At 69.2% G+C, this 51,266-nt stretch carries 50 protein-coding genes and 3 tRNA genes (1 of these 53 cut by a window edge); 32 read left to right on the forward strand and 21 right to left on the reverse strand.

The window, feature by feature from the left end:
* The 5 genes from LZ009_RS24335 to LZ009_RS23385 all read right to left on the reverse strand — a co-directional run.
* A protein-coding gene (locus tag LZ009_RS24335; protein WP_275700402.1) for an alpha/beta hydrolase family protein crosses the window boundary here: on the reverse strand, nucleotides 1–1,736 show its 5' portion. Its footprint begins 154 nt before the window's first position; the window shows 1,736 of its 1,890 coding nt (coding positions 1–1,736); its start codon is at nucleotides 1,734–1,736; its stop codon lies beyond the left edge, outside the window.
* 119 nt (nucleotides 1,737–1,855) lie between these two features.
* Nucleotides 1,856–2,620 (reverse strand): class II glutamine amidotransferase, encoded by a 765-nt coding sequence (locus LZ009_RS23370; RefSeq protein WP_275700403.1) that lies wholly within the window; start codon nucleotides 2,618–2,620, stop codon nucleotides 1,856–1,858.
* Nucleotides 2,621–2,627: 7 nt separating this feature from the next.
* Complete coding sequence (locus LZ009_RS23375) at nucleotides 2,628–4,094, reverse strand: MFS transporter (protein ID WP_275700404.1); 1,467 nt, start codon at nucleotides 4,092–4,094, stop codon at nucleotides 2,628–2,630.
* On the reverse strand, nucleotides 4,091–4,324 hold the full coding sequence (locus LZ009_RS23380) for a cysteine-rich CWC family protein (protein ID WP_275700405.1): 234 nt from the start codon (nucleotides 4,322–4,324) through the stop codon (nucleotides 4,091–4,093). The genes LZ009_RS23375 and LZ009_RS23380 overlap by 4 nt, the downstream gene beginning before the upstream one ends.
* Entirely contained in the window at nucleotides 4,287–6,713 is a 2,427-nt protein-coding gene (locus LZ009_RS23385) for a DUF1631 family protein (protein ID WP_275700406.1), read from the reverse strand. The genes LZ009_RS23380 and LZ009_RS23385 overlap by 38 nt, the downstream gene beginning before the upstream one ends.
* Before the next feature lie 143 nt (nucleotides 6,714–6,856).
* On the opposite strand from LZ009_RS23385, the gene LZ009_RS23390 reads away from it, so the two are divergent.
* Entirely contained in the window at nucleotides 6,857–7,666 is an 810-nt protein-coding gene (locus tag LZ009_RS23390) for a GNAT family N-acetyltransferase (protein ID WP_275700407.1), read from the forward strand.
* Nucleotides 7,667–7,751: 85 nt separating this feature from the next.
* Here the strand turns inward: LZ009_RS23390 and LZ009_RS23395 are convergent, their stop codons facing one another.
* Together LZ009_RS23395 and LZ009_RS23400 are read right to left on the reverse strand one after the other, a co-directional pair.
* Nucleotides 7,752–9,947 (reverse strand): malate synthase G, encoded by a 2,196-nt coding sequence (locus LZ009_RS23395; RefSeq protein ID WP_275700408.1) that lies wholly within the window; start codon nucleotides 9,945–9,947, stop codon nucleotides 7,752–7,754.
* A gap of 32 nt (nucleotides 9,948–9,979) precedes the next feature.
* Nucleotides 9,980–10,660 carry a haloacid dehalogenase type II gene (locus tag LZ009_RS23400; protein ID WP_275700409.1) on the reverse strand — a complete coding sequence of 227 codons (681 nt, stop codon included), beginning with the start codon at nucleotides 10,658–10,660 and terminating at the stop codon, nucleotides 9,980–9,982.
* 144 nt (nucleotides 10,661–10,804) lie between these two features.
* On the opposite strand from LZ009_RS23400, the gene hisC reads away from it, so the two are divergent.
* From hisC to LZ009_RS23430, 6 genes are all read left to right on the forward strand, one after another.
* Nucleotides 10,805–11,797: a histidinol-phosphate transaminase gene (hisC, locus tag LZ009_RS23405; RefSeq protein WP_275700410.1), complete on the forward strand. Its 993-nt coding sequence runs from the start codon at nucleotides 10,805–10,807 to the stop codon at nucleotides 11,795–11,797.
* Between the two features lie 24 nt (nucleotides 11,798–11,821).
* Entirely contained in the window at nucleotides 11,822–12,775 is a 954-nt protein-coding gene (locus LZ009_RS23410; protein WP_275700411.1) for a Bug family tripartite tricarboxylate transporter substrate binding protein, read from the forward strand.
* 65 nt (nucleotides 12,776–12,840) lie between these two features.
* The gene (locus LZ009_RS23415; RefSeq protein WP_275700412.1) at nucleotides 12,841–13,779 is read left to right on the forward strand and encodes a LysR family transcriptional regulator; all 939 of its coding nucleotides are present in this window, start codon (nucleotides 12,841–12,843) and stop codon (nucleotides 13,777–13,779) included.
* Nucleotides 13,776–14,231: a DUF2214 family protein gene (locus LZ009_RS23420; protein WP_275700413.1), complete on the forward strand. Its 456-nt coding sequence runs from the start codon at nucleotides 13,776–13,778 to the stop codon at nucleotides 14,229–14,231. Before LZ009_RS23415 ends, LZ009_RS23420 begins: the two co-directional genes overlap by 4 nt.
* 96 nt (nucleotides 14,232–14,327) lie before the next feature.
* A complete protein-coding gene (locus LZ009_RS23425; RefSeq protein ID WP_275700414.1) occupies nucleotides 14,328–16,616 on the forward strand; it encodes a PAS domain-containing protein in 2,289 nt (762 codons plus the stop codon).
* A 70-nt stretch (nucleotides 16,617–16,686) separates the two neighbouring features.
* Nucleotides 16,687–19,407 (forward strand): PAS domain-containing hybrid sensor histidine kinase/response regulator, encoded by a 2,721-nt coding sequence (locus tag LZ009_RS23430; RefSeq protein WP_275700415.1) that lies wholly within the window; start codon nucleotides 16,687–16,689, stop codon nucleotides 19,405–19,407.
* A 12-nt stretch (nucleotides 19,408–19,419) separates the two neighbouring features.
* On the opposite strand, the gene LZ009_RS23435 is transcribed toward LZ009_RS23430, so the two are convergent.
* The 3 genes from LZ009_RS23435 to LZ009_RS23445 all read right to left on the reverse strand — a co-directional run bounded on the left by LZ009_RS23435 (nucleotide 19,420) and on the right by LZ009_RS23445 (nucleotide 22,569).
* Nucleotides 19,420–19,635, reverse strand: a complete 216-nt coding sequence (locus LZ009_RS23435; protein ID WP_275700416.1) for a hypothetical protein — start codon at nucleotides 19,633–19,635, stop codon at nucleotides 19,420–19,422.
* 93 nt (nucleotides 19,636–19,728) lie between these two features.
* A complete protein-coding gene (pepF, locus tag LZ009_RS23440) occupies nucleotides 19,729–21,528 on the reverse strand; it encodes an oligoendopeptidase F (protein ID WP_275700417.1) in 1,800 nt (599 codons plus the stop codon).
* A gap of 42 nt (nucleotides 21,529–21,570) precedes the next feature.
* A complete protein-coding gene (locus LZ009_RS23445; RefSeq protein WP_275700418.1) occupies nucleotides 21,571–22,569 on the reverse strand; it encodes a Bug family tripartite tricarboxylate transporter substrate binding protein in 999 nt (332 codons plus the stop codon).
* A gap of 106 nt (nucleotides 22,570–22,675) precedes the next feature.
* Here LZ009_RS23445 and argS point away from each other — a divergent pair, with 106 nt between their 5' ends.
* The 10 genes from argS to LZ009_RS23495 all read left to right on the forward strand — a co-directional run bounded on the left by argS (nucleotide 22,676) and on the right by LZ009_RS23495 (nucleotide 31,142).
* Entirely contained in the window at nucleotides 22,676–24,349 is a 1,674-nt protein-coding gene (gene argS, locus LZ009_RS23450) for an arginine--tRNA ligase (protein ID WP_275700419.1), read from the forward strand.
* A 14-nt stretch (nucleotides 24,350–24,363) separates the two neighbouring features.
* Nucleotides 24,364–25,029, forward strand: coding sequence for an SPOR domain-containing protein (locus LZ009_RS23455; RefSeq protein WP_275700420.1), 666 nt, complete (start codon nucleotides 24,364–24,366; stop codon nucleotides 25,027–25,029).
* A 74-nt stretch (nucleotides 25,030–25,103) separates the two neighbouring features.
* Nucleotides 25,104–25,754 carry a thiol:disulfide interchange protein DsbA/DsbL gene (locus LZ009_RS23460; protein WP_275700421.1) on the forward strand — a complete coding sequence of 217 codons (651 nt, stop codon included), beginning with the start codon at nucleotides 25,104–25,106 and terminating at the stop codon, nucleotides 25,752–25,754.
* Nucleotides 25,755–25,850: 96 nt separating this feature from the next.
* Entirely contained in the window at nucleotides 25,851–26,480 is a 630-nt protein-coding gene (gene lptA / locus LZ009_RS23465) for a lipopolysaccharide transport periplasmic protein LptA (protein WP_275700422.1), read from the forward strand.
* Nucleotides 26,480–27,268: an LPS export ABC transporter ATP-binding protein gene (gene lptB / locus LZ009_RS23470; protein WP_275700423.1), complete on the forward strand. Its 789-nt coding sequence runs from the start codon at nucleotides 26,480–26,482 to the stop codon at nucleotides 27,266–27,268. Before lptA ends, lptB begins: the two co-directional genes overlap by 1 nt.
* A gap of 23 nt (nucleotides 27,269–27,291) precedes the next feature.
* Nucleotides 27,292–28,857, forward strand: a complete 1,566-nt coding sequence (locus LZ009_RS23475; protein ID WP_275700424.1) for an RNA polymerase factor sigma-54 — start codon at nucleotides 27,292–27,294, stop codon at nucleotides 28,855–28,857.
* The gene (locus LZ009_RS23480) at nucleotides 28,854–30,062 is read left to right on the forward strand and encodes a THUMP domain-containing class I SAM-dependent RNA methyltransferase (RefSeq protein WP_275700425.1); all 1,209 of its coding nucleotides are present in this window, start codon (nucleotides 28,854–28,856) and stop codon (nucleotides 30,060–30,062) included. Before LZ009_RS23475 ends, LZ009_RS23480 begins: the two co-directional genes overlap by 4 nt.
* Nucleotides 30,043–30,453, forward strand: a complete 411-nt coding sequence (locus tag LZ009_RS23485) for a putative toxin-antitoxin system toxin component, PIN family (protein ID WP_275700426.1) — start codon at nucleotides 30,043–30,045, stop codon at nucleotides 30,451–30,453. Before LZ009_RS23480 ends, LZ009_RS23485 begins: the two co-directional genes overlap by 20 nt.
* 103 nt (nucleotides 30,454–30,556) lie before the next feature.
* Entirely contained in the window at nucleotides 30,557–30,751 is a 195-nt protein-coding gene (locus LZ009_RS23490; protein ID WP_275700427.1) for a hypothetical protein, read from the forward strand.
* Nucleotides 30,752–30,866: 115 nt separating this feature from the next.
* Entirely contained in the window at nucleotides 30,867–31,142 is a 276-nt protein-coding gene (locus tag LZ009_RS23495) for a hypothetical protein (protein WP_275700428.1), read from the forward strand.
* Here the strand turns inward: LZ009_RS23495 and LZ009_RS23500 are convergent.
* The 8 genes from LZ009_RS23500 to apaG are packed head-to-tail and all read right to left on the reverse strand — an operon-like array spanning nucleotide 31,084 to nucleotide 37,230.
* The gene (locus tag LZ009_RS23500; protein WP_275700429.1) at nucleotides 31,084–31,977 is read right to left on the reverse strand and encodes an alpha/beta fold hydrolase; all 894 of its coding nucleotides are present in this window, start codon (nucleotides 31,975–31,977) and stop codon (nucleotides 31,084–31,086) included. The genes LZ009_RS23495 and LZ009_RS23500 overlap by 59 nt on opposite strands.
* A gap of 14 nt (nucleotides 31,978–31,991) precedes the next feature.
* Nucleotides 31,992–32,486 carry a CinA family protein gene (locus tag LZ009_RS23505; protein ID WP_430300413.1) on the reverse strand — a complete coding sequence of 165 codons (495 nt, stop codon included), beginning with the start codon at nucleotides 32,484–32,486 and terminating at the stop codon, nucleotides 31,992–31,994.
* The gene (locus LZ009_RS23510; protein ID WP_275700430.1) at nucleotides 32,483–32,986 is read right to left on the reverse strand and encodes a phosphatidylglycerophosphatase A family protein; all 504 of its coding nucleotides are present in this window, start codon (nucleotides 32,984–32,986) and stop codon (nucleotides 32,483–32,485) included. Before LZ009_RS23510 ends, LZ009_RS23505 begins: the two co-directional genes overlap by 4 nt.
* A complete protein-coding gene (locus tag LZ009_RS23515; protein WP_275700431.1) occupies nucleotides 32,983–33,468 on the reverse strand; it encodes a thermonuclease family protein in 486 nt (161 codons plus the stop codon). The genes LZ009_RS23510 and LZ009_RS23515 overlap by 4 nt, the downstream gene beginning before the upstream one ends.
* Before the next feature lies 1 nt (nucleotide 33,469).
* Nucleotides 33,470–34,393, reverse strand: a complete 924-nt coding sequence (thiL, locus tag LZ009_RS23520; protein ID WP_275700432.1) for a thiamine-phosphate kinase — start codon at nucleotides 34,391–34,393, stop codon at nucleotides 33,470–33,472.
* Between the two features lie 10 nt (nucleotides 34,394–34,403).
* Nucleotides 34,404–35,555 (reverse strand): YbdK family carboxylate-amine ligase, encoded by a 1,152-nt coding sequence (locus LZ009_RS23525; RefSeq protein WP_430300414.1) that lies wholly within the window; start codon nucleotides 35,553–35,555, stop codon nucleotides 34,404–34,406.
* A gap of 19 nt (nucleotides 35,556–35,574) precedes the next feature.
* Nucleotides 35,575–36,834, reverse strand: coding sequence for a cation:proton antiporter (locus LZ009_RS23530; protein WP_275700433.1), 1,260 nt, complete (start codon nucleotides 36,832–36,834; stop codon nucleotides 35,575–35,577).
* Between the two features lie 15 nt (nucleotides 36,835–36,849).
* Complete coding sequence (apaG, locus tag LZ009_RS23535; protein WP_275700434.1) at nucleotides 36,850–37,230, reverse strand: Co2+/Mg2+ efflux protein ApaG; 381 nt, start codon at nucleotides 37,228–37,230, stop codon at nucleotides 36,850–36,852.
* A 41-nt stretch (nucleotides 37,231–37,271) separates the two neighbouring features.
* Here apaG and rpe point away from each other — a divergent pair, with 41 nt between their 5' ends.
* The gene (rpe, locus tag LZ009_RS23540; protein ID WP_275700435.1) at nucleotides 37,272–37,958 is read left to right on the forward strand and encodes a ribulose-phosphate 3-epimerase; all 687 of its coding nucleotides are present in this window, start codon (nucleotides 37,272–37,274) and stop codon (nucleotides 37,956–37,958) included.
* A 6-nt stretch (nucleotides 37,959–37,964) separates the two neighbouring features.
* Here rpe and LZ009_RS23545 read toward each other — a convergent pair whose 3' ends face one another.
* Complete coding sequence (locus LZ009_RS23545) at nucleotides 37,965–38,234, reverse strand: hypothetical protein (RefSeq protein WP_275700436.1); 270 nt, start codon at nucleotides 38,232–38,234, stop codon at nucleotides 37,965–37,967.
* A 391-nt stretch (nucleotides 38,235–38,625) separates the two neighbouring features.
* On the opposite strand from LZ009_RS23545, the gene LZ009_RS23550 reads away from it, so the two are divergent.
* The 3 genes from LZ009_RS23550 to LZ009_RS23560 all read left to right on the forward strand — a co-directional run bounded on the left by LZ009_RS23550 (nucleotide 38,626) and on the right by LZ009_RS23560 (nucleotide 42,016).
* Nucleotides 38,626–40,779 (forward strand): catalase, encoded by a 2,154-nt coding sequence (locus LZ009_RS23550; RefSeq protein ID WP_275700437.1) that lies wholly within the window; start codon nucleotides 38,626–38,628, stop codon nucleotides 40,777–40,779.
* Between the two features lie 121 nt (nucleotides 40,780–40,900).
* Nucleotides 40,901–41,257: a KGG domain-containing protein gene (locus tag LZ009_RS23555; protein WP_275700438.1), complete on the forward strand. Its 357-nt coding sequence runs from the start codon at nucleotides 40,901–40,903 to the stop codon at nucleotides 41,255–41,257.
* Between the two features lie 78 nt (nucleotides 41,258–41,335).
* Nucleotides 41,336–42,016, forward strand: a complete 681-nt coding sequence (locus LZ009_RS23560; protein WP_275700439.1) for a phosphoglycolate phosphatase — start codon at nucleotides 41,336–41,338, stop codon at nucleotides 42,014–42,016.
* Between the two features lies 1 nt (nucleotide 42,017).
* Here the strand turns inward: LZ009_RS23560 and LZ009_RS23565 are convergent, their stop codons facing one another.
* Nucleotides 42,018–42,596, reverse strand: coding sequence for a chalcone isomerase family protein (locus LZ009_RS23565; protein WP_275700440.1), 579 nt, complete (start codon nucleotides 42,594–42,596; stop codon nucleotides 42,018–42,020).
* A gap of 336 nt (nucleotides 42,597–42,932) precedes the next feature.
* Between LZ009_RS23565 and trpE the strand changes: the two genes are divergently transcribed.
* The 8 genes from trpE to LZ009_RS23605 are packed head-to-tail and all read left to right on the forward strand — an operon-like array spanning nucleotide 42,933 to nucleotide 49,656.
* Entirely contained in the window at nucleotides 42,933–44,447 is a 1,515-nt protein-coding gene (gene trpE, locus LZ009_RS23570) for an anthranilate synthase component I (RefSeq protein ID WP_275700441.1), read from the forward strand.
* On the forward strand, nucleotides 44,444–44,836 hold the full coding sequence (locus LZ009_RS23575; protein ID WP_275700442.1) for a GxxExxY protein: 393 nt from the start codon (nucleotides 44,444–44,446) through the stop codon (nucleotides 44,834–44,836). The genes trpE and LZ009_RS23575 overlap by 4 nt, the downstream gene beginning before the upstream one ends.
* Nucleotides 44,833–45,405, forward strand: coding sequence for an anthranilate synthase component II (locus LZ009_RS23580; protein WP_275700443.1), 573 nt, complete (start codon nucleotides 44,833–44,835; stop codon nucleotides 45,403–45,405). Before LZ009_RS23575 ends, LZ009_RS23580 begins: the two co-directional genes overlap by 4 nt.
* The gene (ltaE, locus tag LZ009_RS23585) at nucleotides 45,402–46,439 is read left to right on the forward strand and encodes a low-specificity L-threonine aldolase (protein WP_275700444.1); all 1,038 of its coding nucleotides are present in this window, start codon (nucleotides 45,402–45,404) and stop codon (nucleotides 46,437–46,439) included. The genes LZ009_RS23580 and ltaE overlap by 4 nt, the downstream gene beginning before the upstream one ends.
* 8 nt (nucleotides 46,440–46,447) lie before the next feature.
* Nucleotides 46,448–47,101 carry a LysE family translocator gene (locus tag LZ009_RS23590; protein WP_275700445.1) on the forward strand — a complete coding sequence of 218 codons (654 nt, stop codon included), beginning with the start codon at nucleotides 46,448–46,450 and terminating at the stop codon, nucleotides 47,099–47,101.
* A gap of 10 nt (nucleotides 47,102–47,111) precedes the next feature.
* Complete coding sequence (gene trpD / locus LZ009_RS23595) at nucleotides 47,112–48,143, forward strand: anthranilate phosphoribosyltransferase (protein ID WP_275700446.1); 1,032 nt, start codon at nucleotides 47,112–47,114, stop codon at nucleotides 48,141–48,143.
* A 5-nt stretch (nucleotides 48,144–48,148) separates the two neighbouring features.
* Complete coding sequence (gene trpC / locus LZ009_RS23600; protein ID WP_275700447.1) at nucleotides 48,149–48,940, forward strand: indole-3-glycerol phosphate synthase TrpC; 792 nt, start codon at nucleotides 48,149–48,151, stop codon at nucleotides 48,938–48,940.
* Entirely contained in the window at nucleotides 48,940–49,656 is a 717-nt protein-coding gene (locus LZ009_RS23605) for a uracil-DNA glycosylase (protein WP_275700448.1), read from the forward strand. Before trpC ends, LZ009_RS23605 begins: the two co-directional genes overlap by 1 nt.
* A 5-nt stretch (nucleotides 49,657–49,661) precedes the next feature.
* Here LZ009_RS23605 and LZ009_RS23610 read toward each other — a convergent pair whose 3' ends face one another.
* Nucleotides 49,662–50,738, reverse strand: coding sequence for a patatin-like phospholipase family protein (locus LZ009_RS23610; RefSeq protein WP_346730776.1), 1,077 nt, complete (start codon nucleotides 50,736–50,738; stop codon nucleotides 49,662–49,664).
* A gap of 90 nt (nucleotides 50,739–50,828) precedes the next feature.
* Here LZ009_RS23610 and LZ009_RS23615 point away from each other — a divergent pair.
* The 3 genes from LZ009_RS23615 to LZ009_RS23625 all read left to right on the forward strand — a co-directional run bounded on the left by LZ009_RS23615 (nucleotide 50,829) and on the right by LZ009_RS23625 (nucleotide 51,200).
* Nucleotides 50,829–50,914: transfer RNA gene (locus tag LZ009_RS23615), tRNA-Tyr, on the forward strand.
* A gap of 96 nt (nucleotides 50,915–51,010) precedes the next feature.
* Nucleotides 51,011–51,084: transfer RNA gene (locus LZ009_RS23620), tRNA-Gly, on the forward strand.
* A gap of 41 nt (nucleotides 51,085–51,125) precedes the next feature.
* Nucleotides 51,126–51,200 (forward strand) — tRNA-Thr (locus tag LZ009_RS23625).
* The last annotated feature ends 66 nt before the right edge of the window (nucleotides 51,201–51,266 follow it).

The raw sequence follows: 51,266 nt of genomic DNA on the forward strand, positions 1-51,266 counted from the left end.
TGGATGATGGGCACGCGGCGGTCCGCGTTGCCGTGCGCCAGCAGCAGGGGTTGCTTGACGCGCGCCGCCTGCTCGATGGGCGAGGTCGCCTTGAATTGCGCGGCGTCCTTGTCCTTGTCACCCACGAGCACCGGCATGCCATAGAGCTTGTAGGCCTCCGGCGAATCGCTCCAGGTCACCTCGTACTTCAAGGTGAGGTCGCTCACGCCGGCCCACGAGATGCCGCACTTGTACAGGTCCGGGTCGTTCACCAGGCCCATGAGCGTCGCGTAGCCCCCGTAGCTCGCACCGGCGATGCAGATGCGCGCCGGATCCGCGATGCCCTGCGCGATGGCCCAGCGGGTGGCGTCGGCCACGTCGTTCTGCATCGCCAGTCCCCATTGCTTGAAGCCGCGCCGCAGGTGATCGAAGCCGAAGCCGTCGCTGCCGCGGAACTCCGGCTCCAGCACGACGTAGCCGCGCGAAGCCAGGAACTGCGAGTCCGCCTTCCATTCCCATTCCTCGCGCACCCAGGGACCGCCGTGCACCAGCACGACCATCGGCATCTTCTTTCCCTTCGGCGTCCCCTTCGGCACGGTCAGCCAGGCGGGAATCTGCAGTCCGTCGCGGGCCGCGAAGCGCACCAGGTCCATGGGCGACATCTGTTTCGCATCGATGTCACGCTGCGACTTGCCCAGCTCGGTCAACTTGCCGGCCTTGGCATCGAACAGCAGGTAGCGGCCAGGGTCCACGTCGGAATAGGCGTAGACCAGCATGTACTGCGCCTCCGGCCGCAGGGCGGGTTCCAGCACGTTGACCGTTCCCGGCAACAAGCGATCCACCTGCGCCTGGACGCCCTTCATCCGGGCGTCGAACCACACCGTCGAACGCGCATCGCTCAGGAAGCGTACTCCCAGCACCTGCTTGGTGTCCTGGACCAGCGAGCCGTGGAAGTCGTAGTCCGGCATGTTGACCAGCGGCTCGGCATCGAGCTTCCGGGCCCGCAGGTCGTAGCGATAGAGCGCCCGCTTGTCCTTGCCGCGGCGCGCCGCCACGAACAAGGTGCCATCCGGTGCGAAGCCCACCGGGACCATGCTGCCGTCGATATAGCGGTCATATTCCACCAGCGGCGTCCAGCGCTCGGACGGGCTGTCGAATACCTGCAAGGCTCCTTTGGCGTTCTCGCCCGTGATCGCGATGCGGGGAACGTCGTTTTCGTCGGTCAACCACGCAAAGGCGGACCCTGGTCCGCGGACGGGGACCGCGCGGCCGGTACGCGTGTTCAGGCGCAGCAGCTGGAGGTTGTTGACGTCCCAGTTCCGGTCCACCTGGACGTTGACGACGAAGATGTCGTCCGAATCCTTCTTGGCCGTGGTGCTCTGGAAGTAGTGAAAGTAGTTCAGCATGCGCGACACCACATTCGTGTTTTCGCGCTCGTACGGATTTTCGCGATCGACCAGCTGGCGGAAGTCGGAGCCATCACGCTGCACGGCGTAGAGGCCGGGGCCGAGCCGGTTCTCGCCTTGCGGCGTTTCCTTGGACCAGACGCTGAACACCAGCCGGTCGTCATTGACCCACTCGATGTTGAACACGTCCGCGTCCTTGGGCGAGGCGACGGCCTTGGCCTTCATCGTCTCGGTCTCCAGCACCACCAGCTGCGTGTGGCCGCCCTTGGGCGTCACGCCGACGGCCACGTAGCGCCCGCTCGGAGACAGCTGGGCGTCCTGGAATGCCGGGTTCTGGAAGAAGGCTTCCACAGGCACCGCCGCTTTCGCAGCAACAGCCAGGACAAGCCCCAGCCCGAAAAAAGCAGCGCGAACTGCCCGCAGTTTGATGTGTGACATAGCGCGGCTTTATACCTGCGCCACGGCCGGGCTCACCCCCGGATTTGCCCGTCCACGAACACTTTCAGTTCACCCGGCGCGAACTGCGTCCACGTTTCGTTGACGGTCAGTGGCGCCGTCACCACGACCGCCACCCTGTCGTCGGGTGTCGTGTTGCGGGCGAAGTCCACGCTCAGGTCCTCGTCGGCGAGCTGCGCGTGGGCAAAAGGATGCTTGCGCTCCACGTACCAGAGGTTGGTGGAGCAGTGCGCCCACAGCGCATCCCCATTGGAGAGGAGGAAGTTGAAGCGCCCATGCTTGGCAATGGCCGGCACCAGTTCGCGCAGCGTCAGCGTGAGCTCCTCGACGCTGGGCACGCCGGCGTGCGACTTCGACATCTCCTGCATCAGCCAGCAGAAGGCGCGCTCGCTGTCGGTGTTGCCCACCGGCTTGAAGCTGGCGTGCAGCCGCGGCTGGAAGTCCTGCAGGTCGCCGTTGTGCGCGAACACCCAGTAGCGGCCCCACAGCTCGCGCACGAAGGGATGGCAGTTCTGCAGCGCCACCTCGCCCTGCGTCGCCTTGCGGATGTGCGCCACGACGTTGCGGCTCTTGATCGGGTAGCGGCGGATCAGCTCCGCCACCGGCGACTCGCAGGCCGGCTGGTGGTCGACGAAGTGCCGCAGGCCCAGGCCCTCGAAGAAGGCGATGCCCCAGCCGTCCGAATGGTGGTCGGTGCGGCCGCCGCGCTGCGCGAAGCCGGCGAAGCTGAAGGTCACGTCGGTCGGCGTGTTGCAGTTCATCCCGAGCAGCTGGCACATGGGGCGATTATTGTTCGGGCGGGTCGCCTTGGGGGCCGCCTTTGAGTTGCCAGGCGGCCAGCATCGCCAGCGCGCAGATCGCCGCCAGCATCAGGAACGATTCGTCGAAGGCCGCCAGCCGCGCGTCGCTGGTCGGCCCGCGCAGGTTGGTGCCGTGCACTTCCAGCCGCCACTCCAGCACGATCGCGCACAGGCTCACGCCGGCGGCGCCGCCGAGCATGCGCAGGAAGTTGATGACGCTGGCGCCTTGCGGGATCAGCTCCTTGGCCAGCGGCCGCATGGAACCGAGGTTGAGCGAGGGCAGCACGAAACCCAGGCCGATGCGGCCCAGGATCGCCCAGGCCACCAGCAAGGCGAGCGGCGTGCCCAGGTTGACGGTGGGCATCAACGCGAACGAAGCGGCCAGGAGCAGGAGGCCGCCGCCGACCATCACGTTGGTGGGCAAGCGGCGCGTGAGCCGCCCGGCCAGGCCGATGGTGATCGCCAGCACGATGCCCGAAGGCAGCAGGATGGTGCCGACGTGCGAGGCCGCGAGTCCCAGGCCCAGTTGCATGAAGACCGGCAGCAGGTAGGTCGAGCCGAACAGCGCGATGCCGTAGATGAAGGCGACCAGGCTGCCGAACGCATAGCTGCGGTAACCGAAGACGGCCAGGTTCAGCAAGGCTTCGCGGCCGGTGCGCTGCGCGCGGCGCAGCCAGGCGACCAGCCCCCCGAACAAGGCCAGTGCGAGTCCCAACAGGCCGAAGGCCAGCAGGCGGCTGCCGCCGCGCACTTCGAGCAGTCCGTTCAACAGCGCGAGGGTGCCGCCGGCGCCCAGCAGCAGGCCGATCCAATCGAGCCGCGTGCCTTCGCGCTGGGCCGCCGCGCCGCCGGGCGCGCTGACGGGGACGAAGCGGTAGGCGAGCCAGATCGCCAGCACGCAGAACGGCACGACCATGAAGAAGATCGAACGCCAGCCGAACAGGTCGACCAGCACGCCGCCTATGCTGGGGCCGAGCGCCGGCGCCAGCACCACGCCCATGCCGAACATGCCGCTGGCGCGGCCCTGCTCGTGCGGCTGGAAGGCGCGCATCATGATGATCGCCGGGATCGGCTGCACGATGCCCGCGGCCAGGCCCTCGGCCACGCGCGCCGCCAGCACCAGCGGGTAGTACGAAGCCAGGCCGCCGCCGATGCCGCCGGCCATCAGCAGCAGCATCGTGCCGGTGTAGGTGCGGCGGTAGCCATAGCGCGACAGCAGCCAGGGCGTGGTCAGCATCGACACGGTCATCGCCACCATGAAGCCCGAGGACACCCACTGCGCCTGTTCCTGGTTCAGCGTGAAGTAGTGCGCCATGTCGGGAATGGCGACGTTGACCACCGTCGACGACATGATGGAGGCCATCGTGCCCACCATCACCGACAGCATCAACAGCCAGCGGTAGCGCGGGCCGTAGCGCTCGCTCAGCGCGGCGATCGAGCTGGCTTCGCTCACGCCTCTGAGGCGCGGCGCGCGCAGGTTTCGCAGATGCAGGCCAGGCCGCGGGCCTGCTCGGGCACGCGCGCCAGCAGGTCGGCGCCGAAGTCGACCTGGGTGCACCAGCAGGCCTCGGGGGCGCGGCCGGTTTCGCGCGCGACTTCCATGGCGCAGCGATTCAGCCCGCCGCAGAGCGGGCAGGCGGATGCGTCAATGGACGGCGGCGACGGCCGGGGCGGCGACTGCATGCCCGAATGGTAGCCGCTGGCTGGCGATCGTCTCGAGCGCGCGCGGCACCACGGCGTCCGACTCCACCGGCCGCAGCAGGCGCGAGCGCAGCAGCCGCTGCAGGCTGCGCCGCGTCATCGAGTGCGGGCGGTTGCCCTGGCTCGTGAACATGTAGAAGGCGCCGTTGCCGGAAGTCCAGACCAGGCGGGCGCGGTGCCACTGCTGGTGCGAGTGCAGGTCGACCCAGCTGTCGACGGCCAGCGCCGCCATCTGCTGCTCGGCCTCGGCTTCTCCCAGCGGTTCGTCCGGCAGGATCACCTCGCCGTGGTGGGCGGTGAGTTCGCCGTGGCCGGAGGGCCGGGTGTCCTCGAAGCCGGCCGCCTGCAGTTCCGCCTCGCCCATCCAGAGCTGGTCGGGGCCGCGCGAAGGCGGCTGCGGCGCGGGCGGCGCAGCGTGGCGATCGGACGCCGGCATCTCGCCCTGGCGTTGCTTGGCGCGCAGCTTGAGCACCGGCCTGTGCAGGCGTTCGAGGTGCTGGAAGAAGGCCTCGCTGTCGGCGGGCGATTCGCCCAGCATGGCCAGGCCCGCGCGCAGCTTCATCAGCACCTGCGGGATCAGCGCGAAGGCGCGGGCGGGCTCGTGCAGCGCACGATCGGGGTTCACGCTGAACAGCAGGTCGGCCAGCAGCGCCACGTAGCCGCCGGGATCGATCCCGTGCTGCGGATCCGACAGGCGCGCATGCGCGACCACCAGGCTCCAGCGGCGCAGCACGAAGTCGCGCATCGTCTCGGTCGCTTCGGCGAGGTCGCTGCGCTGCGCGAATTCGCCGGCGATGCGGTCGGCTTCCTGCTGGCGCTTCTGGGCGAACTCCACCGCGCGCAGCACCTTCTTCTGCGCTTCGGCGTCCAGCGTGTCCTGCGCGGCCCAGCTGGCTTCCAGGGTGGCCAGCGCCAGCCGGAACGGCCCGACGCCGTCGAAGGAGTCGAAGTCGTTGAGCCGGCGGAAGTTCTGCACCACCGGGCCGAGGAAGGCGCGGAAGGCGACGCTGAATTCGTCGTTGAAGGCGAAGCTGCGCTCGGCCACCCGCTCGATCAGGCGGCGGCCCGGATGCTCCTCGTCGCTGAAGAAGCGCGGCGCCACCAGCGACAGCCGCAGCAGCGAAGGCTCGAGGCCGACGATGGCTTCGCGCACCGGCGCGAGCAGGCGCGGGTCCTGCGCCACTTCGTCGACCAGCTTGCGCACGACTTCCAGCGCGTAGACCTGGCCCAGTTCGCGCGCCTGCTGCTTGAGGCGGCCGCGCACCAGCGCGCGCTCGCGCGGCTGCGCCAGGTTGCCCCAGGTCTCCTGCGGCAAGGGGCTGTTGGTGCCGACCTGCCGCGGCGGCCGCTCCACCGGCGGCAGGTGCACGTATTGCTGCGCCTGCGCGCTGTCGTAGCTGACGTGCTGCGTCTCGGCTTCGATGGCGGCGATCTCGGCTTCGATCGCGGCGTAGTAGGAGGGCTGCAGTTCCTGCTCGCCCTGCGGCAGGCCGCGGCGGAGGAATTCACCCAGCTGCATGCCTTCGTGCGATGCGGACTGAAGCGGCGCGTGGCCGCTGTGGCCATGGCTGCCGCCTGCGGCCTGCGGCACCCCACCGGCGCCCGATCCGCCGCCGCCGCCGCCGGCCGGCGCACTGCCGCCCGCAGGTCCCAGCCCCTGGAAGCCCGAAGGCGCGCCCCCGCGTTGCTGCGCGGGCATGCCGCCGTCGGCGGGCAGCAGCGGCGCCGCGCGCGAAGGCGTGCCGCGCAGCCGGTAGCCGGCCGCCTGCACGCGCGCCAGCGTCAACAGGTGCGACTGGTCGCCATAGAGCTCTTCGAGTTCCTTGGCCAGCGGGCTCACCATGTGGCGCAGCCAGAGCGCCGGCCAGGCCGGTTCGACCTTGGTCTCGCCCATCAGCTTGCGCAAGGTGCGGGCGTAGACCTCGGGGCGCAGCGGGTTGCGTTCGGGCTGCACCACGTCGAGCCCGAGCGCGCTGCTCATGAGCGCGTCCAGCTCCGCCAGCGGCCGCTCCAGCATGGCATTGAGCTGCTGCGCGAGGCGCGAGGATTCGATCGCTTCGTCGATCTCGTTCTCGCCCACCAGCGTGAGCGACGAGGGGCGCAGCGCCGGCGCCGGCTTGTCGGCGCTTTCGCCGCTGGCGTCGGCGTGGAAGGCGGCCTGCAGCAGCTGCGGGAAGCGCACGGCCCAGCGCGCGCGCCGGGCCAGCAGCTCGCGCCAGGCGTCGGCGCAGTCGCGGCGCTCGTCGTTCTTGTGCGCCTGCATCTCCGCGGCCTGCAATTCGGCCACGGCGTGGTCGACGCAGCGCTCCAGGAGATGGGTGGCGGCGCGGGCGGCTTCGCCCATGCTGCGGGTGACGGTGGCGGTGGTCATGACGTCTGCGGGCCGGGATGCAGTCATTAGAGCTACAGCATGCCGCAGCCGCAGGGTCGGCCAAAGGGCTCCGGCCAAGTGGTGCGTCCGGTGCGCCGGATGGCGGCCAAAGCGTAAGTGAGTGTTTCGCCCATACTGGATGGATGGCTGAATTCCATCTCGTTCCCGCGGACCGGGTCGATCCGCAGCGCCTGCACGCGGCCTTCGGCGCCGCCTTCGCCGATTACCTGATCGGGCCCTTCCAGCTGGCGCCCTCGCAGTGGCCGCAGTTCCTCGGGCGGCAGGCGGTCGACCTGGGCTTGAGCCGCGTCGCGGTGGAAGGCGACGCGGTGCTGGCCTTCTGCTTCGTGGCGCCGCGGCCCGCGTGGCGGCGCTGGCGGCTGGCGACGATGGGCGCGGTGCCGCAGGCGCGCGGCACGGGCGTGGCTCCGGCCCTGCTGGACGAATTCATCGCGCGGGCGCCGGGTGGCGTAGAGCTGGAGTGCTTCGCGCAGAACACGCGGGCGCTGCGGCTGTACGAGGGCCGGGGCTTCGCCGTCCGGGACGCCTTGTACGGCTACACGTTCACGGCCACGGCGTCATCCCCGCGCAGGCGGGAACCCAGTGCGCCCGCATTGGAGGACGCATTCACGTGGCTGGACGGCCGCGACCTTCCGCTGCAGGTGACAGGCGCCGCGCTGCGCGCCTTGCCGGTGCCGCTGCAGGCGTGGCGGGAGGGGTCGGCGCAGCTGGTGTTTTCGGAAGCGGCCGAGCGCAAGGTCGTGATCCACAGCCTCGTCGACGGCGATGCGGGCCAGCGCGATGCGCAGGCGCTGGTGGAAGCGCTGCTGGGGCGCTATGCGGAATGGACGATCCATGTGCCGCAGTTGCAGCGGCGGGAGGTGGGCGGTGAGGCGCTGGAGAGACTGAGTTTCGAGCGGCTACCGTTGCATCAGGTTTGGATGATGCGGTGAGGCGCCGGGAGCCGCGGTTCCTTCGTCACCACGGCCTACGGAGCAACCGTCCGTAGGCCGTGGTGAGCGCGCAGCCGAACCGCTCTTACGCCCCCGTCTTCACCTTCAAGCGCCAAGCATGCAACAGCGGCTCGGTATAGCCGCTCGGCTGCTCTTCGCCCTTGAACACCAGGTCCAGCGCCGCGCGATAGGCGTACGACTTCTCGAAGTTGCCGGCCATGTTCTTGTACGCCGGATCGCCCGCGTTCTGCTTGTCCACCACCGCGGCCATGCGCTCGAAGGTCTTCATGACCTGCTCCTTGCTCACCACCCCATGGCGCAGCCAGTTGGCGATGTGCTGGCTGGAGATGCGCAGCGTGGCGCGGTCTTCCATCAGGCCGACGTTGTGGATGTCCGGCACCTTGGAGCAGCCCACGCCCTGGTCGATCCAGCGCACCACGTAGCCCAGGATGCCCTGCACGTTGTTGTCCAGTTCCTGCTGGCGCTCTTCGGCCGTCCACTTCGCTTCGCGCACCACCGGCACCTGCAGCAGGCCCGCCAGCAGGTTGTCGCGCTCGGCGCCGGCGCTGGTCTTCTCCAGCTCCTTCTGCACGGCGGCCACGTCCACCTGCAGGTAGTGCAGCGCGTGCAGCGTCGCGGCGGTGGGCGAGGGCACCCACGCGGTGTTGGCGCCGGCCTTCGGGTGCGCGATCTTCTGCTCCAGCATCGCCGCCATCAGGTCCGGCATGGCCCACATGCCCTTGCCGATCTGCGCCCGGCCCCGCAGGCCGCACGACAGGCCGACCAGCACGTTGCTCTTCTCGTAGGCCTGGATCCAGGCGCTGGACTTCATGTCGCCCTTGCGCAGCATGGGCCCGGCCAGCATCGCGGTGTGCATCTCGTCGCCGGTGCGATCGAGGAAGCCGGTGTTGATGAAGGCGACGCGCGGTGCCGCGGCGGCGATGCAGGCCTGCAGGTTGACCGAGGTGCGGCGCTCCTCGTCCATGATGCCCAGCTTCACCGTGTTGGGCGCCAGGCCCAGCAGCTGCTCGACACGGCCGAACAGCTCGGAGGCGAAGGCCACTTCCTGCGGCCCGTGCATCTTCGGCTTGACGATGTAGACCGAGCCGGTGCGCGAGTTGCGGATCCCGTTCTTGCCCTTGCCTTGCAGGTCGTGCAGCGCGATCGCGGTGGTGATGACCGCGTCCATGATCCCTTCCGGAATCTCCTTGCCGCCGTTCCACAGGATCGCCGGATTGGTCATCAGGTGGCCGACGTTGCGCAGGAACAGCAGCGAGCGGCCATGCAGCCGCACTTCGCCGTTGCCTTGCGGATTCTTGTACACGCGGTCAGCGTTGAGGCCGCGGGTGAAGCTCTTGCCGCCCTTGCTGACCTGCTCGGTCAGCGTGCCTTCCAGGATGCCCAGCCAGTTGCGGTAGGCGAGCAGCTTGTCTTCGGCATCGACGGCGGCGATCGAATCTTCCAGGTCGAGGATGGTGGACAGCGCCGATTCCAGCACCACGTCGCTCACGCCCGCCGCGTCGGTGCGGCCGATCGTGTGCGCGCGGTCGATGCGGATGTCCAGGTGCAGGCCGTTGTGCACCAGCAGCACCGACGAGGGCGCACCGGCGTCGCCCTGGTAGCCGACGAATTGCGCGGGATCCTTCAGCCCGCTCGAGACGCCGCCCTTCAGCTGCACCACGAGCTTGCCGCCTTGCACCTGGTAGGCGGTGGCGTCGACATGCGAGCCCTTTTCCAGCGGGGCGGCCTGGTCCAGCACCTTGCGTGCATAGGCGATCACCTTGTCGCCGCGCACTTCGTTGTAGCCCGGGCCCTTGTCGGCGCCGCCGGTGGTGGGAATGGCGTCGGTGCCGTAGAGCGCGTCGTACAGCGAGCCCCAGCGCGCGTTGGCCGCGTTGAGCGCATAGCGTGCGTTGAGGATGGGCACCACCAGCTGCGGGCCGGCCTGCAAGGCGAGTTCGGCGTCGACGTTGGCCGTGGTCGCCTTCGCGCCCGCGGGCGGCGTGACCAGGTAGCCGATCTTCTCGAGGAAGCCGCGGTAGCCGGCCAGGTCGGTGATCGGGCCCGGGTTGTTGGCGTGCCAGGTGTTCAGCTCGTTTTGCAAGCGATCCCGTTCGGCCAGCAGTGCCGCGTTCTTCGGCGCCAGGTCGCGCACGATGGCGTCGAAGCCGGCCCAGAACCTGGCGACGTCGACGCCGGTGCCGGGCAGCACCTGGTCGTCGATGAAGCGCTTGAGGGCGCTGTCCACCTCGAGTCCGTGGACGGTGGTGCGGCTGGTCATGGTGTTCTCCTGGGTAGTCAAGGGATTCGGGTTCATTCGAAGAAGGCCAGCACGTCGCGCAGGCTGCTGCCGCTGCGCGTGGGCTGCGTGCCCAGTTCCTCGAAAGGCAGTTGGTAGCGGTTGACCCACAGCGTGCGGTAGCCGAACCAGGTGGCGCCGAGCGCGTCCCAGCTGTTGCAGCTGACGAACAGCACGTCGCGCGCGGCGAGGCCGGTGGCCTGCGTGCCGAGGCGATAGGCCTCGGGATGGGTCTTGTACTTGCGGATCGTGTCGACCGACAGCACGTGATCGAGCAGGCCTTCGAGGCCGGCGCTGCGCACCGCCACGCCCAGCATGCCGGGGTCGCCGTTACTCAGGATGCCGGTCTGCACGCGCCGGCCCTTGAGGGCCTGCAGCACTTCGCGGACCTCGGGGAAGGCCGAGAGATGCCGGTACTGGTTCATCAGGCGGTCTTCCTGCTCCGGGCCGAGCGCGATGCCCAGGCGCTTGCAGGCGTAGCGCAGCCCGGCGCGCGTCAGCTCCCAGAACGGCTGGTAATGGGCGCCGTCGTTGCTGGTGGTGACCAGGCGCGTGTATTCGATCTGCTTGTCGCGCCAGAGCAGGCCCAGCGCCTGGCCCTGGCCGGGAAAGAGTTGTTCCGCGAGCAGGCCCACGCTGTACACGTCGAACAGCGTTCCATAGGCGTCGAACAGGACGGCGCGCGGCTTTTCCATGCACCCGACTGTATTTGATACTTGCTCGACCATTAATGACGGCAAATGTCATAAATCCGGAACCTGCGCGACGGTAATCCGGCGATTGCAAGGGTGTGCCCCGATATGGGGCGGAACCGGCGCCGGATAAATTTAAGTTGTTAAATGATCCAGCTCGCCTCCAACGAAAACCCCCTGGGCATGCCGGCCGCGGCGCGCCAGGCCGCCGCCGACGCCCTGGCCGGCGCCGCCCTCTACCCCGACGCCACCGGCCGCGCGCTGAAGGAGGCCCTGGCCGCCCGCCTGGGCGTCACGCCGGACTGGCTGGTGCTCGGCTCCGGCTCCAGCGAGATCCTCACGCTCACCGCGCAGGCCGTGGTGAAGCCGGGCGAGGGCGTGCTGTGGTCGCAGTACGGCTTCGTCGTCTACGCACAGGCTGCGGCGCTGGCGCGCGGCGAGGGCCGGGCCGTGCCGGCGCAACGCTTCGGCCATGACCTGAAAGCCATGGCGGCGGCGATCACGCCGCAGACGCGCCTCGTGTTCGTCGCCAATCCGAACAACCCGACGGGCACCTTCCTCGAAGGCGCGCGGCTGCAGGAATTCCTGGCGCAGGTGCCGCGCGAAACGACCGTCCTGCTCGACGAGGCGTACACCGAATACCTGGCGCCGCGCCAGCGCTACGACGCCATCGGCTGGCTGCGCGCTTTTCCGAACCTGGTCGTCGCGCGCACCTTCTCCAAGGCGTACGGATTGGCGGGGCTGCGCGTGGGCTATGGCGTGGCGCAACCGGCGCTGGCGGCCAGGCTCAATGCGATCCGCCCCCGCTTCAACGTCACGACGCCCGCATTGGCGGCCGCAGTGGCTGCGCTTGCCGACAACGACTTCGTGCAACGCACCTACGAGCTCAATCGCGTCGGCCGGGCGCAGCTTTCCGAAGGCCTGGGCCAACTGGGCGTGGAGACGCTGCCTTCGGCCGGCAATTTCGTGATGGCCTGCTTCGCCGACGCGCGCGGCGTGCATGCGGCGCTGCTGCGCGCCGGCATCGCCGTCTCCACGCTCGACAACTACGCGCTGCCCGACTGGCTGCGCATCACCGTCGGCACGCAGGAACAGAACGCCGCCGTGCTCGAAGCCGTGGCCGACGCCGCGCGCGCCTGAACCGCAATTCCCAAGGAGAAGTCCATGCAACGCCGTACCTTCGCTGCCCTCGCCGCCGCCTCGCTTGCCGCGCCTTACGCGCTGGCGCAGGACCGCACCCTGCGCATCTGGGTGGGCTTTCCGCCCGGCGGTTCGGCCGACGTCATCGCGCGGCTGCTGGCGGAGAAGCTGCGCGCCTCGCTCGGCCAGAACGTGCTGGTGGAGAACAAGCCGGGCGCCGCCGGCCGCCTGGTGCTGGGCGAACTGAAACGCATGCCGCCGGACGGCCAGAACCTGGTGCTGTCGCCGAGCGGCGCGATGGTGATCGCGCCCTGGCTCTACAGCAACATCGGCTACGACCCGGTGAAGGACTTCACGCCGGTCTCGCGCCTGGTCACCTTCGACTTCGCCGTCACGGCCGGTCCGGGCGCGCCGCAAGGCGACCTCAAGTCGGTGCTGGCCTGGATGAAGGCCAACCCCGGCAAGGCGAACTACGCCACCTCCGGTGCGGGTACGGTGCCGCACTTCGCGGGCCTGCTGCTGTCGCAGGCGGCCGGCGTGCAGCTCACGCACGTCGCCTACCGTGGCGGCGCGCCGGCGGCGCAGGACCTGATCGGCGGCCAGATCCCGCTGATGGTCGACACGGCTTCCGAAACCATCGAGCACCACAAGGCCGGCAAGGTGCGCATCCTCGCGGTCACCGGCGACCAGCGCACGCGCGCGCTGCCCGACGTGCCCACGCTGAAGGAGCAGGGCATCGACATGGCCGCCGACGCTTTCTTCGGCCTCTATGGCCCGCCGGGCATGCCGGCCGACGTGGTGGCGCGGATCGACCGCGCCGTGGGCGACGCGCTGAAGGACCCCGCGATCCAGGAACGCATCTACGGCTTCGGCCTGGTGCCCAACCACGCGCCGGCGGCCGAACTCGCGGCGACGCAGGTGGCGCACCTCAAGCGCTGGGAAACGCCGATCAAGTCCTCGGGCTTCAAGGCCGAGTAACCGCACGGCGGAATGCCGCGCATAACTGCTTGATTTGAACCCGGAACGCGCATAATCCGCGCGGCATGGACAAACTCAAGCAGCTGGAGTCCTTCGTCTCGGTGGCCACCAAAGGCAGCCTGACGGCCGCGGCGCGCGCCGAAGGGGTGGCGCCGGCCATCATGGGGCGGCGCCTCGATGCGCTCGAGGAGCGGCTGGGCGTGAAGCTGCTGGTGCGCACCACGCGCCGCATCACGCTCACGCACGAAGGCAGCGCCTTCCTGGAAGACTGCCAGCGGCTGCTGGCCGACCTGGGCAACGCCGAAGCAAGCGTCAGTGCCGGCGGCGTCAAGGCGAGCGGCCACCTGCGCATCACCGCGCCGGCCGGCTTCGGCCGCCGCCACGTCGCGCCGCTGGTGCCCCGCTTCCGCGAACTGCATGCCGACGTGACCATTTCGCTCAACCTGAGCGACCGCGTGGTCGACCTCGGCGGCGAGGGCTTCGACTGCGCGGTGCGCGTGGGCGACTTCCCCGATTCGTCTCTGGTGAGCGTGCGGCTGGCCGACAACCGCCGCATGTGCGTGGCCGCGCCGACCTACCTGAAGCAGCATGGGACCCCCGAGCATCCCAACGACCTGCTCAAGTTCGACTGCCTCACCTTGTCCAGCGATGCCTCGCAGACGCGCGGCTGGGCCTTTTCGCTGCCGCGCGACGGCGCCGGCGCCGAGCCGGAGCTGGTGCACTTCAAGCCGGCCGGCCCGCTCGATTGCTCCGACGGCCAGGTGCTGCACGACTGGTGCGTGCAAGGCTACGGCATCGCCTGGCGCAGCACCTGGGAGGTGGAGCAGGAGATCGCCGACGGCCGCCTGCGCGAAATCTTGGCCGCCTATGCCGCGCCCCCCAACGGCATCTACGCCGTCTTCCCGCAGCGCAAGCACCTGCCGCTGCGGGTGCGGCTGTGGATCGATTTCCTGAAGCATCACTACGCGCAGCCCCAGTTCTGGATGGCCGCCAACAACAAATGACGCTCGAAGCCCTGCTTGCCTACTTCCACCTGCTGGCGATCCTCACGCTGGTGGTCTTCATCGCCAGCGAGGCCGCGCTGTGCCGGCCGGAGTGGATGAACGCCACCATCGTCAACCGGCTGGTGACCGTGGACCGCGTCTACGGCATCGCCGCCGGCGCGGTGCTGGTCACCGGGCTGCTGCGCATCTACCTGGGGATGAAAGGGTCTTCGTACTACTGGAGCAACTGGCTGCTGCACGTGAAGCTCACGCTGTTCGTCCTCACCGGCCTGATCTCGATCGCTCCGACCCTGCGCTTCGTCCGCTGGAAGAAGCAGCTGCAGGCGGGCGGCGCCTTGCCCGACGCCGAGGAAGTGCGCCGGACGCGCAAGCTGGTGATGCTGCAAGCCCACATCATTCCGCTGATCCCGCTGGCGGCGGTGTTCCTGGCACGCGGCTTCGGCGCGAAGTAGCCGCTGCACCGCAACCTTTCTTCGTAGGGGCAAGCGCAGCACCTCAGCCGCACGGCCTGTGGCAGGATGGCAACCCTTCGCCGTAAGCCGTACGAGATGAAAAGCATTGGCAGTTCTGCATCGCCCGCGCGCGACGTGGGCGAAGTCACCGCCGCGCAGCGCATGCAGATCGCGCTGGAAGCCAGCGGCACCGGCACCTTCTTCTGGAACATCGTCACCGACGAGCTCTGGTGGGACCATCCCCTCGACAAGCTGTTCGGCCTGCTCCCCGGCGAAGCCGTGCGCTCGCTGGAGCAGTTCGTGGCCCTGGTGCATCCCGACGACCGCGCGGAAGTCATCGAGCGCTGCCAGCGCTGCAAGCACGAGGCGGCCGACTTCGAGATGGAATTCCGGGTGGTGTATCCGGACGGCTCCGTGCACTGGCTGTACGACCGCGGCCGCACCTTCACCAATTCCGAGGGGCAGGCGCAGTACATGACCGGCGCCTGCGTCGACGTCACCGAGCGCCGGCGCGCGCGCGAGGCCCTGCGCCGCAGTGAAGTCTTCTACCGCCGCACGCTGGAGTCGGTACCCGGCTTCACCTTCTCGACGACGGAGGACGGCGACTGCGATTACCTGAGCTCGCAATGGTCGGCCTACACCGGCGTCGAGGTCACGGCGCATTTCGGCCGCGCCTGGATGGACGCGCTGCATCCCGACGACCGGGCGCGCGCCCGCCTCGCGTGGGAGACGGCGGTGGCCGCGCGCCGGCCTTACCAGGTGGAATACCGGATCCGCCGGTACGACGGCCAGTACCAGTGGTTCAAGGCGAATGGCTGCCTGGTCGAAGCGGGGGACGGCCAGCCCTCGCGCTGGATCGGCACCATCCTCAACATCCAGGACCTGAAGCAGGCGCAGGCCAAGGTGCTGGCGCGCGAGCGCGAGCTGCAGAGCATCACCGACAACTCGCCGGACGTGATCGCCCGGTTCGACCGCGACTGCCGCCACGTCTTCGTCAGCGCCGCGGCCAGCCGGCTCACCGGCAAGCCCACCTCCGCGTTCATCGGCCGTACCAATCGCGAGCTGGGCATGCCGGATGCGCTGTGCACCTACTGGGAATCCAGCATCGGGCAAGTCTTCCTGGAGCGGCAGCCGCTCAACATGCAGTTCGAGCAGGACGTCGACGGCCAGCCCCGGCATTTCGCGACGCGGCTGGTGCCCGAGTTCGACGAGGTGGGCGAGGTGCGGCACGTGCTGGCCGTCGCGCGCGACGTCAGCGAGTCCTGGGAAGCCGAGGAGGCGCTGCGCCGCGCCGACCAGGCAAAGGACGTCTTCCTCGCGACCCTCGCGCACGAACTGCGCAACCCGTTGGCGCCGATCCGCGCCGGCATCGGCGTGCTGCAACGCGGGGCGGGCGAGCGCGAGCAGGCGCGCGCTCTTTCCATCATGGAACGGCAGGTGCACCACATGGTGCAGCTGGTCGACGACCTGTTGGACCTGGCGCGCATCGGCCAGGGCAAGGTCGTGCTCCGGCGCGAGGTGCTGCCGCTGCAGGAAGTGCTGGAGCACGCCGTCGAGACGACGCGCCCGCTGATCGAGGCGCAGGGCCACGACTTCGTCTGGGAGCCCGGGGATCCGCAGACCCACGTGCATGGCGACATCACGCGGCTGGCGCAGGTGGTGGGCAACCTGCTCACCAACGCGGCCAAGTACACGCCGCCGCGCGGCCGCGTGCGGCTGCGCACGCAGGACGAAGGCAGCGACGTCTGCATCATCGTGGAGGACAGCGGCGTCGGCATTCCGCGCGAGATGCTGGGGCGCGTGTTCGACCGCTTCGTGCAGGTGAACCAGACGCTGGAGACCTCGCAGGGCGGCATGGGCATCGGCCTGAGCGTCGTGCGCTCGCTGGTGGAGATGCACGGCGGCCGTGTCAGTGCCGACAGCGCGGGCCCCGGCAGCGGCACGACCATCCGCGTCTGGCTGCCGCGCGCGCAGTCCGACTACGCGCGCGCCGCCGCCACGGCGGCCCCGATCGCGACCCAGGGCGCGGCCAAGCGCGTGCTGATCGTCGACGACAACGCCGACGCCGCGGAGACCCTGGCGATGCTGGCCGAAATGCACGGGCACGTCACGCGCGTGGCCAACGACGGCCCCGCCGCCATCTCGGCGGCCAAGGAGCACGAGCCGCAGATCGTCTTCATGGACATCGGCATGCCGGGCATGAGCGGCTACGAGGTGGCCACGCACCTGCGTTCGCTGCCCGGCTGGCAGGACCGGATGATCGTCGCGCTGACCGGCTGGGGCACGGAGGAGGACCGTGCCAAGAGCCTGGCCGCGGGCTTCGACGTGCACCTGGCGAAGCCGGTGGACCTGGCCGTGGTGGAGAAAATATTGGCGGCGCGCTGATGGATTTGGCCGCCGGCGCGGGTTTTCACGCCGGCCGCGGGGTAGAGTGGGGCATCTCGTCCCCTCATCCATGGCAACGCAGCTGATCCCCGCCGAATCGACCGACCCCTCCGTGCTGAAGGAGGCGCTGGAGGCATCGGGCCTGGGCTTCTGGACGTGGGAGCTCGCCAGCGACGTGGTCACCTGGTCCGCCGAGAGCTATCGCATCCACGGCATCGCGCCCGGGCAGTTCGCGCTGACCGGCGCGGCTTTCTTCGAGCTGGTGCATCCGGCCGACCGGGAGCGCGTGGAGGCCACGGTGCGCGCCTCGCTCGACCAGCGCAAGCCCTACGAGTGCGAGTTCCGCATCCTGCGGCCGAGCGGCGAGGTGGCCTGGGTGGCCAATCGCGGCCGGGGCCGCTACGCGGCCGACGGCAGTCCGGTCGGCATGATCGGCACCATTGCCGACATCTCCGCCTCCAAGCTGGCCGAACAGGCAATGCAGGCGGCGCTGGAGGCCAGTGACTCCGGCACCTTCCACTGGGACATGCGCAGCGACTCCCTGCGCTGGGATGCCGCCCTCGATCGCCTCTTCGGGCTGCAGCCCGGCCAGGCCGTGCAGTCGCTGGCGCAATTCATCGCGCTCGTGCATCCGGAGGACCGCGCCGGCGTCATCGCCCGCTGCGACCGCTGCCGCACCGAAGGGGCCGCGTTCGAGATGGAGTTCCGCATCATCCGGCCGGACGGCAGCGAGCGCTGGCTGTACGACCGGGGTCGCACCTTCCGCGACCCGCAGGGGCGCCCGGCCATGATGACGGGCGCCTGCGTGGACATCACGCACCGCAAGGGCACCGAGCTGGCGCTACGGCGCAGCGAGGCCTTCTACCGGCAGGCGCTCGAGTCGCTGCCGGGCATGACCTGGACCTGCGACGCGCGCGGCTTCGTCGATTACCTCAGCGAGCAGTGGCAGACCTTCACCGGCATCCCCAGCGAGCGCCTGATGGGCGAGAACTGGTCGCTGGCGCTGCACCCCGCCGACCGCGACGCCACGGCGGCCCGCTGGCGCGAGGCGGTGGACCGGGGCCTGTTCTACGACTTCGAATACCGCGTGCGGCGCCATGACGGCGAGTACCGCTGGTTCCAGGCCCGTGGCACGCCGATCCGCGACGCCGACGGCCGCGTCGCCAGCTGGCTGGGCATGGCGATGGAAGTGCACGCGCTGAAGGAAACGCAGGCGGCGCTCAAGGAGACGGGCGACCGCTTCGCGCGCGCCCAGCGCGCGGGCGGCGTCGGCGTGTGGGAGCTGGATGAAGCGACCGGCCTCGTGGTGTGGAGCGAGGAAGTCGCGAAGCTCCTCGGCGTGGCCGAAGTGCAGCTCGACGCCGTGCCGGCGCACGTATGGCGCGACGCGCTCCATCCCGAGGAAGTGGCGCGGATCGAGGCCGGCCTGGCCGCCGCCTGGGACAGCGGCCGCTTCCACGAGGTCTACCGCGTGGTGCACACGGATGGCCGGCTGGTGTGGCTGGAAGCCGAAGCGCAGGTGCTGCCGGGGTCGACCGGCGTGGGCCGGCGGCTGGCAGGCACCGTGCGCGACGTGACCGAGCGGCAGGTCGCGGAAGAAGCGCTGCGCACCGCCGACCGCATGAAGGACGAGTTCCTGGCGACGCTCGCCCACGAGCTGCGCAATCCGCTGGCGCCGCTGCGTACCGGCCTCGAGGTGCTGCGCCGCGGACAGCCCGGCTCCCCCGTGGTGGAGCAGGCGCGCTCGATGATGGAGCGGCAGCTGGGGCACATGGTGCGGCTGGTCGACGACCTGCTGGACATCTCGCGAATCAGCCGCGGCCACATCGAGATCCGGCGCGAGGCGGTCGAGGTGGGCACGATCATCGCGCACGCGGTGGAGAGCTCGCGCCAGCTGGTCGAATCCAAGCAGCATGCGCTGGAGGTGGAAATCGCGCCGGAAGTGCTGTGGGTCGAAGGCGACCTCACGCGCCTGGCGCAGGTGGTCGGCAACCTGCTGAACAACGCCGCCAAGTACACGCCGCCCGGCGGGCGCATCCGCGTCGGCGCGCGCCGGCGCGGCGACCAGGTGGAGATCTACGTGGCCGACAACGGCACCGGCATCGCCGCTGCCGCGCAGCCGCGCGTGTTCGACCTCTTCATGCAGGTGGAAGGCACGCGCCGGCATTCGCAAGGCGGACTCGGCGTGGGGCTGGCGCTGGTGCGGCGCCTGGTGGAACTGCACGGCGGCACGGTGACCGTGCAGAGCGAAGGCGTCGGGCAAGGCAGCACCTTCATCGTGGCGCTGCCGCCGGCGGCCGCCTTCGCGCGCGCCTCGGTTGCGCCGGCGGCTGCCGCGGATGCCCGGGCCACGGTCCCATCGCGGCGCGTGCTGGTGGTCGACGACAACGTCGACGCCGCCGAAACCATGGTGACCGTGCTGGCGATGGCGGGGCACGAGGCGCGCGTCGCGCATGACGGGCACCAGGCGCTGGAGGTCGCGCGCGCTTTCCTGCCGCAGGTGGCGTTCCTCGACATCGGCTTGCCGGGCATGAGCGGGCTGGATGTGGCGCGCCGGTTCCGGGCGGATCCGGCACTGGCCGGCGCCGTGCTGGTTGCCTTGACCGGCTGGGGCACGGAAGACGACAAGCGGACCTGCCTGGAGGCGGGCTTCGACCTGCACCTGACCAAGCCGGTGGATGCCGATGCCGTGGAGCAGGCCGTTGCCACCTGGGCGGGGTTCCAGGTCAAGGACGCGCCTGCGGCAGCGGCGCCGGGGGCTGCTGCAGACGGAGTGCGGCCGCCTCCCTGAGGCGCCGCGGCCTCAGCTGCCCGGCACGTCGCGGTCGGTGGCCCGCCGCAGCGGATGCGCCGGCTGCCGCGCCGCCGGCGCGTCGCGCAGCCCACCACCGCGGTTGCTGGTCTTCTGCAGTTCGTCGCGGGCCATGTGCTGCCAGAGCGTGCTGGTGCCCTCGCCCGAACGGGCGCCGGGCTGTTCCAGTTCGCCGCCCGCTTCGGTCGGCACGCATTGGTTTTCCATGCGGCCACTCTAGGCGCGGGCCGTTCGCAGGGAGCGGCCTTTACGTCGCCCTTACCTGCCGGGTGCTCGCAGCGTGCGCAAATTCCGCTGTCGTCAGAAGCCTTGCTCCAGCTCGGCCACCATGCGGCCCACGTAAGCCACCGCTGCGCGCACCGGTTCCGGCGAAGCGAGGTCGATGCCGACCTTGCGCATCAACTCCAGCGGCGGCAGCGTCCCGCCGGCACGCAGCACGTCGAGCCAGGCGGTGAAGACGCCGGGACCCTCGCGCTCGGACTTGTCGGCCAGCGCGGTCGCGGCCACCAGGCCCACCGAGTAGGTGTATGGATAGAGGCCGAAGTAATAGTGCGGCTGCCGCATCCAGGTGAGTGCCGCGCCGTCGTCGATCTCCACGGCGTCGCCCCAGAACCTCTGCAGGATCGCGCGCTTCTTCTCGTTCAACAGCGACGCGGTGACGGGCTGTCCGGCCTCGGCCAGGCCGTAGACCTGGTGCTGCAGCTCCGCTTCCAGCAGGTGCGTGACGAAGTTGTGGTGGTAGGTGCCCAGCACCTGCATCAGCACCCAGCGGCGCATGCGCGCATCGCCGCCGCGCGCCAGGATGTGCCGCGCCAGCAGCACCTCGTTCATGATCGACGGCGCCTCGACGAAAGGCATGGCGGGCCGCGTGTTGACGAAGCGCTGCGACCTCCCGGCCATCGTGAAGTGGCCGGCATGCCCCAGTTCGTGGGCGAGGATGAAGGCGTCGCGCATCGAATTCGTCCACGTCATCAGGATGAACGGATGCGCGCCATACGGCGAGGCGCAGAAGGCGCCGGACGACTTGCCGAGGTTGTCGACGCGGTCGATCCAGCGGCGCGCGAAGGCCGTGCGCACCATCTCGCCGTATTCCTCGCCCATGGGCTCCAGGGCCCCGACGATCAGGGCGCGCGCTTCCTCGAAGTCGAGCGAGGGCGCGTAGGAAGGATCGAGCGGCGCCTTGAGGTCGCAATACAGCAGCTTGTCGAGCCCCAGCACGCGCTTGCGCAGGCGCGCGTAGCGCTGCATGTGCGGCGCCAGCTCCGCCTGGATCGTCTGCAGCACGTTCAGGTACAGCGCGTGCGGCACCTTGTGGTGCTGCAGCTGGTAGTGCTCGGCGCTCTCGTAGCCGCGCGCCTTGGCGAGCACGACGTTCTTCTGCACCTCGGTGGCGAAGGTCGCCGCATAGGTGTTCTGGTAAGGCTTGAGTCCCTCGCAGAACGAGGCCCAGGCCGCACGCCGCACGCCGGCATCGGGCGAGCTCTCGTAGCTCCACTCGTAGAGGTTGAAGGAATTCGGGTGTGTCGCCCCGGCAGGGTCGGTGAAAGAAGCGAAGCGCAGGTCGCTGGACTTCGAGCGCGTGTACGTCATGTACGGCGCATCCAGCACTTCGCCGAGCGACGCGAGCACCTGCTCCGTTTCGGCCGACAGCATGTGCGGCTTTACGGCGGCCAGGTCGTCCAGGCTGGTCTTGTGCACGGCCAGCAGCGGCTGCTCGCCCAGGTAGCTGTCCACGGTGCCGTCCGGCAGCGCCAGGATCTCGGTGTCGACGAACTTCAGCGCCGCATCGATGCGCGCGATGGCGGCGGCCGCATTGGCGTGGTCCGCTTGCCGCGCCGCATCACCGCCATCTTCGGCGTTGCGCAGGAAGCTGAAGGCTTCGGCGCGGTGCAGGCGCGCGAGCAGGGCGTCACGCGCGTCCAGGCAGGCCAGCAGCACGTGCGAGCCCGTGCCCAGCTGGCCGCGGTGGCGCGTCACGGTGTCGAGCGAGCGCTCGATCGCGTCCAGCTCCGCCAGCCACGCTTCGCGCGTGGCAAACAGTTCGTCCAGGTTCCAGGTGGCTTCGCGCTCCACCTGGGCGCGGGTGAGGGGTTGGTTCATCCGCGGAGTATTCCCCGCACCCGCCCTGGCCGCTATCGGGGACTACTCGAACTTGGCGCCCGAGTCCTTCACCACCTTGGCCCAGCGCGCTTTCTCGGTCTTGATGAAGTTGCCGAAATCGGCCGACGAGCCCGGGCGGGTTTCGGCGCCCATCTTCAGCAGGCGCTCCTGCATGTCCGGCGTCGCCAGGATCTTGCTGACGGTCTGGTGCAGGGTGGCGACCACCGCCGGCGGCGTGCCGGCGGGCGCGGCGATGCCCTGGTAGGAGCCGGTCTCGAAGCCGGGCAGGTTGGCGGACTCGGCGACCGTGGGCACGTTGGGCGCGCCGGGGAAGCGCTTGGCGCTGGAGATGGCCAGCGCCTTCAGCTTGCCGCCTTCCACCATCGGCCAGGTGGCGACCATGCCGTTGAACAGCACGTCGGCCTGGCCGGCCACCACGTCGTTGATCGCCTGGGAGCCGCCCTTGTAGGGGATGTAGGTCCACTGGATGCCGCTGCGCAGCGCGAACTCGATGCCGGCCAGGTGGTTGGCGCCGCCGGTGCCGCTGATGGCGAAGTTCAGCGAGTTGGGCTTGGCCTTGGCCAGCGCGATCAGCTCCTTGGCATCCTTGGCCGGCAGGCCGGGGCGCGCGGCCAGCAGGTGCGGCGAGTAGGCCACCAGCAGCACGGGCGCGAAGTCCTTCACCGGGTCGAAAGGCAGCTGCGGGAACACGCTGGGCGCGATGGCTAGCGAGCCGATGTCCGTCAGCAGCAGGGTCAGGCCGTCCGGCGCCGACTTGGCGACGAAGTCCGAGCCCAGGTTGCCGGTGGCGCCGGCCTTGTTCTCCACCACCACGGTGGCGCCCAGCGCTTCGGCCATGCGCTGCGAGAGCAGGCGGGCGAGGATGTCGGAGGTGCCGCCCGCGGGGTTGGGCACGACGATCTTGATGCTCTTGCCGCCGAAGTACGGGTCGGCGGCGAAGGCGGACTGGGGCGCGGCGGCGGCCAGCGTGGCGACGGCAGCCGCGGCCAGCAGGGCGCGGCGGGACAAGGAATTCGGCACGGGGAAGTCTCCTGGGGATGGGGGCCGTCGAATGACAGCGTTGTCATGGTAACGTTGTCATCGCACCTGCGTCAAGGCCGTCTACCCCACTCCGTAGAATCCCCGGATGCTCCTCGTGAAACAAGAACTGCTGGCGGCGCTTGCCGCCGGCCTCGAACAGCTGTCGCCCGGTGCCGGCGACAAGGCGCTGTTCGAATCGCCCAAGGTGGCCGCGCACGGCGACCTGGCCTGCACCGCGGCCATGCAGCTGGCCAAGCCGCTGAAGAAGAACCCGCGCCAGGTGGCCGAGGCCCTGCGCGACAACCTGCTGGCCGCGCCCGCCTTCCAGAAGTGGGTGGATTCCGTCGACATCGCCGGACCGGGCTTCCTGAACATCAAGCTCAAGCCCGCGGCCAAGCAGCAGGTCGTGCGCGAGGTGCTGGGCACCGGCGCGCAGTTCGGCCGCCAGCCGGCCAACGGCAAGCACATGATGGTGGAGTTCGTGTCCGCCAATCCCACCGGTCCGCTGCACGTCGGCCACGGCCGCCAGGGCGCGCTGGGCGACGCCATCTCCAGCCTGTACGAGACCCAGGGCTGGGACGTGACGCGCGAGTTCTATTACAACGACGCCGGGGTGCAGATCGCCACGCTGGCCAACAGCGTGCAGCTGCGCGCCAAGGGCCTGAAGCCCGGCGACGCAGGCTGGCCCGAGGCCGCCTACAACGGCGACTACATCCAGGACATCGCCGACGACTTCAAGGCGAAGAAGACCGTCAAGTCCGACGACCGCGAGTTCACCGCCAGCGGCGACGTCGAGGACCTGGACGGCATCCGCCAGTTCGCCGTGGCCTACCTGCGCCACGAGCAGGACCTGGACCTGCAGGCTTTCGGCGTGCAGTTCCGCAACTACTACCTGGAGTCCAGCCTGTACACCAGCGGCAAGGTCGACGCGGTGGTGCAGAAGCTGCAGGCCAACGGGAAGACCTACGAGCAGGACGGCGCCCTGTGGCTGAAGACCACGGACTACGGCGACGACAAGGACCGCGTGATGCGCAAGTCCGACGGCTCGTACACCTACTTCGTGCCCGACGTCGCGTACCACATCACCAAATGGGAGCGCGGTTTCACCAAGGTGCTGAACGTGCAGGGCACCGACCACCACGGCACCATCGCGCGCGTGCGCGCCGGCCTGCAGGCGGCCGGCGTCGGCATTCCCCAGGGCTATCCGGATTACGTGCTGAACACGATGGTGCGCGTGATGCGCGGCGGCGAGGAGGTCAAGCTCTCCAAGCGCGCGGGCAGCTACGTCACGCTGCGCGACCTGATCGAGTGGACCAGCAAGGACGCGGTGCGCTTCTTCCTGCTTTCGCGCAAGGCCGACACCGAATACACCTTCGACGTCGACCTGGCGGTGGCGAAGAACAACGACAACCCGGTCTACTACGTGCAGTACGCCCACGCGCGCATCTGCTCCGTGCTGGCGGCCTGGGGCGGGGACGTGGCAACGCTGACCGACGCCGACCTGTCGGCGCTGGAGCACCCGGCCGCGTTGAACCTGATGCTGGTGCTGGCGCGTTACCCGCAGATGCTGGCGGACGCCGCGGCGGACTTCGCGCCGCACGACGTCACCTTCTACCTGCGCGAGCTGGCGGCGGCGTACCACTCCTACTACGACGCCGAGCGGATCCTGGTGGACGACGAGAACCTGAAGCGGGCGCGGCTGGCCCTGGTCGCCGCGGTCGCGCAGGTATTGCACAATGGGCTGGCAGTGCTGGGTGTGGACGCCCCGCAGAAAATGTGAGCGAGCGAACAAGCGTGAAACACACACAACGCGGCAACGTCATCGTCGGCATCATCATCGGCGTGGTGATCGGCCTGGCGGCAGCCCTGGCGGTGGCGGTCTACGTCACCAAGGTGCCGGTCCCCTTCCTGAACAAGGGCCCCAGCCGCTCCGCGGAGCAGGACGCGGCGGAGTCGCGCAAGAACCAGAACTGGGATCCCAACGCGCCCCTGTACGGCAAGAACCCGGCCAAGGCGCTGCCGCCCGCGCCGGGCATGCCGGCCGCATCGGCGCCGGCCAACGCCAAGGCGCCGGAAGCGGCAGCCTCCGGCGCGGCGAAGGACAAGGAAGAAAAGCCGGTCGCAGCCAAGGACAAGATCGAGGCGCCTGCCGTGACCGGCCGTCCGCCACCGGCCGACCCCCTGGGCGACCTCGCCACGGCGCGCGCCGCCGGCGGCAGCGACCCCTTCCTCTATTTCGTGCAGGCCGGCGCCTTCCGCACCCCCGAGGACGCCGAAGCCCAGCGCGCCAAGCTGTCGCTGATGGGCATCGAGGCCAAGGTGACCGAGCGCGAGCAGGCCGGACGCCAGGTCTATCGCGTGCGCGTCGGCCCCTTCGAGCGCAAGGAAGAAGCCGACAAGCAGAAGGACAAGCTGGATTCGGGCGGCTTCGAAACGGCCCTCGTGCGCGTCCAGCGGTAGCCATGCCCCGCCGGGCGGTGGAACCAACCGGGCGCCGCCCCGTCTGAGCTGAAGTTCTAGAAGAAAGACTGCAAATGAATCGTCGCGAGTTTTCGGCCGCAACGGCCGCGTCCCTGGGTGCCCTGGCGCTCGGCATGCCCGGCCTGGCGCTGGCGCAACAGAGGTTCGAAGCCGGCCGGGACTTCCGCGCGATCGACAAGCCGGTGCCGGTGGACACGCCCGCGCCGAAGATCGAGGTCGTCGAGTTCTTCTGGTACAGCTGCCCGCACTGCAACGCCTTCGAGCCCAAGCTGGTCGCCTGGAGCAAGAAGCTGCCGCCGGACGTCGTGCTCAAGCGCGTGCCGATCGCCTTCCGCGACGACTTCGTGCCGCAGCAGCGCCTGTACTACACGCTGGAAGCCATGGGCAAGCTGGACGAGCTGCACCAGAAGGTGTTCGACGCCGTGCACAGGGAGCGCAAGCCGACCAACCGCGAGGAGGCTATCCTGGAATTCGCGCAGGCCAACGGCCTGGACGTGGCCAAGTTCAAGGAGCTGTACAACTCCTTCTCCATCTCGGCCAAGGCCCGCCGCGCCACCCAGCTGCAGAACGCCTACCAGGTCGAAGGCGTGCCGGCCCTGGGCGTCGCGGGCAAGTACTACATCGACGGCGAAGTCTCCAAGGGCATGGACCGCGGCCTGCTGGTGGCCGACTACCTGATCGGCGAGGCGCGCAAGGCCAAGTAATACCGCACGGCGCCACAGGCCGTCAGCATTCGAAGCCCGCAGCCGCGGGCTTCTTCGTTTGGGCTCGCTACAATGCGCAGCAAGATTCGTGCCTTTATGAAAAACAAACAAGCCACCCCGCTGCACGCCCTCGCCATCGCCCTTACGCTCGCCCTGGCGGGCGGCGCCGCCCTCGCCGAGAAGGCGGACCGGGCGAAGCCCATGAACGTGGAGGCGGACTCGCTGAAGTACGACGACCTGAACCAGACCAGCGTCTTCACGGGGAAGGTGGTGGTCACCAAGGGCAGCATCGTCATCCGCGGGGCCAAGGTGGACGTGAAGCAGGATCCCGAGGGCTACCAGTTCGGCGTGGTCACGGCCGAGCCGGGCAAGCGCGCCTTCTTCCGCCAGAAGCGCGACAACGTCGACGAATACATCGAGGGCGAAGGCGACACCATCGAATACGACGGCAAGGCCGACCGCGTGAAGTTCATCGGCCGCGCCGAGATGCGGCGCCTGCGCGGCGCCGTCGTTGCCGACGAGACCTCCGGCGCGCTGATCACCTACGACAACACCACCGACCACTTCTCGGTGGACGGCAATCCCGGCAACGCGACGCCGGCCAACCCGGGCGGCCGCGTGCGCGCCACGCTGGCGCCGCGCAACCCGGGCGCGGCGCCGGCGCCCGCGCCTGCCGCCAGCGCGCCGCTGCGCTCGAGCACCACGCTGGGCGGGGAGAAGCGCTGATGGGCGACGCGGAAGCCGGGCTGCGCGAGGACGGGACGCGGACCGTGGTGAGCCGCCTGGAGGCGCGCCACCTGAAGAAGTCCTACGGCGGCCGCGACGTGGTGCAGGACGTCTCGCTGGCGGTGGACAAGGGTGAAGTCGTCGGCCTGCTGGGCCCGAACGGCGCCGGCAAGACCACGTCGTTCTACATGATCGTGGGCCTGGTGCGCGCCGACGGTGGCGAGATCACCATCGACGGCCACTCGGTGGAGCAGACCCCGATCCACCGGCGCTCGCGCCTGGGCCTGTCCTACCTGCCGCAGGAAGCGTCGATCTTCCGCAAGCTGAACGTCGAGGACAACGTGCGCGCCGTGCTGGAACTGCAGCGCGACGAGGACGGCCGTTCGCTGCCCAAGGCGGAGATCGAGCGCCGCCTCACCGGCCTGCTGCAGGACCTGCGCGTCGACCACCTGCGCGACTCGCCGGCGCTGGCGCTTTCCGGCGGCGAGCGGCGCCGCGTCGAAATCGCGCGCGCGCTGGCGACGCAACCGCGCTTCATCCTGCTGGACGAACCCTTCGCCGGCATCGACCCCATCGCGGTCATCGAGATCCAGCGCATCATCGGCTTCCTCAAGTCGCGCGGGATCGGCGTGCTGATCACCGACCACAACGTGCGCGAGACGCTGGGCATCTGCGACCACGCCTACATCATCAGCGAAGGCCGCGTGCTGGCGCAGGGCACGCCCGCCGAAATCGTGAACAACGCGGACGTCCGCCGGGTGTACCTCGGCGAGCACTTCCGAATGTGACCCCAGGCTTCTGAGCAGTACCCATGAAGCAAGGCCTTTCGCTCCGCGTCTCGCAGCATCTCGCGCTGACGCCCCAGCTGCAGCAGTCGATCCGCCTGCTGCAGCTGTCCACCCTGGAGCTGGGCCAGGAGATCCAGCAGATGCTGGACGAGAACCCCTTCCTCGAGCAGAACCTCGACGAAGGCCCGGAGGAGTTCGGCCCCAGCCACAGCGACACGCAGCCGGCGCGCGACGACCACGACAGCGACCCCGTCGCGCTGGCGGGCAACGGCCACGACACCACGGCCTCGACCCCCGCTGAGCAGGAACACGAGCACGCCGATGCCGGCGACAGCAGCGAACCCAACTGGGACGGCGACGGCAGCACCGAGACCGTGCCCGACGACGGCGAGTGGGGCGGCGAGGCGCCGGCGCGGCAGCGCAATTCGCAGGGCGACGACGACGAGGTCGACGCGACCGAATTGGCGCGCGGCAACGAGTCGCTGCAGTCCTGGCTGCACCGGCAGGCGCTGTCGCTGCGGCTGTCCGAGGAGGACCGGGCGGCGCTGCGCTTCCTGGTCGAATCGCTCAACGACGACGGCTATCTGGAGGACACGCTGGAAGCGCTCGCCGCGGGCCTAGCGGGCGACGACCTCGAGCAGCAGGAGGAGCTGGTGCACCGCTTCACGGTCGCCCTGGGCCTGCTGCAAAGCCTGGACCCGCCCGGTGTGGGCGCGCGATCGCTGGCCGAGTGCCTGATGCTGCAGCTGCGCACGCTGCAGCAGGACACCCCCGGCGACACCGTGTTCCCGGTCGCGATCCGCGTGTGCAACCAGCCGATCGACCTGCTGGCCAAGCGCGACGTGAAGCGCCTGGCGCAGCTGTGCGGCGAGAGCGAGTCGCAGGTGAAGTGCGCCATCACGCTGATCACGCGGCTGGAGCCCAAGCCGGGCCGCCGCTTCGTCGACGTGGAGCGCAACATCATCGTGCCCGACGTGCTGGTCACCAAGACCGGCCGCGGCGCGCGCGCGGGCTTCCGCGTGATGCTCAACCCGGACGTGATGCCGCGCCTGCGCGTGCACGACGTCTATGCCGGCGCGCTGAAGGCCCACCGCGGCGAAGGCCACGCGGCGCTGCAGCAGCGGCTGCAGGAAGCGCGCTGGTTCATCAAGAACATCCAGCAGCGCTTCGACACCATCCTGCGCGTGTCCAGCGCCATCGTCGAGCGGCAGCGCAACTTCTTCACCCACGGCGAGCTCGCCATGCGGCCGCTGGTGCTGCGCGAGATCGCCGACGAACTGGGCCTGCACGAGTCGACCATCTCGCGCGTGACCACGGCCAAGTACATGTCCACGCCCTTCGGCACCTTCGAGCTGAAGTACTTCTTCGGCTCGGCGCTGGGCACCGAAACCGGGGGCAACGCCTCCAGCACCGCGGTGCGCGCGCTGATCAAGCAGTTCGTGACCGCCGAGAACAACACCAAGCCCTTGTCGGACAGCCAGATCTCGGAGATGCTCAAGGAGCAGGGGATCGAGTGCGCGCGCCGAACGGTGGCGAAATACCGCGAGGCTTTGCGAATCGCCCCCGCGAACCTGCGTAAGGCCCTGTGAACACTGTCCACCTCTTCCTGCCCTGCGCGGGCGGCGTCGAAACCCTGCTGGCCGAGGAGGTCGCCCGCGTCGGCGGCGCCACGGTGCGCGACCTGCGCACCGCGCGCGGCGGCGTGCAGCTGCAAGGCGGCTGGGACGCCGTCATGCGCCTGAACCTGCAAAGCCGGCTCTCGCAGCGCGTGCTGGTGCAGCTGTCGCACGGGCCTTATCGCGGCGAGGACGACATCTACGCGGCGGCCGCGGCCGTGCCCTGGGAAGACTGGTTCACGCCGCGCGAGAGCTTCAAGATCGAGCTCACCTCGCACCAGAGCCCGCTGAAGAGCCTGAACTTCGCGGCGCTGCGCATCAAGGACGCGGTGGCCGACCGCTTCCGCGAACGCGGCGGCGTGCGGCCCGACGTGGACGTGCAGCGGCCGGCCGTGCGCGTGTTCGCGCACCTGGCAGCCGAGACGGTCACGCTCTACATCGACAGCTCGGGCGAGCCCCTCTTCAAGCGCGGCTGGCGCGAGGACAAGGGCGAGGCGCCGCTGAAGGAAACGCTGGCCGCCGCGATGATCGCGGCGAGCGGCTGGGACGCGCGCACGCCCTTGTACGACCCGTGCTGCGGCAGCGGCACCATCGCCATCGAGGCGGCGCAGATCGCCTGCAACATCGCGCCGGGCCTGCTGCGGCGCTTCGGCTTCGAGCGGCTGCGGCCGCACAAGGCGGGCGACTGGCAGGCGCTGAAGGCCGAAGCGCAGGCGGCGCGCCGCGCCCCCACGGCGCCCGTGTTCGGCAGCGACGTGGCTTTCCGCATGGTCGATTTCGCGCAGCGCAACGCGCAGCGGGCCGGCGTGGCGGACGCCATCGAGTTCCGCGGCGGTGACGCGCTGCAGCGCATGCCGCCCAGCGCGACGCCCGGCGTGATGCTGCTCAATCCGCCTTACGGCGAGCGGATCGAAGCCGGCGGCATTGCCGGCGCGGGCCGCGAGCACGCGCAGATGGAAGGCGCGGGCGACTTCTTCACCCAGCTGGCTTCGCACTGGAAGAAGAACTACGCCGGCTGGACGGCCTGGGTGCTGTCGCCCGACGCCAAGCTGCCCACGCGCATGCGCCTGAAGGAATCGCGCCGCGTCCCGATGTGGAACGGCCCCATCGAGTGCCGCCTGTTCCGCTTCGACATGGTGGCCGGCTCGGCCCGCAAGAGTGAAGCCGCTGGTTCTTGACACCAACGTCGTGCTGGACCTGCTGGTGTTCGGCGACGCCGCGGCGCAGCCGGTGAAGCAGGGCCTGGCGGACGGCGCCCTGCGCTGGCTGGCCACCGCCGCCATGCGCGAGGAGCTGGCGCGCGTGCTGGCCTATCCCAAGCTGGCGCCCCGCGTGGCCTACCACCGCGGCAGCGCCGACGCGGTGCTGGAAGATTTCGACAGGCACGTGGAACTGGTGGACGTTCCGGCCAAGGCCGGCGTCACTTGCGGCGACCCCGACGACCAGAAGTTCATCGACCTGGCGGTGGCGCATCGCTGTCCGCTGGTCAGCAAGGACTTCGAGGTGCTGCGCATGAAGAAGCGGCTGGCCCAGCTGGAAGTGGCGGCCGTGTCCTGCTGGGTCGGCTGACGCAACACCCGTTAGCGCCTGTATCCTACGCGCCCCGCCCTGCGGCGCTGACTCCGGCGCCGCACCGGCGCGCTACCTTGTGGCCATCGCAAGGAGGTCCACGATGGCCGACACCACTCTTCAAGAACAATCCGCAGTCAACGCTTCGCAATCCGCCACTCCCGCCGAGTGCGACGAGTGCATCGGCTCCGGCGGCTGGTTCCGCTACGACCCGTCGCTCGAGAATTCCCCGGGCCGGATGTACCTCTCCTGCGTCCAGTGCCGCGGGAGCGGCCGGACGGCTGCGGCAGGCGGCTGACGCCTACGCCAGGCGTCGCTTGCGGCACTTCGCGCTGCCGCCGGACGCCGACACGACGAAGAAGGCGCGCATGGGATGCTTGACCGCATCGAGACAAGACAACGAGAACACCGCCATGAACGCCGAATCGGAGGAAGACCGCAACATCCGCCTGGTGCGCAACCTGCTGGCGCTGCGCACCGTGCTCTGCATGGACCAGATGCAGACCGGCAAGTGGGGGGACCGCATCGAGGAGATCGACCAGGAGCTGGCGACGCTGGGCCACGACATGAAGTCGACGGCCGCCTGCGCCACCGAGAACCTGCGCCGCACCTTCCTGCTGCCGCGCCTGGTCAGCCGAAGAAGCCGCGCAGCGCATCCGCGACCGGCGCGGGCAGTTCCTCAGGAATGAAGTGACCCGCGGGCAGCGCGCTGCCCGTCACCTTGCCGGCGCACTGCGCCCGCCACAGTTCCAGCGGCTGGAACTTCTTGCCGACCAGGCCTTTCTCTCCCCACAGCACCAGCGTGTCGCACGCTATCTTCGCGCCCTGCGCGCGGCTCGTCCGGTCGTGTTCCAGGTCGATGCCGGCGCTGGCCCGGTAGTCCTCGCAGGCCGCGTGGATCGACTCGGCGCGGCAGAAGCAGCGTTCGTATTCGCCCAGTGCCTCGGGTTCCAGATGCGCGATGCCGCCCGCGCCCCAGCCGCCGAGCTTGGCAAGCAGGTACATGCGGGCGTCGCCGCCGATCATGCGTTCGGGCAGCGGCGCCGGCTGGATCAGGTGGAACCAGTGGTAGTAGGCCTTCGCAAAGGCCATGTCCGTCGCCTCGTACATGTCCAGCGTGGGCGCGATGTCGATCAGGGCCAGCTTCCAGACCCGGTCCGGGTGATCCAGCGCCAGCCGGTGCGCCACGCGCGCGCCTCGGTCATGGCCGCACAGGTGGAACTGCGGCTTGTTCAGGCCCGCCATCAGCGCGATGACGTCCTGCGCCATCGCGCGCTTGCTGTAGTTGCCGTGGTTGGGGTCGCCGGCCGGCTTGGGCGCATCGCCGTAGCCGCGCAGGTCGGGCAGCACCAGGAAGTAATCGTCGCGCAGCTGCTGGGCCACGCGGTGCCACATCACGTGGGTCTGCGGAAAGCCGTGCAGCAGGACCAGGGCGGGCTTGCTGCGCTTGCCGCCGGTGCGGGCGTGGACCCATCCGCCCGGGATGGGATAGGTGGTTTCCTCGAATCCCTGGAACCATGGCATGGCGGCACCTCACCTCATGAGGTGCCATTCTTGCCCTGGCCCAGCAGTTCCAGCAACCTTCTTAAGGCGTGGTCCACGGTGGCACTGCGCACTGCTGCACGGTCGCCGGGGAAACGGCGGGTCTCGCTGGAAAGCTGGCCGTCGACCTGGAAGCCGAACCAGACCGTGCCCACCGGCTTTTCCGCGCTACCGCCCGTGGGGCCGGCGACACCGGTCACGGCCACGCTGACCCGGGCCTTCGAATGGCGGATGGCGCCGAAGGCCATCGCGCGCGCCACCACTTCACTCACCGCGCCGTGCTGCGCGATCAGGTCCGCGTCGACGCCGAGCAGCTCGGTCTTGGCTTCGTTGGAATAGGTGACGAATCCGCGCTCGAACCAGTTGCTGGAGCCGCTGAGTTCGGTGCAGGCGGCCGCGATCAGGCCGCCGGTGCAGCTTTCGGCGGTGGCCAGCATCCAGCCACGTTCCAGCAGCTTGGCGGCCAGCTGCTCGCACAGGGAAGTGTTCACCACAGGCGTCTCCAGGCGGCGATGACCAGCAGCGTGCAGAAGGCCGCCACCAGGTCGTCGATCATGATGCCGAATCCGCCGCGCCAGCCCATGCCCTTGAAGTTGCGGTCGGCCCAGGCAACCGGGCCGGGCTTGACGGCGTCGAAGAAGCGGAAGAGGCCGAAGGCGGCGAGCTGGCCGATCCAGCCGGCCGGCATCACCAGCCACAGCACCAGCCAGAAGGCCGCGACCTCGTCCCAGACGACGCTGGACGGGTCGGCCACGCCCATGTTGCGCGCGGTGACGGTGCAGGCCCACCAGCCGAGCGGCCAGGAGGCGGCAACCACGAAGGCCAGCGCCAGGGGCGGCAGCCACAGTTGCAGCACCAGCCATGCCAGCCACGCCCACAGCGTGCCGATGGTGCCGGGCGCCAGCGGGGCCAGGCCGCTGCCGAAGCCGAGCGCGACCCAGTGGGCCGGATGCGCGTTGAGGAAGCGGAAGCCGGGACGCGCGACGCTCATGTGCAGCGCCCGTTGCGGCGGCGGAAGTGACGCGGCTCCATGGCGTCGCTGTTGGCCCAGAGGCCGCGGCGGGCTTCGCGCGCCTGCGCCTCCAGCGCCGCGTAAGGACCGTGCTTGCCCTTGAAGGTGCCGGACCAGGCGTGGCCCTCGCGCACCAACCAGGCGCCGACGTCGCGGCCCTTGTGCTTGATCTGCGCCAGCGTGCGCTGGTAGTCGTCCGTGCCGCGCGTGCGCACGGTCACCGTCTGGTGCAGCACCAGCGCGGAAAGCGCGCGCTTGGCCTGCGGCCCGAAGGGCTGGCAGTTCTCCGGCGCGTCGAGGTCGACCAGCCGGATCTCCACCGCCTCGCCGCGGCCGCCCGGCTTGACCCACAGCGTGTCGCCGTCGGTGACGTGGCTGACGACGCCGCGGAAGGTGGCGGCCTGCAGGTGGCCGAAGCCTGCCAACGCGGCCAGCAGGAGCACGAAGCGGAGCAGGCGCATGTCAGGCGAAGTGGTCGAAGCTGGCCGCGCGCACGTCCACCGGGCGGCCTTGCGCGTCGACGACCCGCAGGCCGGGCGCGGCTTCGATGCGGCCGATGCGGCTGACCGGCGTGTTGGCGTGGCGGCCGGCGGCTTCGACCTCGGCACGCCGCGCGGCAGGCGCGGTGAAGGCGAGTTCGTAGTCGTCGCCGGCGTTCAGCACCAGGTCCAATGCGTGGGTGGTCGGCAGCCGCTCGGCTTCCAGCGTCGCGCCGACGCCGGAACGCGCGAGGATGTGGCCGAGGTCGCCGGCCAGGCCGTCGCTCAGGTCGATGGCCGCGGTGGCGAGGCCGCGCAAGGCCAGGCCGAGGGCGACGCGTGGCGTCGGCTGTTCCAGCCGCAAGCGCGCGGCATCGAAGATGTCCTGCGGCAAGGAGACGGTGCCGCGAAACGCTTCGAGCGCCAGCCGCGCATCGCCCAGTGTTCCGCTGACCCAGACGTCGTCGCCGGACCGGGCGCCGGAGCGCAACAAGGCCTGCCCGGTCGGCACTTCGCCGAACACGGTGATGTTGATGGCCAGTGGTCCGCGCGTCGTGTCGCCGCCGACCAGTTCGCAGTCGTGGGCATCGGCCAGCGCGAACAGGCCCTCGGCAAACGCCGCCAGCCAAGGCTCGTCGACGCGCGGCAGGGCCAGCGCCAGGGTGAAGGCGAGCGGGCTGGCGCCGCAGGCGGCCAGGTCGCTCAGGTTCACGGCCAGCGCCTTGTGGCCGAGGCGGCGCGGGTCCACCGTCGACAGGAAATGGCGGCCTTCCAGCAGCAGGTCGGTCGACACCGCCAGCTGCATGCCCGGCTGCGGCTGCAGCAAGGCGCAGTCGTCGCCCACGCCCAGCGGGCTGCGCCGCGCCGGCCGCGTGAAGTAGCGTGCAATGAGGTCGAACTCGCCCATCGGCCTGAGCTTACCCGCGCCCGCGGAAACGCTCCGCCGCCTGCCGGACCATCTCCGCCAGCAGCTGCTCGCGCGCGTTGGTCTCGCGCAGCCAGCGCGAATCGTTGCGGGCCACCTCGGCCGAGCGGCGCAGCATGTCGATCGAGCCGGCGGCGCCGAGCGCCTGCGCGTGCGGCGCGATCTGCTCCAGCGTCAGCGCGATGTGTTCGCGCAGCGGCAGGTGCTCGCCGGTGGCAGGCTCCACGTACACCGCTTCCAGCCCGAAGCGGCAGGCCTGGAAGCGGTTGTAGGTGTAGACCATGTAGTCGTCTTCCTGCGGCACGAAGGGCTGGTCGTTCAGGAACCAGGAAGCCAGCGACTGCACGAAGCCGGACAGCGCCGCCGCGCGTTCCACCGTCAGGGGCGTGTCGAAGACGCGGATCTCGATGGTGCCGTACTCCGGCTTGGGCCGGATGTCCCAGTAGAAGTCCTTCATGCTCTTGACCACGCCGGTGCGCGTGCTCTTGGCAAACCACTTCGCGAATTCTTCCCAGTGCAGCGTGAAGGGCGCGCGCCCGGACATCGGGAAGGCGAACACCGAATTCAGCCGCGCCGAATCGAACTGCGTGTCCTGCCCCTGCACGAAGGGCGAGCTGGCCGACAGCGCGATGAAGTGCGGGATGTAGCGCGACATCCGGTGCAGCATCAGCAGGGCGCTGTCGGCGTCGGGGCAGCCGACGTGCACGTGCTGGCCGAAGATGGTGAACTGCTTGGACAGGTAGCCATACAGCTCCGACAGCTGGCGGAAGCGCGGCCGGTCGTAGATGCGCTGCTCGTGCCACTGCTGGAAAGGGTGCGTGCCGCCGCCCACGCAGGCGATGTTCAGCTTGTCGGCGCAGCGCACCAGCGCGTCGCGGATCTGGGCGAGCTGGCCCAGCACCTCGTTGCTGGAATGGCAGACGCCGGTGGAGATCTCGATCATGCTCGAGGTCATCTCCGGCACCACCGATCCCGGCAGCGGGATCTTCGCCATCAGCCGCAGCATCTCGTCGGAATAGGGCGCCAGGTCGTAGTCGTGGGTGTTCACCAGCTGCAGCTCGAGCTCGACGCCCAGCGACAGCGCGGCCGACTGCTGGAACGGTTCCAGCTGCGGCGGCGGCTCGGGCGGCTGCGATTGCTGCAGCAGCACCGGTTCCACGCGTTCATCCACGCTGCTCTCCCGGCTGCCAGTTCGGCTGCGGCGTGGCCACGGGCTGGTGGCTTTCGCCGCTGCGGTGGATGGCGATGGTGGCGATCACGGCGCCCAGGATCTCCATCAGCAGGATGGCGGGCAGCGCGATGCTGGCCACGCGCGGCCCCAGCGTGATGGAGGCGGTGACGTACTGCGACACCAGCAGCAGCGCGATCGAGGACATGGGCGCCATCGCGCAGCCGGTCCAGAGGGCCTGGCGCCAGGTGGTGCCGCTGCCGAAGTTGGCCAGCGAGATGCCGGCGATCTTGGCCAGGCCGCGGGCGATCACCAGCGCAGCCACCAGCCAGGTGACGGCCGGATTCCAGTCGGCCTTGGCCGCCACCACCGAGACCAGCACGAACATCAGCATGGTCAGCAGCGAGGCCGCGGTGCCGAGCTGGCGCGACCAGGCCCAGGGGCGGGGCTGCAGCTGCTTGAGCAGCACGCCGGCCAGCAGCGCTGCGAGCGGCGCGGAGCCGCCGAAATGCGCGGCCAGCGCGGTGCCGGCGGCGATCAGCGTGATGAACAGGATCGAGGTGTTCTCGCTGGTCGGGCTCATGACGCGCAAGGCCGAGCGCAGGGCCAGCGCCAGCACGGCGCCGACCACGATCGAGATGCCGAGCACCACGAACACCGGATAGAGCGTGGCCTGGAGTTCGCCCTCGACGCCGCGATGCAGCAAGCCCACGCGCGCGCTGACCAGCGTCATCGCGTAGAAGGTGCTCAGCGTCGACAACACCATGGCGCGCTCGGTCACCGGGCCGGCGCCGCGCGTGTCCATGATCACGCGGCTCAGCACCGCCGGCGAGGCCGCCATCGCGATCAGCGCCACCGCTTCGGCGACGTTGGCGCGCACGTCGAGCCAGCGCAGCACGTAGTACACCGCCAGCGCCGTGAACACCGACTCGAGCAGGCTTTGCAGCAGCACCATCGGGTTGTGGCGGAACCAGCGCAGCGCGATGCGGCCGCCGGATTCGAAGAGGACCACCGACACGCCCAGTTCCAGCAGGAACAGCGCGACGCCCTGCAAGGGCCAGACCGCGCCGGAAAAGCCGGCCAGGCCGGCCAGCGTGCCGACGATGGAATAACCCACCACCTTGGGCAGGCCGGTGTGGCGCTGCAGCAGGTGGCCCGCGGCGGCGGCCACCGCCAGCAGCAGCGACCACTGCACGGTGGGCAGCCCGGCCGAGGGGCGTACCCACTCGGCCCAGATGGCCATCACTTCATCCATGGGGCCTTCCCCCGCTCAATGCAGGACGCGGCGGCTGCCGTCGTCGAGAACGAACAGCGGGATCTCGACCTCGAAGCGCTCGCCGTCCTCGGCCACGCAGAAATAGCTGCCCTGCATGGTGCCGCTGGGCGTGCGCAGGCGGCAGCCGCTCGAGTATTCGAAGGACTCGCCCGGCTTCAGCAGGGGCTGCTGGCCGATGACGCCGAGGCCCTTGACCTCCTCGATCTCGCCGAGTTCGTTGGTGATGATCCAGTGCCGCGAAATCAGCTGGGCGGGCACGTCGCCGGAATTGGAGATGGTGATCGTGTATGCGAAGGTGTACAGGCCCTGCGCCGGCGCCGATTGCTCGGGCAGGTACTGGGGCTGGACTTCGACGCGGAGCGCGTACTTGGCCATGGGGCAATGCTACTACCCCGCGCCTGCGCGACAATCCGGGCATGAGCACGCGCCCGACCTACCGCATCGCCCCGTCCATCCTCTCGGCCGACTTCGCGCGGCTGGGCGAGGAAGTCCGCAACGTGATCGCGGCGGGCGCCGACTGGATCCACTTCGACGTGATGGACAACCATTACGTGCCGAACCTGACCTTCGGCCCGATGATCTGCTCGGCGCTCAAGCCCCACGCGAAAACCCCGAGCGGCCAGGCCGTGCCGATCGACGTGCACCTGATGGTGCAGCCGGTCGACGCCCTGGCGCAGGCCTTTGCCGAAGCCGGCGCCGACTACATCAGCTTCCATCCCGACGCGTCCTCGCACGTGCACCGAAGCGTGCAGGCGATCAAGTCCAAGGGCGTGAAGGCGGGCCTCACCTTCAACCCGGCGCAGCCGCTCGACGTGCTGGACTGGGTGATCGAGGACATCGACCTGATCCTGATCATGAGCGTGAACCCGGGCTTCGGCGGCCAGGGCTTCATCGACTCGGCGCTGCGCAAGATCGAGGCGGCGCGCAAGCGCATCGATGCGAGCGGCCGCGACATCCGGCTGGAAGTGGATGGCGGCATCAAGGGCGACAACATCGCCCGCGTGGCGGCGGCCGGCGCCGACACCTTCGTGGCGGGCAGCGCGATCTTCGGCAAGCCGGATTACAAGGGCGTGATCGACGGGATGCGCGCGGCGCTGAAGTAGCGCGCGCTACTTCTTCTCGTGGCCGACCACGCGGTCGTAGGCCGCGTCCGTTTCCTGGTGCTTGCTGGTGTCTTGGTGGCCCTGCTTCAGGTCGTCCAGCGCGGCCTTGCCTACCGAGCGCTGGCTCGCCTCCTCGCGCGACTGGCTGTCGGCGGACTCGTCGTGCTCGTTGGGCGTGCGCGGGCGGATGGCCTGGCGCTCGCCTTGCGCCGAGGCGGTGTCGTTGCGCGCGGGCCGGGCGCCGTCGGGGCTGCGGTTGTCGGTGGTCTGGGTCATGCTTCATCCTCGCCCATCCATCGCTGAGCGGCAGTAGGACTGGGGCCCCGCGCCGTCCGCCGAACCCGCGTGCGCGGGTCGGACATCTCCTACAGGGCATGGCGGTTTGCACCCACAAATGCGCCCGCTGCAGGGCTACGGTTGCTGCGGATGAGGCGCGCTCCAATGCGGGACCCGAGTCGAAGCCGAAGGAGAAGCGGATGGAAATCGCCCCTGTTGTTCCGGAGTGGTTGACGTGGCTTGTCGCCGCCGGCGTTGCCGCGCTCGCGCTGACCGCCCTGGCCCGCGGCCTCGACGCCGTGCTCGACCTCGGCTGACCGCACGGCGGCAGCTTCCCCCTTCCCCGTTCCCGCGCCCCGGCGCCCCCCACTTTCCCCTGGAGTACTCCCCCATGGCCTCGTCCCGCACGGAGGGCGCACGCAAATCCAAGGCTGGTGACGCCGTCAGCAGCCGCCAGAAGCAACTGGAAGCCTCCACACAGGGTCTCGAGAACCTGCTCACCACCAACCAGGGCGTGGTGCTGCCCGACAACCACAACTCGCTCAAGGCCGGCGTGCGCGGCCCCAGCCTGCTGGAAGACTTCATCCTGCGGGAGAAGATCACCCACTTCGACCACGAGCGCATTCCCGAGCGCGTGGTGCATGCGCGCGGCGCGGCGGCGCACGGCTACTTCGAGCTGACGCGTCCGCTGGTGGAGTACACCAAGGCCGACTTCCTGCAGGAAGTGGGCAGCCGCACGCCGGTGTTCGTGCGCTTCTCCACCGTGGTGGGTTCGCGTGGCAGCGCCGACACCGTGCGCGACGTGCGCGGCTTCGCCGTCAAGTTCTACACGCGCGAAGGCAACTACGACCTGGTGGGCAACAACATCCCGGTGTTCTTCATCCAGGACGCGATGAAGTTTCCCGACCTGGTGCATGCCATCAAGCCGGAGCCGCACAACGAGATGCCGCAGGCCTCCAGCGCGCACGACACCTTCTGGGATTTCATCGCGCTGATGCCCGAGAGCTCGCACATGCTGATGTGGCTGATGTCGGACCGGGCCATTCCGCGCAGCTACCGGATGATGGAAGGCTTCGGCGTCCACACCTTCCGCTTCATCAACGCGCGCGGCGTCGCGCACTTCGTCAAGTTCCACTGGAAGCCCAAGCTGGGCAAGCACGCGCTGGCCTGGGACGAAGCGCAGAAGATCGCCGGCAAGGACCCGGACTACCACCGCAAGGACCTGTGGGAGGCCATCGAGCGTGGCGACTTCCCCGAGTGGGAACTGGGCGTGCAGCTGATGGACGCGGACCGCGCCGCCAAGCTGGGCTTCGACCTGCTCGACCCGACCAAGCTGGTGCCGGAAGAGATCGTGCCGATCACGCCGGTGGGGCGGCTGGTCCTCAATCGCAATCCGGACAATTTCTTCTCCGAAGTGGAGCAGGTGGCTTTCCATCCCGGCCACGTGGTGCCCGGCATCGACTTCACCAACGACCCGCTGCTGCAAGGCCGCCTGTTCTCGTACACGGACACGCAGCTGTCGCGGCTGGGCGGACCGAACTTCCACGAACTGCCGATCAACCGCGGCGCCTGCCCCTTCCACAACTTCCAGCGCGACGGCATGCATCGCATGCTGATCAACAAGTCGCGCGTGTCGTACGAGCCGAACACGCTGGGCAACGGCTCCGAGTTCCGCGTCGACGGCGGCGAAGGCGGCTTCCAGAGCTTTGCCGAAGAGATGGAGTCGCCGAAGGTGCGGCGCCGCAGCCCGACCTTCGACGACCACTTCAGCCAGGCCACGCTGTTCTGGAACAGCCAGAGCGCGGCCGAGAAGGAGCACATCATCGCGGCCTTCCAGTTCGAGCTGTCGAAGGTGGAGATTCCGGCGATCCGCCAGCGCATCGTCGACAACCTCGCGCACGTGGATGCGCGGCTGGCGCGCAAGGTGGCCGAGCCGCTGGGCATCGCGCCGCCGGATGCCAGGGCGGCCGCAGGCCGTCCCGGGTTTCGCGAACAGCGCGCCAAGGCGCTGCTGGAAGCGGCGCCCTCGCTGTCGATGGAAACGAACGGCAACACCATCCTCACGCGCAAGGTCGCGGTGCTGGTGGGCGCCGGCGCCGAACTGGGCGCGTACAAGGTGATCCAGCAGGCGCTGATCGATGCCGGCGCGACCTGCAAGGTGGTGGCACCGCACCTGGGCACGGTGTCTTCCTCGTCGGGCCAGCAGGTGCCGGTGGACTACACCTTCCAGAACATGCCTTCGGTGATGTTCGATGCGGTGCTGGTGCCGGGCGGGGCCGCGGCGGCGGAAGCGCTGGCGAAGAACGGCGACGCGGTGCACTTCGTGCTGGAAGCGTTCAAGCACTGCAAGGCGCTGTGCCTGATCGGCGAGTCGCAGCGCCTGCTGCAGCTGGCCGGCATCCCGGAAGACGCGCCGCCGCCGGCGGGCGTGGTGCTCGCGACCAACGAGCCGACCACGCGCCTGCAGACGGCTCAGGATTTCATTGCCGCGATCGCCAGGCATCGCCACTGGAGCCGCGCCATGCTGGAGCAGGTGCCGGCCTAGCCGCAGCGCAACGGAAGTCCTCTCCTACAGAGCATTCACGCCGCAGACTACTGTGTCCGTCGCCGTCCGACGGCTCAATGGGCCATCGACCGGCAGGACCGGTGACGTCTTGGGAGATGCGATGGCAACGAGCAGCGAGGACAAACAGCCAGGCGGCGACGCACCCGTGCGCTCGATCGGCCGCGGCTTCGCCTCGATGGACCCCGAGCGCCAGCGCGAGATCGCCAGCCATGGCGGCCGCGCGGCGCACCAGCGGGGCACGGCCCACGAGTTCACGGCCGAGGAAGCGCGCCAGGCCGGCAGCAAGGGCGGCAAGGTGGCGCACCAGCGCGGCACCGCGCATGAATTCGATTCCGACGAGGCGCGGGCGGCCGGCCGCAAGGGCGGCGAGGTCTCGGGTGCGAATCGCGGGGCGCATGCGTTGGGAGAGACGGGCGCGGCGCCCGTCACCAGTCAGGAGGAAGAGAGCGGCCGCTAGGAACCGGCCGTGCCTCCCGGGGCCAGGGCGTGCGCGCCCTGGCCTTTTTTCATGGGGCGCCGCCGTTATGCTCGCCGCATGCAAGCCGCGATCATCGACCTCGACGGAACCCTGGTGGACACGCTCGGCGACTTCAGCGCCGCGCTCGACGCGATGCTGGCGCAGCTGGGAAGGCCGCCGGTGCCGGTGGCCGTGGTGGAAGGCTTCATCGGCAAGGGCTCGGAACACCTGATCCAGTCCACGCTGGCGCACGTCGGCGCGCCGGCGGCGCTGTACGAAGAAGCCTGGGAGATCTACCAGCGCGTCTATCGCGGGCTGAACGGCCAGCGCTCCCAGGTCTATCCCGGCGTGCCCGAAGGCATCGCGCGCTTGCGCGCCGCCGGCCTGCGCCTGGCCTGCCTGACCAACAAGCCCACCGAATTCGCGCGCGAGCTGCTGCGGGTGAAGGGACTGGGGGCGGAGTTCGAGGTGGTGTTCGGCGGCGATGCCTTCGCGCGCAAGAAGCCCGACCCGCTGCCGCTGGTGAAGACCTGCGAGGCGCTGGGCACCTCGCCTTCATGCACCTTGATGATCGGCGACTCGAGCAACGACGCCGCCGCGGCGCGGGCCGCAGGGTGTCCGGTGGTGCTGGTGACCTATGGGTACAACCATGGCGAGCCGGTCCGCGGTGTGGATGCGGATGGCTACGTCGACTCGCTCGTGGAAGTGGCAGAGATGGTGGGGTCGCTGGCGCGAACCCACCCTGCGAAGGCCAAGTAACTCAGGCCTGCTTGCCCAGCAGCGATTCCTTCAACTTCCAGTCCGCGGGCGCCGGACCCAGCCAGATGCGCAGCAGCGCATTGAAGAACTCCGGCTCCTTGAAGGGCTCGCCCTGCGGCACGCCCTTGAGCATCACCACCGCGCCCGTGCCCGGCACCCAGTCGAGCGAGAAGGTGTCGCCGCTGTTGAGCCGCTTGTGCTCGCTGAAGATCTGGCTCATGCGCATCAAGCCGGGAATCAGCTTGGAGAACGAGGCCTTGTCGAGGTTGTCCTCCACGCCGCGGATGAACAGCTTGGACAGTTCGCCCGTGTCGATGTCGCGCAGCATGGTGACGGAAATGCGCTTGGCGCCGGGCGTGGCGAACACGTCTTCCGGCGTGTTCGACTTCTTGGTGACGTAGAGGCCCGCCGCGTAGACCTTGAACGGTCCCTTGTAGCGGATGCCCGCGCCATTGAGCTGCAGCTTGGCGCCGCGGATCTCGGAGACTTCCTCGTATTTCACGCCGGCGAGGGTGACGTCGGCATGGGCTGCGCCGGCGGTGGCCAGCAGGCAGGCGAGGAACCAGTGTTTTGCACGCATCGCAGGAGCTCCTGGGGAAAAGAACGATCGTTCTAATTTACAAATTGTCGCAAATACCGCCGGTCCAGCGCAACAGGGTTTGTTGGTATGCCGAAGTACCAGGATTGGTCTTGACCAGTCCAGCCGGAACTGTCTGCTAGACTGGCCGCGCTTTATGTTCATCCACCGCACGACGATCACAGGTTGCAGCGACCGGGGAGCCTGGCCCTGGCGCAAGCCTGTCCAAGTGCGCACCTGACCGCACGGGGCAGCCCGTGCCCCGCGCCTCGGCCTGCCGAGGCATTCCCGGATCCCGCGGCCTGAGACAGCGCCGCCGAGCTTGTGGAGGCTCACCCCTTGATCACCGAACTCGAATTCAAAAGCCTTGCCCAGCAGGGCTACAACCGCATTCCGCTCATCGCGGAAGCCTTCGCGGACCTTGAAACCCCCTTATCGCTCTACCTGAAGCTGGCCCATGCCAAGGGTGGCGGCAAGCTCAGCTTCCTGCTGGAGTCCGTGGTGGGCGGCGAACGCTTCGGCCGCTACAGCTTCATCGGCCTGCCGGCGCGCACCTTCCTGCGTTCCAGCGGCTTCGGCGCGGATGCGAAGACCGAAGTCGTCACCGACGGCCAGGTCGTGGAGACGGCCGGCGGCAACCCGCTGGACTTCATCGAGGCCTACCAGAAGCGCTTCAAAGTCGCCCTGCGCCCGGGCCTGCCGCGCTTCTGCGGCGGCCTGGCGGGCTACTTCGGCTACGACACGGTGCGCCACATCGAGAAGAAGCTGGAGAAGTCCTGCCCGCCCGACACGCTGGGCTGCCCGGACATCCTGCTGCTGCAATGCGAGGAGCTGGCGGTCATAGACAACCTCTCGGGCAAGCTGTACCTGATCGTCTATGCCGACCCCGGCAAGCCGGAGGCCTTCGCCAACGGCAAGAAGCGCCTGCGCGAGCTGAAGGAGCAGTTGAAGTACTCGGTGAGCGCCCCGGTGGTGAAGCAGACCGAGACCTTCCCGGCGGAACGCGAATTCGCCAAGGCGGACTACCTGGCGGCGGTGGAAAAGGCCAAGGAGCTGATCGCCGCCGGCGACTTCATGCAGGTGCAGGTGGGCCAGCGCATCAAGAAGCGCTACACCGAGTCGCCGCTGTCGCTGTACCGGGCGCTGCGTTCGCTGAACCCCAGCCCCTACATGTACTTCTACAACTTCAGCGGCGCGGCCGGCAGCGACTTCCACGTGGTCGGTGCGTCGCCGGAGATCCTGGTGCGGCAGGAGCAGACGCCCGAGGGCCAGAAGGTCACGATCCGTCCGCTGGCCGGCACCCGTCCGCGCGGCGCCAGCCCGGACATCGACAAGGCCGTGGAGCAGGAGCTGATCGCCGACCCGAAGGAAAGGGCCGAACACGTGATGCTGATCGACCTGGCCCGCAACGACATCGGCCGCATCGCCAAGACCGGCACGGTGAAGGTGTCCGAAGCCTTCGCGGTGGAGCGCTACAGCCACGTGATGCACATCGTGAGCAACGTCGAAGGCATCCTGAAGGACGGCATGAGCAACATGGACGTGCTCAAGGCGACCTTCCCCGCGGGCACGCTGAGCGGCGCGCCCAAGGTGCATGCGATGGAGCTGATCGACCAGCTGGAGCCGAACAAGCGCGGCCTGTACGGCGGGGCTTGCGGCTATCTCAGTTATGCCGGCGACATGGACGTCGCCATCGCGATCCGCACCGGCATCGTCAAGGACGGCAACCTCTACGTGCAGGCAGCGGCGGGCGTCGTCGCCGACTCGGTGCCGGAACTGGAATGGAAAGAGACCGAGGCCAAGGCGCGTGCACTGCTGCGGGCAAGCGAGCTGGTCGAGGAGGGGCTCGAATGAAGCCCGCCGACGACTTTTCGCACGAGATCATCGGCGCCGCCGTCGAGGTGCAGCGCGTCCTGGGCACCGGCCTGCCCGAGGCCGCCTATGCCGCGGCCCTGGCCATCGAGCTGGGCGAGCGCGAGATCGGCTTCACGCAGGACGTGTCGCTGAGCGCCGAATACAAGGGCAAGCCGCTGGGCGCGGTGCAGCGTGCCGACTTCATCGTGGAGCATGCGGTGCTGGTGCAGGTGAAGGCCGCCGATTCCACCAGCGAGCAGCACCGCGCCGAAGCCCTCGCCGCCCTGCGCCTGTCGGGCCTGAGCCTGGGCCTGCTGATCAACTTCAACGTGTTTCCCGTGGTCAAGGGCGTGCACCGCCTGATGCACAAAGCGAGGGTCGAGGCATGAAGCTCCTGATGGTCGACAACTACGACAGCTTCACCTACAACCTGGTCCAGTACTTCGGTGAGCTGGGCGCGGAGGTGGAAGTGTTTCGCAACGACGAGATCACGGTGGCACAGATCGCCGCACGCAAGCCGGATCGGCTCGTGATCTCGCCCGGCCCGTGCTCGCCCGCGGAGGCTGGCATTTCGGTCGAGGCGATCCGGCACTTCGCCGGCAAGCTGCCGATCCTCGGCGTCTGCCTCGGGCACCAGTCGATCGGCGCGGCCTTGGGCGGCAGGATCATTCGCGCGCAGCAACTGATGCACGGCAAGACCTCGGACATCACGACGACGCGCGAAGGCGTGTTCGCCGGCCTGCCGGAGAAGTTCACCGTCAACCGCTACCACTCGCTGGCGATCGAACGGGAAAGCTGTCCGAAGGAATTGAAGGTCACGGCCTGGACCGACGACGGCGAGATCATGGGCGTGAAGCACAAGGAACTCGCCATCGAGGGCGTGCAGTTCCATCCGGAATCGATCCTGACGGAACACGGCCACGCGATGCTGAAGAACTTCCTGGAGCAGAAAGCATGAAGCCCGTCGACCTGCGCAGCGACACCGTCACCCAGCCGACCGCCGGCATGCGCGCGGCAATGGCCGCGGCGCCCCTGGGCGACGACGTGTTCGGCGACGACCCCAGCGTCAACGCGCTGCAGGAGAAGATCGCCGGGATGCTCGGTTTCGAGGCGGCGCTGTTCGTGCCGACCGGAACGCAAAGCAACCTGTGCGGCGTGCTGGCGCACTGCCAGCGCGGCGACGAGTACATCGTCGGCCAGATGCAGCACTGCTACCGCTGGGAAGGCGGCGGCGCGGCGGTGTTCGGCAGCGTGCAGCCGCAGCCCCTGGAGCACCAGGCCGACGGCACGCTGGCGCTGAAGGACATCGAGGCCGCCATCAAGCCGGACGATCCGCACTTCGCGCGCACGCGGCTGCTGGCGCTGGAGAACACGCTGGGCGGCGCGGTGCTGCCGCAGGCCTATCTCGAGCAGGCGACGGCGCTGGCCCGGTCCAAGGGCCTGGCCACGCATCTCGATGGCGCGCGCCTGTTCAATGCGGCCGTGGCGCAAGCCGCCGGCGGCGATGCGCGCAGCGAAGCGCGCCGCATTGCGCGCAACTTCGACAGCGTGTCGGTCTGTTTCAGCAAGGGACTGGGCGCGCCCGTCGGTTCGGCGCTGTGCGGTTCCAAGGACCTGATCATCCGCGCGCGCCGCATCCGCAAGATGGCAGGCGGCGCGATGCGCCAGTCCGGCGTGCTGGCCGCGGCGGCCGATTACGCGCTGGCCCACCACGTCGATCGGCTGGCCGAGGACCACGCATTGGCCCGGCGGCTCGCCGAGGGCCTGGCCGGCATCGCGGGCCTGCAGGTCGAGGCGCCGCAAACCAACATCCTGTTCGTCGACCTCGTGGGTCCTGCGCGCGAGCGTTCGGCGCAGCTGCTGCCGTTCCTGAAAGAGCAAGGCGTGCTGGCGACGGGCCTGTACCGCCTGCGCTTCGCGACGCACCTGGACGTCGATGCCGCCGGCATCGATCGCGCCGTCACGGCCATCCGCGCCTTCTTCAAGGCCTAGGAGCGCCCATGCCGGATGCACAACACCTGGTGCTGTTCATCGCCGCGGGGCTGCTGCTGAACCTGACCCCCGGGCCGGACGTGCTCTACATCGTCAGCAACGCGCTGCGCTCCGGCGTGCGCGCCGGCGTGGTCGCGGGGCTGGGGATCACGGCCGGTTGCTTCGTCCACGTGTTCGCGGCAGCGGTCGGAGTGAGCGCGTTGATGGCGGCTTCGGCGCATGCGTTCACGGCGCTGAAGTGGGCGGGCGCCGCCTACCTGCTGTGGATGGGCGTGAAGCTGCTGGGGGCCAAGGCCGGAGCGGGTGCGGTGGGGTCGCCTGCGGCGAACCCACCCTACGAAGACAAGCCGTTGGGAGTGATCTTCCGCGGCGGCTTCCTCACCAACGTGCTGAACCCCAAGGTCGCGATCTTCTTCCTTGCCTTCGTGCCGCAATTCATCGCGCCGGAAGCGCCGAACAAGGCGCTGGCCTTCGTGCTGCTCGGCACGCTTTTCAACATCAACAGCATTCCCGTCAACTCGGGCTGGGCCGTGGCCGCGGCCTGGATGGCGCGCCACGGCGCCGTGCAGCGCGGCATGCACTGGCTGGACCGCGCCGCCGGAGCGATGTTCATTGCCTTCGGCCTCAAGCTGGCCTTCACCGACAACCCTTCTTCGCGCTAGGAGCCTTGCCATGCCCATCACCCCCCAGGAAGCGCTCCAGCGCACCATCGAACACCGCGAGATCTTCCACGACGAGATGCTGCACATCATGCGGCTCATCATGGGCGGCGAACTGTCGCCCGTGATGACGGCGGCCATCGTCACCGGCCTGCGCGTGAAGAAGGAGACCATCGGAGAGATCACCGCAGCCGCGCAGGTGATGCGCGAGTTCTCCACCAAGGTCCACGTCGCCGACAAGAAGCACCTGGTCGACATCGTCGGCACCGGCGGCGACGGTTCGCACACCTTCAACATCTCCACCTGCTCGATGTTCGTCGCGGCCGCGGCCGGCGCCAAGGTCAGCAAGCACGGCGGCCGCAGCGTCTCCAGCAAGAGCGGCAGCGCGGACGTGATCGAGGCGCTGGGCGTGAGCCTGGCGCTGTCGCCGGAACAGATCGCGAAGTGCATTGACGAGGTCGGCATCGGCTTCATGTTCGCGCCCAACCACCACCCGGCCATGAAAAACGTGGCGCCGGTGCGCAAGGAGATGGGCGTGCGCACCATCTTCAACATCCTCGGCCCGCTGACCAATCCGGCGAGCGCGCCCAACATCCTGATGGGCGTGTTCCACCCCGACCTGGTGGGCATCCAGGTGCGCGCGCTGCAGCGCCTGGGCGCCGAGCATGCGATGGTGGTCTACGGCCGCGACGGCATGGACGAAGTGAGCCTGGGCGCCGCCACGCTGGTGGGCGAGCTGAAGAACGGCGAGATCACCGAGTACGAGATCCATCCCGAGGACTTCGGACTGCCGATGTCCAGCAACCGCGCGCTGAAGGTGGAGACGCCGCAGCAATCGCTGGCCATGCTGCGCCAGGTGCTGGACAACCAGGCGGGCGCCGCGCGCGACATCGTCGTCTTCAATGCCGGCGTCGCGCTGTATGCGGCCAACGTCTCCAAGGACATTCCCGAAGGCATCGCCAAGGCGCGCGCTGCGCTGGAATCGGGCGCGGCCAAGGCGAAACTCGAACAGCTGGTGGCGACCAGCAAGAAACTGGCAGCCTGAACACCATGTCGGACATCCTGGACAAGATCGTCGCGGTCAAGCGCGAGGAAGTGGCGGCGGCGAAGAAGCGCAAGTCGCTGGAAGCCGTGCGCGACGACGCCTTCAGCCGCGTGCTGACGCGCGACTTCGAGGGGGCGCTGCGCGCGAAGATCGCCGCCGGCGGCGCCGCCGTCATCGCCGAAATCAAGAAGGCCAGCCCCAGCAAGGGCGTGCTGCGCGAGGACTTCGAGCCGGCCGACATCGCCCAGAGCTACGCCGAGAACGGCGCGGCCTGCCTGTCGGTGCTGACCGATCGCCAGTTCTTCCAGGGCAGCGGGGACTACCTGAAGCAGGCGCGCGCCTCCTGCGAGTTGCCGGTGCTGCGCAAGGATTTCATGGTGGACCCGTACCAGGTCTACGAATCGCGCGCCCTCGGCGCCGACTGCATCCTGCTGATCGCCGCCTGCCTGGACGACGCCCGGATGGTGGAGCTGGAGAACATCGCGCGCAGCCTCGACATGGCGGTGCTGGTGGAGGTGCACGACCGCGACGAACTGCAGCGCGCGCTGAAGCTGAAGACGCCGCTGGTGGGCATCAACAACCGCAACCTGCGCACCTTCGAGGTGAGCCTGGATACGACGCTGGGCATGCTGGCGGACGTGCCCCAGGACAATCTACTGGTCACGGAGTCCGGCATCCTGGGCGTGGACGACGTGAAGAAGATGCGCGCGGCCGGCGTGCATGCCTTCCTGGTCGGCGAGGCCTTCATGCGCGCCAAGGATCCCGGCGAAGCGCTGGCCGCCTTGTTCGAAGGCTGATGGACCAGCTGCGCGCCTGGACGCCGGACCAGTGGCCCTTGGCGGAAGGCTGGCAGGAGGCGGTCGCCGATTTCCTCGCCAGCCCGCAAGGGCGGCAGCTGGCCGGCTTCCTGCGCGAACGCATTGCCGCCGGCGCGGTGATCTATCCGCCGCAGCCGTTGCGGGCCTTGTCCCTGACGCCGCTGGCGAGCGTGCATGCCGTGATCCTGGGGCAGGACCCGTACCACGGGCCCGGCCAGGCGGAGGGCCTGGCCTTCTCGGTGGCGGAGGGCGTGAAGCTGCCGCCTTCGCTGAAGAACATCTTCCAGGAGCTGGGCTGCCAGCCTGCCAGCGGTTCGCTGGTGGACTGGGCGCGGCACGGGGTGCTATTGCTCAATGCGTGCCTGACGGTGGAGCAGGGCCAGCCGGCCAGCCATGCGAAGAAGGGCTGGGAGGCGCTCACCGACCGCTTGCTGGCGCTGGTCGCCGCCACCGCGACGCCCTGCGTGTACCTGCTGTGGGGCGCGCATGCGCAGGCGAAGGCGCCGCTGATCGAAGCGACGGCGCGCTCGCATGGACGCGAGGTGCTGGTGCTGCAGGCGAACCATCCGTCCCCCTTGTCCGCGCGGCGGCCGCCCGTGCCCTTCCTGGGCTGCGGCCATTTCGCGCAGGCGCGCGAGTGGCTGGCGCAGCGCGGCGTGACCGGGGTGTTTCCGGTGGACTCCCGCCTGCTGTAGGCGCCTCAAGGACGCGACTGGCGGAACAGGCGTCCCAGCCAGGGCCGGAACCTCCAGCCCTGGGGGCTGCGCGGCGACCGCGGCACTTCCATGCGGGTGTCGTCCAGGTAGTCGTGCCGGATGTCGACCGTGGCGTGATGGCCGATGGCGGCGTAGTGCCGCTGCAGCCACGCCTGGCCGGCTTCGCTGCCGGCCTGGAACAGCTTCGCGATCATCGCGCCGTCCGCGGTCGCGCGGCTGGAGCTCGGATACGCATCCAGCGACTGCCCCGCATCGACGCGATGCACCCGCACCGTCTTGCACTGGTCGTGTGCCACGGCGCCGTCGGCGATGAGGCGGTTGATGAAGTCGATGGCGCGCATCTGGGTCAGCAGGCTGGCGTTGAACATCAGCTCGTTCACCCGGTCCCGGATCTCGGGCGAAGAGTGGGGCGTCTCGCCGCGGTTCAAGGGGTTGATCTGCACCAGCATCAGGTCGGCGGTGCGGCACTGGCTGATCAGGGGCGACAGCGGCGGGTTGAGCGAGAAGCCGCCGTCCCAGTAGGGCTGGCCGTCGATCTCGACCGCCTGGAACAGCATCGGCAGGCAGGCCGACGCCATCACGGCGCTGGCGTCCAGCTGCCGTCCCGTGAACACCACGGCCTTGCCGGTGTGCACGTGGGTCGCCGAAACGAAGACCTTCAGCTCGCGATGCGCGGCGATCGCGTGGAAGTCGATCTCCTGGTTCAGCAGGTCGCGCAGCGGGTTGAGGCCGAGCGGGTTGCTCTGGTAGGGCGAAACCGCGGGGAATTCGAGCCCGCCCCAGAGCATGCGGGTCAGCTGCTGCTGCAAGACGCCCAGGCTGCCCAGGGCGGTGACGCGTTCCCAGACCTGGCGCAGGGCGGCCCGGGCGCCTTCGCGGGGATCGCGTCCGGCCGCCTCGGCCGTGGCCCAGCCGCTGGCCAGGGCCACGGCGTTGACCGCGCCGGCGCTGGCGCCGCTCAGCCCTTCCGGCTGGATCCGGCCATCGGCCAGCAGGGCGTCGAGCACGCCCCAGGTGAAGGCGCCGTGGGAGCCGCCGCCCTGCAGGGCCAGGTTGAGCATTCGCATATCTCCAGCACGGTAGCAAAGAAGGATGACGTGAGCCTGTACGCCGACCGCCTGTCCGAACCGTGCTATAGTCTTGGGCTCGCCGGAGGGGTGCCCGAGTGGCTAAAGGGGGCAGACTGTAAATCTGTTGGCTTACGCCTACGCTGGTTCGAATCCAGCCTCCTCCACCAGGCTTCCAGGTTGTTCCTGGGGTCTTGGCGAATGTGGTGAATTGATGAGTTGGTGGCGCCTGTGTCGGCCTGGGACGCCTTGAACGTGTTCCCGATGCGGGAGTAGTTCAATGGTAGAACCTTAGCCTTCCAAGCTAATGACGCGGGTTCGATTCCCGCTTCCCGCTCCATCGCGGCTCCATCGGTTCATCGGCAGTTGGCGAAGAATTTCGCCCTTGTGGCTCAGTGGTAGAGCACTCCCTTGGTAAGGGAGAGGTCGCGGGTCCGATTCCCGCCAAGGGCACCAAGAATTGGTTAGTGATCGTTTTTTTTCGGAGTCGAAAAAATGGCAAAAGGTAAGTTCGAGCGTACG

The sequence above is a fragment of the Ramlibacter paludis genome, from assembly GCF_022012305.1.
GTDB lineage: Bacteria > Pseudomonadota > Gammaproteobacteria > Burkholderiales > Burkholderiaceae_C > Ramlibacter > Ramlibacter paludis.

What these genes read in the sequence shown, in the direction of transcription:
- LZ009_RS23460 (WP_275700421.1), top strand. Translation starts at nt 25,104, where the DNA reads ATGAATCGTCGCGAGTTTTCGGCCGCAACGGCCGCGTCCCTGGGTGCC.
- LZ009_RS23500 (WP_275700429.1), bottom strand. Translation starts at nt 31,977, where the DNA reads ATGCCATGGTTCCAGGGATTCGAGGAAACCACCTATCCCATCCCGGGC.
- LZ009_RS23605 (WP_275700448.1), top strand. Translation starts at nt 48,940, where the DNA reads ATGGACCAGCTGCGCGCCTGGACGCCGGACCAGTGGCCCTTGGCGGAA.
- LZ009_RS23390 (WP_275700407.1), top strand. Translation starts at nt 6,857, where the DNA reads ATGGCTGAATTCCATCTCGTTCCCGCGGACCGGGTCGATCCGCAGCGC.
- LZ009_RS23580 (WP_275700443.1), top strand. Translation starts at nt 44,833, where the DNA reads ATGAAGCTCCTGATGGTCGACAACTACGACAGCTTCACCTACAACCTG.
- LZ009_RS23565 (WP_275700440.1), bottom strand. Translation starts at nt 42,596, where the DNA reads ATGCGTGCAAAACACTGGTTCCTCGCCTGCCTGCTGGCCACCGCCGGC.
- argS (WP_275700419.1), top strand. Translation starts at nt 22,676, where the DNA reads ATGCTCCTCGTGAAACAAGAACTGCTGGCGGCGCTTGCCGCCGGCCTC.
- LZ009_RS23575 (WP_275700442.1), top strand. Translation starts at nt 44,444, where the DNA reads ATGAAGCCCGCCGACGACTTTTCGCACGAGATCATCGGCGCCGCCGTC.
- LZ009_RS23385 (WP_275700406.1), bottom strand. Translation starts at nt 6,713, where the DNA reads ATGACCACCGCCACCGTCACCCGCAGCATGGGCGAAGCCGCCCGCGCC.
- LZ009_RS23590 (WP_275700445.1), top strand. Translation starts at nt 46,448, where the DNA reads ATGCCGGATGCACAACACCTGGTGCTGTTCATCGCCGCGGGGCTGCTG.
- LZ009_RS23380 (WP_275700405.1), bottom strand. Translation starts at nt 4,324, where the DNA reads ATGCAGTCGCCGCCCCGGCCGTCGCCGCCGTCCATTGACGCATCCGCC.
- LZ009_RS23555 (WP_275700438.1), top strand. Translation starts at nt 40,901, where the DNA reads ATGGCAACGAGCAGCGAGGACAAACAGCCAGGCGGCGACGCACCCGTG.
- LZ009_RS23430 (WP_275700415.1), top strand. Translation starts at nt 16,687, where the DNA reads ATGGCAACGCAGCTGATCCCCGCCGAATCGACCGACCCCTCCGTGCTG.
- LZ009_RS23395 (WP_275700408.1), bottom strand. Translation starts at nt 9,947, where the DNA reads ATGACCAGCCGCACCACCGTCCACGGACTCGAGGTGGACAGCGCCCTC.
- trpC (WP_275700447.1), top strand. Translation starts at nt 48,149, where the DNA reads ATGTCGGACATCCTGGACAAGATCGTCGCGGTCAAGCGCGAGGAAGTG.
- LZ009_RS23435 (WP_275700416.1), bottom strand. Translation starts at nt 19,635, where the DNA reads ATGGAAAACCAATGCGTGCCGACCGAAGCGGGCGGCGAACTGGAACAG.
- LZ009_RS23420 (WP_275700413.1), top strand. Translation starts at nt 13,776, where the DNA reads ATGACGCTCGAAGCCCTGCTTGCCTACTTCCACCTGCTGGCGATCCTC.
- lptB (WP_275700423.1), top strand. Translation starts at nt 26,480, where the DNA reads ATGGGCGACGCGGAAGCCGGGCTGCGCGAGGACGGGACGCGGACCGTG.
- ltaE (WP_275700444.1), top strand. Translation starts at nt 45,402, where the DNA reads ATGAAGCCCGTCGACCTGCGCAGCGACACCGTCACCCAGCCGACCGCC.
- LZ009_RS23475 (WP_275700424.1), top strand. Translation starts at nt 27,292, where the DNA reads ATGAAGCAAGGCCTTTCGCTCCGCGTCTCGCAGCATCTCGCGCTGACG.
- LZ009_RS23610 (WP_346730776.1), bottom strand. Translation starts at nt 50,738, where the DNA reads ATGCTCAACCTGGCCCTGCAGGGCGGCGGCTCCCACGGCGCCTTCACC.
- LZ009_RS23545 (WP_275700436.1), bottom strand. Translation starts at nt 38,234, where the DNA reads ATGACCCAGACCACCGACAACCGCAGCCCCGACGGCGCCCGGCCCGCG.
- LZ009_RS23530 (WP_275700433.1), bottom strand. Translation starts at nt 36,834, where the DNA reads ATGGATGAAGTGATGGCCATCTGGGCCGAGTGGGTACGCCCCTCGGCC.
- LZ009_RS23370 (WP_275700403.1), bottom strand. Translation starts at nt 2,620, where the DNA reads ATGTGCCAGCTGCTCGGGATGAACTGCAACACGCCGACCGACGTGACC.
- LZ009_RS23510 (WP_275700430.1), bottom strand. Translation starts at nt 32,986, where the DNA reads ATGAGCGTCGCGCGTCCCGGCTTCCGCTTCCTCAACGCGCATCCGGCC.
- LZ009_RS23410 (WP_275700411.1), top strand. Translation starts at nt 11,822, where the DNA reads ATGCAACGCCGTACCTTCGCTGCCCTCGCCGCCGCCTCGCTTGCCGCG.
- LZ009_RS23560 (WP_275700439.1), top strand. Translation starts at nt 41,336, where the DNA reads ATGCAAGCCGCGATCATCGACCTCGACGGAACCCTGGTGGACACGCTC.
- thiL (WP_275700432.1), bottom strand. Translation starts at nt 34,393, where the DNA reads ATGGGCGAGTTCGACCTCATTGCACGCTACTTCACGCGGCCGGCGCGG.
- LZ009_RS23550 (WP_275700437.1), top strand. Translation starts at nt 38,626, where the DNA reads ATGGCCTCGTCCCGCACGGAGGGCGCACGCAAATCCAAGGCTGGTGAC.
- LZ009_RS23490 (WP_275700427.1), top strand. Translation starts at nt 30,557, where the DNA reads ATGGCCGACACCACTCTTCAAGAACAATCCGCAGTCAACGCTTCGCAA.
- pepF (WP_275700417.1), bottom strand. Translation starts at nt 21,528, where the DNA reads ATGAACCAACCCCTCACCCGCGCCCAGGTGGAGCGCGAAGCCACCTGG.
- LZ009_RS23495 (WP_275700428.1), top strand. Translation starts at nt 30,867, where the DNA reads ATGAACGCCGAATCGGAGGAAGACCGCAACATCCGCCTGGTGCGCAAC.
- LZ009_RS23400 (WP_275700409.1), bottom strand. Translation starts at nt 10,660, where the DNA reads ATGGAAAAGCCGCGCGCCGTCCTGTTCGACGCCTATGGAACGCTGTTC.
- LZ009_RS23415 (WP_275700412.1), top strand. Translation starts at nt 12,841, where the DNA reads ATGGACAAACTCAAGCAGCTGGAGTCCTTCGTCTCGGTGGCCACCAAA.
- LZ009_RS23515 (WP_275700431.1), bottom strand. Translation starts at nt 33,468, where the DNA reads ATGCGCCTGCTCCGCTTCGTGCTCCTGCTGGCCGCGTTGGCAGGCTTC.
- trpD (WP_275700446.1), top strand. Translation starts at nt 47,112, where the DNA reads ATGCCCATCACCCCCCAGGAAGCGCTCCAGCGCACCATCGAACACCGC.
- LZ009_RS23425 (WP_275700414.1), top strand. Translation starts at nt 14,328, where the DNA reads ATGAAAAGCATTGGCAGTTCTGCATCGCCCGCGCGCGACGTGGGCGAA.
- apaG (WP_275700434.1), bottom strand. Translation starts at nt 37,230, where the DNA reads ATGGCCAAGTACGCGCTCCGCGTCGAAGTCCAGCCCCAGTACCTGCCC.
- lptA (WP_275700422.1), top strand. Translation starts at nt 25,851, where the DNA reads ATGAAAAACAAACAAGCCACCCCGCTGCACGCCCTCGCCATCGCCCTT.
- hisC (WP_275700410.1), top strand. Translation starts at nt 10,805, where the DNA reads ATGATCCAGCTCGCCTCCAACGAAAACCCCCTGGGCATGCCGGCCGCG.
- rpe (WP_275700435.1), top strand. Translation starts at nt 37,272, where the DNA reads ATGAGCACGCGCCCGACCTACCGCATCGCCCCGTCCATCCTCTCGGCC.